Genomic DNA, 47,836 nt, shown 5'->3' with positions numbered 1-47,836 from the left:
AAGATACGCTGAAAAGAGTCATTCCCTAGGCTGCATTCGTATTCACCGCCTTGAAAATAAACCACTAGGAGTGGAATACTGGCAAATGCAATCCGCTTGCCTGTGAGTAACAAAAAAACGGCATCAGTTTAGGATTTTTCGCCTTGTGTTATAAAAGCATTAAGCATGCAGTTAAGTTGCACTCGCCAATCCTGCCAAACTTCAGGACATTGCATAGCCACAAGATGGTGCTTATCCAGCGTCTGTCGCAGTTTATCGCTATTAAGCGCGCTGTAACTCGGCCTTTGTGCCAGTACATTGCCTTTCTCAAGCGCTTTGGCGGCATAACTGAGGCTATCAATGGCAATGATGGGCACGGCTTTCTTTAATAACTTCAGAGCCAACGCTTGCTGCTGAATTTCAACTGCAAATTCATACCAACTGCATTGCCCCTGCCCTGAATAATGAAATAGCCCCGCCTCACCCGTTAGCATCAGTTGCCAGATAAGCAACGCGAGGGCATCGACCCACGTAGGTGAGCCGATTTGATCGTTTATCACTGAGAGCGACTGAGCATCGGGCGTGGCGGCCATCAACCTCAGCATAGTTTTCACAAAATTATGCCCATCGACACCGTAAAGCCATGCGGTACGAATAACAATCGCGCGCTCACCCAAGATACGCAGCACCGCTTGCTCTCCGGCAAGCTTACTCTTGCCATAAACGGATAATGGCGAAGGTGTCACCGTTTCACTTAAGGCATTGGCCTCAACGCCCGCAAGCAGGCCGCTAAAAACATAATCACTGGAAATATGTACTAACCGCGCGCCCGTGAGCGCACATTCGGTTGCCAATAATTCTGGGCCGTGGCTATTGACGCGATAAGCCTCATCCACCGCCGTCTCAGCCTTATCGACCGCATTATAGGCCGCGCAGTTAATCACCCAGTCGGGTTTCACCTGCGCAAACACCTCAGCCACGCGGTATTTATCGCTGATATCTAACGCAGCATGCGTAAGCGGATGGAGATTCAATGCTAATCCACCATTGAGATGCGTTCGGATTAATGCTTTCGCCAGCTGGCTGTGCGCGCCAGTTAAGAGCACTGTTGGTCGCGCGGGAGTGACATCCTGCATTGATTGACTCAAGCGCCTCAAATTGCTTCATCGCGAAAGTGCGGTATAAAATCAGCAACAGTTTTATGCCCACGCAGAGTCAAAAAGTCTAACAGCGCCATGGGCGAGCGATTAAGCAGCTTATCCTTTGGATAATCAACCGCATCGATAATGCTTAAGGCGCGATCAAATCCACCAAGGCTAAATGCCACATGGGAATCAGACCCCATGACTAAGGTTGCACCTAACGCTTTAGCCGCCTTAGCGATCGCGGTGCAGTTGGCTTCACTGCCCTTGCGAGACACTTCAAAGGAGGAATTATTAATTTCAAGTGCTACACCATATTCTGCTGCGGCAGTGACGACTGCTTCAATATCAATGGGATATGCGGGGTTTCCTGGGTGAGTAATAATATCGACCTTGCCACTTTTAATCGTATTAATCATCGCCTCGGTTTGGGTGGCCTTATCCGAGGGCGCAAACACGGGTTCATGGAATCCAGCCAAGACGATATCGAGCTGCGACAGATAATCGCCAAAGTAATCGATTTCACCGTCGCGATTTTTAATATTGGCTTCAATGCCGCGTAAAATGCCGATGCCATCGACCATGCGCGGCAATACCCGTAAATTCACAAAATGCCAAAAATGCGGCGCATCCGCCATGGCCGGGCCATGATCTGTCGTCGCAAACAGGCGGAGCCCCTTTTGTTTTGCCACCGCAAGATAATCATGGATAGTGCTATAGGCATGGGAGGATGCCACGGTATGGGTATGGGTATCGACTGGGTACTGCATGGGTCACCTCTGTCTTTTAACTCGCATTTAAAAAAGAATTTTTAAACATCAATCTGTTACCGCTCTGCTTGTACAAGAGTCGCCAAGTCAACGACCACAGGCAGTGATATACAACAATGCCTTAGTGGAATAAAGAGAGCAGTTCATCGGCACTACCTTGCCATGCGCCACTGCCCTTACCTTCAAGAATACTATCGGCTAAACCTTGTTTATGCTGCTGCATCTCTTGGATTTTTTCTTCGACCGTTCCCTCGGCGATAAGCTTGTAGACAAACACCGGATTTTCTTGGCCAATACGGTGTGCTCTGTCAGTGGCTTGCCTTTCGGCCGCAGGATTCCACCAAGGATCGTAATGAATAACCGTATCGGCAGCGGTCAAATTAAGCCCAGTTCCGCCCGCCTTTAAGCTAATTAAAAACACTGGCGTATCGCCTTCTTGGAATTGATCAATCTGTACCTGACGTAGCCGAGTTTGGCCCGTCAGTTTGCTGTAGTTGATATCTAAGGATTGGAGTAATTCTTCAATCAAAATCAGCATACTAGTAAATTGGCTGAAGATTAAAATTTTGCGTCCTTCCTGCACCATTTCCGGCAAGTTTTGGCTAAGCCAGTTAAGCTTGGCGTTATTTTTAACTTTTTGTGCCTGTTCGAGTTTTACTAATCGCGGATCGCAGCAGGCTTGGCGCAATTTGAGCAAGGCATCTAAAAACTCGATATGGCTGCCCGCCACGCCTTGGCTTGCAAACAATTCTCGAATTTTTTTCTCCATACTTAAGCGAATACTCTCGTACAGATTGCGTTGATCTTTCTCAAGCTCAAGAGTTTGATAAATTTCGGTTTTAGGCGGAAGTTCAGTCACTACCTCCGTCTTAGTTCGTCTGAGCACAAAGGGCGCAATGCGTTGACTCAACACTTTTGCCTGCTCGCTATCGCCGTAACGCTCAATCCGATAACGAAATGCCTTATTAAAATAAGCCGTTGTCCCAAGGAGTCCTGGCAAACAAAAATCCATTAAGGATTTGAGTTCACCTAAATGATTTTCAAGGGGCGTCCCCGTAAGGCAGAGTTTAAAAGGCGCCTGCAGCGCTTTAATCATCTGACTGACTTTAGCTTGAGCATTTTTAATCTGCTGTGCTTCATCAAGCACTATGTGCTCAAAAGGTTGTGCCTGGTAAAAATCGTTATCCCTCACCATTAACGGATAGGTAGTAACAACCACATCAAACTCACTTAACCGTGCCAAAAGCGGCCCGCGCTGTGCGCCATGGATCACCGCCAGTGTTAACGAAGGCGCAAATTTTGCCGCCTCCTTTGCCCAGTTTCCGACCAGACTGGTGGGGCAAATAATTAAACTGGGTAGATGAGGGGCTGCCGCGGATTTAAGCTGTTTTTGCTTCAACAGGAATGCCAAAGTTTGAATGGTTTTACCCAATCCCATATCGTCGGCTAAAATGCCACCTAGCTGATATTCCTTTAAAAAACATAGCCAATTTAAGCCCTGTTGCTGATAGGGACGCAGTTTTGCCTGTAATTGGGTTGGCGCAGTAACCGCAACAACACCAGTAAATTGTTCTAATTTGGCAGCAAGTTGGCGCACCCGCTCACCATTGAGCAGGCTAATCTCACTTTCAGCTAACTCATTGAGTAAATTCGCACGGTACTTAGGTAAGGCGATACTGTTGCCGCGGTGCTGCTCAAACAACTCTTGAATGATGCTCATTAGAGGCTTGATAACACTGGCCTTGATTTTTAGCCACTCGCCAGAGGGGCTGGGTAGCAATAGCTCAGCATCATCGGCTGGCTCACCGTGTTGTTTTAACCAAGTGGCCACCAGCGGCAACATGGGTAACCGCTGACCATTGATATCCGCATGCAAAGACAGCGAAAACCAGCCCTCTTTACTGTCATCCAGCTCAACGGTTAACGGCGTGTCGACTACCTTAAGGCTAAACTCGGGCGCCAATAACACCTCAACACCTTGGGCTTGTAATCTTGGGACATCTTCCTCGATAAAGTGCAGCCACTCCCGAATCGCCTCGGACAACGCACCTAAGCGCCAGTGGCAGACTAAACTGCTAAGATCAAATACAAAACGAGTAAATCCAAGCGTTTGCAGAACCTCAACCGCCGCTTGTTCTTCGTCCAACGCACGGTTAATTTGATAGGTCGTTCCGCCTTGGGTCACAAGGGTTAAGGCTTCTTTAGCTGCATTACCACTCAAAACGACATCACCGTAGATAAATGCCAAGGTCACATAGGGCTGATTGATATCAACAGCTTGAATATGTGGCGTTGTTGTCTTGAGTTGGGTCGTATTAGGTAGAGTAGCATTGGCATGAGTCGATGCCGCCGAAAGCATATTTAGGCTCAACCGAACCCGAAGTTTATCCCGTAGTTCGACAAAATTGATGGCACTTGGTAGCGGCACTGTGCGCGCTGAAAAATGTTTAATCAGTTTATGACTCACCACCTCAACCTGCGTGCGAGGCACGGGTGGCATTTGGCTGAGTAGGCGCAATTTTTCAATACTGATATCGGTGTCGATAAGACCAATTTGAAAGTAATCGAGTTCGATATAATACGCAGGCTCGGTTGGCACAAGCTCCCAATTATCTCGCTTGGGCAAAACAAGGCGCATTTGCTTGTGTTCACTATCAATATCTTGCCAAATAAACTGTGGCGTAATGGCATCGCCCGCGGTCAATGCGAGGCGACTTTCCTCCCAAAAACAACGTTCGGTCGCGAGCATTTTCTCAAGCGCAACCGCACCTAACTGCGCCTTAAGATAGAGCCGCGATGCACCATGGCGCCTCGTAGACATTATCAGATTGATGATCAGCACATCCTCGGCACCAATCCATGCAGGCATATAATATTGCACATCCGAGAGTGCAATTTTGGAACCCTTGTTATAACCGCCCTTCTTCCCAACCTTGCCGCGCCTAAGCTCGATAAACACCCCATTATCGTCCTTTGAGAGGATATACAGCACCCGATCATCGTAGAGGGACTCAACATCATTCAAACGAGGATCATCGGCATCATCGAGTAGATGTAACCATTGGGCGATGCGTTGATCCTCAACCGTTTTATCGGTGAGCAAGCTATACAGTACAGCAGCCATATGCTTGCAATGTCCCGTGGCGGGACAAGAGCAAAAACCGTTCATGATGAGCTTATGATTGACGCTGACTAAACGTATATCCTGACGATAGGGCGAGGTTTCACTGCCCGCTACCGAGCCTTCAATATGGCGAAAATCGGCATTGGCTTTTGCGCTTAACACCTTCCCCTGCATCACATAATCACGGGCACGCATCAAGGTCGGCGGCGTGAATAAGGACTCAATTGCCGTTTGAGTCAATTGAATGGGCTCTTGGGGGGGAAAGCGATTCATCAGCAAAACCTTGAAACTCAAAAATCCCTTTACGGACAATAAACCACGATTGTCAAAGGCATTTATCAACGTGTAAGGGGGAATTGTATTGAAACCGGGTGGGGAAAGCCAGAAGACGAATCACTTACGTGAGCGGGATATATCCCCGCAGACCATTCCTGCGGGGATGTGCCAACTAAAGTCACCTCAACTTAGGCTTGACGACGCTTATCAGCAATATAGCGATCAACCAATTTTTCTAAAATATCTAAGGGAACAGCGCCATTTTTAAGCAGCACATCGTGAAAATCGCGCAAATCAAATTTGTCCCCAAGAGCTTGTTTGGCTTTTTCCCGCAGTTCGAGGATCTTCATCATCCCCACCTTATAGGCTGTCGCTTGGCCGGGCATCACAATATAACGCTCAATTTCAGCGGTTACATCGCGATCTGACATTCCAGTATTTTTCTTCATATAGTCAATGGCTTGTTCCCGCGTCCAACGACTATGGTGAATACCTGTATCAACAACAAGGCGCACAGCTCTAAACAACTCCGCCTGCAAGCGACCAATATTATCGAAGGGATCTTGTTGGAAACCGAGTTCCCAAGCTAAACGCTCACTATAAAGTGCCCAGCCTTCAATATAAGCGGTAAAAGGTGCCATCTTACGAATAAGTGGTTGCCCTTCAAGTTCCATTGCAACTGCAACCTGAAAATGATGTCCGGGGATCCCCTCATGGTAGGCTAAGGTACGCATGCCGTATTTAGGTGTTGCTTTGATATCAAAGAGGTTGGCATAAAAACGTCCTGGGCGGCTGCCGTCAATCGCCGGTTGCTGATAATAAGCGCCAGGAGCCGTTTTCTCTTTAAATTCAGGAATACGCACCACTTCCATTCCGGCCTTTGGACGGATACGAAATGCGTTGTCGAGTCCGGCATTGATCTCGTCGAGGATTTTTTGATAATCCACTAGGATCTGCGCTCTGCCAGCATCGGTGTCTTCATAGTAAAATTTAGGATCGGCGGCCAAGGCCTCAATCGCCACCGAAAATCCTTGGCTTGTATCGTACCCTTGTGCAGACAAGATGGTCATGATTTCACCTTGGATACGGCTCACCTCGGCCAATCCTTTAGCATGGATCTCATCGGCGGTGTAATTTGTCGTAGTAAAGAACTTCAACAGCTGTTCATAGGCGACATTCCCATTAGGCAAAGCCCAATAACCATCATCCGTGCCTGCTTTAGTCTGTAACTCAGTAAAATAATCAATGAAGAGTCGATACGCTGGCTGCACGTAAGCTTCGATATTGGTTTTTGCCGTGGCAAGCAAACGCGCCTGTTCATCACTGCTAATCTGAGTTTCTGCTAATTTGGTTTTAAAGGAGCTGTAGAGAATATTGTCTTCAACTGGCGCACTGATAAAGTCATTCATTTCAGTAAGCACCCGCTCAATCACAAACTTAGGCGGAATAATGCCCTTAGCTTCTCGAAGTTTGAGCCCTTCTAAGGTTTGTCCAAACTTAGTCTTCACCGCAATTAAGCGCGAGAGGTAATTTTCAGCATCATCAACCGAATGGATTTGATGCTGCGCCTGCATAAAGCTTGGGTAACCATTTTGCACACCAAACAACTGATTCACCGGATAGTTATGATAGCGATAGGGTTCGGCCGCGAGGGCAAAATCCGCCAGATACAATGCAATATCCTTCGAAATACGCTGATTATCATCGAGATCAGCGTCTTGGTAACTCAGTAATGTGTCTCTTAACGCACGGACTTGAGTAAAGGTTTTGTCCATGGCTTCAGGGCTATCATCGTCGAGCAGGGCGTTATGCCCCGTAATCCCAACAGATTCTAAAAATCCTAAGGATGTTAACGTCTCAGGACTTTCAAAGGCCATTTTTACGACGCTTCTATCTAAAAATGCGCGAAAGAAAAATGGCTTTTTGGCAAACCATTCATGGGCGGCAACTGCCATCAACAATAGCAATATGGCTAAAATGCCAAGCCCAATGCGTTTTAATACCGTTTTCAATATTGATGCTCCACAGGTCATTATTGTCAAAGTTCGATGGGAAAACTTCCCAATACGGAAAACAATACCACCACCACAAATAAGCAACAATTTAATAACGTAACGAAAAGTGACAAATAAATAAGCCACCTTCTAAATGTTTAGCACCACTTTTTATAGTGCGAGTAAACTTACAGGAATAATTATTTCAATCTGGCTTCAGTGACACAATCAAACACTATCCATATGAATAAAAACAATAAAAAATTATCCCCATCAAATATTCGAACTAAAAACCCCTTATAGATATGCCCTAGTTAAAAATAAAGCTATACAAAAAGTGGGAGTATGCTATTCTGCGTCCTGGCCTGTGAGTCAGACCTATTTATAAGCAATATTATGTATTTGAAAACCTTCGCTGCACCCGGTATTTGTTTGCTGTCATGAAGCTTTCCACTCATAACTTATCATCAATGTAAATAATTCTATTTCTGGCTAATTTCACGCATTGTTGCGAATTATTTTTTTGAAAATTTTGGAGACATTCATGTCTAAAACTACTGGTGTAGTAAAATGGTTTAACGAAGACAAAGGTTTTGGTTTTATTTCCCCTGATAACGGTGGCGCTGACGCATTCGTTCACTTCCGCGCAATCGTATCTGATGGCTTTAAAACCCTTGCTGAAGGTCAAAAGGTTTCTTACGAAGTCGAACAAGGCCAAAAAGGTCCTCAAGCTGCGAACGTTGTTGTTCTGTAATTAACTTCCCGCAAGGGATTAATTAACAACAAGTTTACAGACAAAATGCCGACTCAGTGTCGGCATTTTTTATTGGTGCGTTTTATCCTATTGATTGATGTTCTTATTAAACCAACTAGCCCTGCAGTAGTTTTGCTTCTGCATTTTCTACTCTTCTCGGTTTGCCGACGATGAGGAGAATATCCCCCGCTCGAAATACCCAATCCGATGCAGGATGCTCAATTTCTTGACCATTACGACGTATCGCCCTCAACTCTACCCGCAGTGATTCCCAATCAATATCCGCCACTTGCTTACCAACGGCATTTGCACCACGGTGCAGCAGCACTGCATGCAAAGATTCTAAAGTGAAATCCGTCTCTGTACCCGAGAAAAAGCCATGTAAAAATTGATAATGATTACGCCGCTCCGACTCTAACCGCTTGAGGATCCGCGCTAATGGCACTCCGCATTGATGCAAAACCTGCGAAACTAACATCAAACTTCCTTCTAAGGTTTCTGGGATGACTTGATTGGCCCCCGCCTTTTGCAATAAGTCTAACTCGCTATCATCGCGGGTTCTGACCAAAATGTTAGCTTCAGGAGCCAGTTGCCGGCATAAGGGTAAGGCGTCTTCTAAACTGCGGGAGTCGCTAAAGGTGATCACTATCATTTTGGCATGCTTAATACCAATCTGTTTGAGAATGGCCCGCTTACACACATCACCAAAGTAAATAGGCTCCCCAGCTCGACGCGCCTCAGAAACCCTTGTGGGATCAAGATCGAGCACCAAATAAGGCACGGCTTCGGTCTTTAAAAAACGCGCAATGGTTTGCCCTACGCGCCCATACCCCAAAATCACCACTAAATCATGGTCGTCGCTTATCACAGGAACCACATCGTCTACATGCGCTGACTGGCGGATCCCCAATAACCACTTTGCAATATCCACACTGTGACGCACCAACCAAGGAGCGATACTCATAGACAATACCGCCACCATCACCAGCATCGTACTGGTCTCATTACTCAGTAACCCATAGCTAACGGCGAGCGCGAGTACCACAAAACTAAATTCCCCCACCTGCGCCAAGCTTAAGGCTGTGCTAATCGCAATCCTAAAGGGCTCGCCCACTAAACGTAATAATCCATAGATAATAAGTGCCTTACCAAACACAACCGCGAGCAGAACCAATAGAATTTGCCACCAAAACTGAATAACTAATCCAAAATCCAGCATCATGCCGATAGAAATAAAAAATAGCCCCATTAATAGATCGCGAAAGGGGCGAATATCCGCCTCGAGCTGACGACGATATTGGCTCTCACCAAGCAGCATCCCCGCCATAAATGCCCCTAAGGCCATCGATAAACCTAACCACTGGGTAAATGCGCCCGTGACCAAGGCGACCACTAATGTTGAAAGCACAAAGAGTTCATTTGAGCGCGACCTTGCCACCTCATCAAACAGCCTGGGTAAAGCCCACTTCCCCAAAGCCATTAAGAAAAAGAAGGCGAGAATCCCCTTGAGTAACGCCCAAGCGATAGAGGCTAACATTAAGGGTTCATCACTCTGTGAGAGTAATGGCAGTAGAATCAGCAGCGGCACTACCGCTAAATCCTGAAATAACAATACACTGACAGATAATTCGCCATGACGACGCCTCAGCCAGCCCTGCTCATTGAGCAGTTTAAGCACTATGGCGGTAGATGAAAGCGCAATTGCAGCGCCGATAACGAGTGATTCAATCCAATTCAACCCACAGGCTAACGCCACTAGCATAGTCAAGACAGTGGTGACGAGCACCTGGGCACTGCCTAAACCAAACACGGTTCTGCGCATCGCCCATAAGCGGGGTACCGAAAACTCAAGCCCTAGGGTAAACATCAACAGCACTACCCCAAGCTCGGCGACAGACTGCATTTGCTGCTGAGTAAACCAATGAAAGCCACTCGGCCCACTGAGTACTCCTGTTAACAAATACGCCAAAATAGCTGGCAAACCGATACGCCTAAGTAGCGCAATCGCAACGATCGCAATGACTAACATCAACAGAATTTGAATCAAGAAACCATGTTCCATAGACGCACTAGCTCCTGTCAAATTACTGGCATGTTAAAAATTATAACGATGAGCTTTAAGCTTAACTGAGTGACAAGTAAAGACAAATTTAATTGGCAATATAACGGCACACATATTGCTTAACTAAGGTAACAGTTTTTATCGCCATTTCATTTGCTGGGGTAATCATAATGGACTTTGGCTTAGCGACCACGTTATATCCCGATGAATATAACTATCAAACAGAGGCATATAGCCCGACATCCACGCCGTTGGATCTCGTGCAAGTTATCCAGCAACTGCATGCTAGTTTAGATCCGCGGACAGTCTTTGCCTGCTACGGCAAAGTGCTGGGACAACATCTGCCTATACAAGGGGTTCGACTACAATCTGAGCAATATAAATTAAGCTGGGGTAAACGTTATGGGATTAGCCTTAAACGGCAGATCATTTGCGGTGGGACACCAGTTACACTGCAGTATCAACTATTAACGCCGCTAACGCCCTCACAGAGCATCAGCTTGCAAGAAATAGAGCCGCTCTTGTTACAACCATTGCTGAATGCCATGCAGTACCAAGAAATGTCGATGCAGGCTATGTTTGACTCCCTAACGGGTCTTGGAAATCGTCACTATTACAGCCAAAGCCTGAAAAACGCGGTGGCTAGGGCTCACAGAAAACAGGGAACGGTGTCACTTATTGTGTTGGATTTGGATAATTTTAAGCAGCTTAACGATAAGTATGGTCACAAATGCGGTGACTATATTTTGAAGGAGTTTGGTGACATTATCCGTAGCTGTATCCGTAGTACAGATCAGGCTTTCCGCATCGGCGGCGATGAGTTTGTGGTCATAGTACAAGGTAATATTCATGCCGCGGGTTTACTGTGTGAGCGTATCGTCACTGCAACCAATGCCAATACCAGCTTCCATCAATTTGGCGTGAGCAGTAGCCTTGGGGCGGCTGAGGCGAGCGACACGATGGAAGCCGAACAACTCTATGAGCAGGCTGATAAAACTTTGTATCAAGCCAAAGCCTCGGGGCGTAATTGCTACAAGTTAAGCCCGGCCCAACTGTCTTAATCGAGCATGGATGCTGCTCACTGGCGATAAAGCATGGCAAATAGACTTTGCTATCCGATCGCATTCCCATCAAACTTAAGCCCGATATCATCCCCTTGGGCACAAAATGCCTTTTCGACCCAGAGACCAAAGGCCATCACCAGCTTATCGTTGTAGAACACGAATCCTACATCAGTACGTAACCAAGGCGGCACAGCGCATTCCTGCCATAACTTTTTCAGCTCGCGTCCCTTATCTCGAAAATGTGGCTGACAGCGAAATTGCCCCGGCAAGCCATAACGTAGACTCACCAATTCATCGGCGTTAGGTAAACGCAGCCGAGGGCCTGTTGTAACCAACGCAAATGGCGCAATCTTGTCTCCAACCATTGTTGATGCTTGAGTCAATAAGGTCAGAATCTCTTGATGTAGGTCGCGCGCTGTAATGTGGGGCACGGTAGATAGGGTTTCTCCACTATCCAGATAAAGCATCCCTGCAAAGCGGCGCAGTACACAGTCATTAATGCGGATATGGACCTTAGCATCCTCTTTAGCGTGGATTAATTGCTGCAACATTTGCTGCAACTGCACGTAGGATGGCAGTGAAAATCCTTGGGACTCAATAAAGCCCCGCAGCAGTATCCCTTGCCATTCAATCGGTTGCGCTGCCAATTCAGTCAGCTTGAGTACAGTTTGCTCAGTAACAGCCGCCTTGGTTAACAGCTTAGGTAAACGCTCACTTACCTCAGTTTCTACTATGGCTTGCTGCTCGGCACAAAGCTGGGCGCTGCGGCTTGCGGTGCTGGCGATACTTGGCCAGCGCGCTTTTAGGCGTGGGATAATCTCGAGGCGAAGAAAGTTACGATCGTACTTATCATCTTGATTACTCTCATCATCGATATGGACTAAATGTTGCGCTTTAGCAAAGGCTTCAATCATCTCGCGGCTAATATCAAGCAAAGGACGCACTTGTAAGCACGATCCTTTACCTGCTAATGAGAGCGGCTGAATATGCCCCATGGCCGCTAACCCCTTAGGGCCTTGACCGCGTTTTAGGGCTAACAGAATTGTCTCGAGTTGGTCATCTTCATGGTGAGCGGTTAGTAAGATATCCTGCGGATTAAGATGCGCTAAAATCGCCTGATAACGCGCTTTTCGCGCTGCAGCCTCAACGCTCACCCGAGGACCAAGCTCGAGCTGAACCCGTTCTACCGTCACAGGTAAACCATACAGGGCCGCGCGTTCTTGACAATGCTTGGCCCAAGCATCGGCATTGGGGCTCAAGCCATGGTGTACATAAATCAATTGATAGCGTAAATCAGGACGCTGTTTAGCATATTCACTTAAGCCGTAGGCGAGCACTTCGGAATCGACTCCGCCACTGTAAGCGAGGACTAACTTGCTCCCCGCTTGAAAGGGTAAGCTATCTAAAAATCGCGCTATATGAACACTCAAATCCTGCGCAGCCATCCTCTTCCCCACTCAAAAACAACAGAAACCTAAGCTTGGTTCGACTTAAGGCAGATATTACGATGGAAATACAATCCGCACTTTGTTCGGGCCGAGTAAACTTTCCAAGGCAAAGACCAACTCATCACTTGGGTTAACTCGCCAGGTTTCGGCCAATCTAAACTGCCCCTTGGCTTGAGCTTGGCTATAGTTAATCAGCACTGGCACAGCGCCATTACGCCATGGACTGATTGCCTGCTCAATGCCCTCGAGCATATTTGGGGTCAGCTGCGATGCCACTAAATCGATTTCCAATGCACTGGCAAAATGGCTACGCGCCTCACTGATATCGATGATATTGCGCGCCGTCATCCGGTTTCCACCGGCAAAATCATCAAAACTCACCTCACCTTCACAGATCAGGATCCGGTCCTTTTCCAGCAGGTGATTAAACTTCTCAAAGGCTTCAGTAAACAGCATCACCTCAAGCCGAGCGCTCTTATCATCTAAGGTCAGTAAGCCCATTTTTGAGCCGCGTTTAGTGAGCATCACCCTGGTCGCCACGACGAGGCCCGCAGCCTTGACGGTTTTGCCCCGTTCGGTAGGATGCACATCCTTCAAGCGCCCTGAGGTGTAATGCTTAAGCTCTTTAAGGTATTGATTTATTGGGTGCCCAGTTAAATACAACCCTAATGTTTCTCGCTCGCCCTCAAGCCAAATTTTGTCCGGCCATGGGGTACATTCCACAAACTGTTGCTTGCTATCCTCAGGATCACTATTGAGCAAACCAAACATATCATGCTGACCAATAGCCTCAGCCTTCGCATGTTGGTCTGCTGCGCTAATGGCCTCGGGTAAGGTTGCCATCATCGACGCGCGGTGCGGTCCGAGGGAATCTAACGCTCCCGCACAGATAAGCTTTTCAATAACCCGTTTATTGAGCTTTTTTAGGTCGATACGGGCACAGAAATCGAATAAATCAACAAAGGGACCATCTTTACGCGCCTCTAAAATTGACTCAACTGGCCCCTCACCCACGCCTTTGATCGCACCAATGCCGTAGACAATCCGCAGATCATCATCAACGGTAAACTTAAATAATCCCTTATTCACATCCGGCGGAATGATGGTGAGCCCCATCCGCTCGCATTCATCCACTAAGGTCACAATTTTATCGGTGTTATCCATATCGGCAGACATTACAGCCGCCATAAATTGCGATGGAAAATGGGTCTTCAACCACAGCGTTTGATAGGAAACTAACGCATAGGCCGCAGAGTGAGACTTGTTAAAACCGTAACCAGCGAACTTTTCCACAAGGTCGAAGATTTTCATCGACAGCTCGCCGTCGACACCGTTTTTAATCGCGCCCTCTTTAAAAATACTCCGCTGTTTGGCCATCTCCTCAGGCTTTTTCTTACCCATAGCACGGCGTAACATGTCAGCGCCGCCCAAGGTATAACCTGACAATACCTGTGCAATCTGCATCACCTGCTCTTGGTACAAAATAATGCCGTAGGTGGGCGAAAGCAGTTCTTTTAAGGATTCATGCTGGTATTGAGAATCGGGGTAAGACACCTCTTCACGGCCATGCTTACGCTCGATAAAGTTATCCACCATGCCCGATTGCAACGGCCCTGGGCGAAACAATGCTACGAGTGCAATCATATCTTCGAAGCAGTCGGGCTGTAGACGTTTAATCAAATCCTTCATACCGCGGGATTCGAGCTGGAATACCGCAGTGGTTTCATAACGTTGCAGCAATCTAAACGAGGCTGGGTCGTCTAGCGGAATCGCTTCAATGCGTATTGGTGGACGGCCATTTTTAACCTCCACCTTGTTGATCATCTCTAGCGCCCAATCGACGATGGTGAGCGTTCTAAGCCCAAGGAAGTCGAACTTAACTAGCCCCGCAGTTTCCACATCGTTTTTATCGAACTGAGTGACGGGGTTTTTACCTTCGGCATCGCAGTATAGCGGCGAAAAGTCGGTGATCTTAGTGGGCGCAATCACCACGCCCCCCGCGTGCTTACCCGCGTTACGGGTCACACCCTCAAGTTTGCGGCACATGTCGATAAGATCTTTGACATCTTCATCGGCATCGTAGGATTCCTGCAATGCAGGTTCCACTTCAAAAGCTTTGGCCAGTGTCATCCCAGGCTCAGGTGGGATTAGCTTTGAAATACGGTCGACAAAGCCATAGGGATGGCCCAGCACCCGGCCGACGTCTCGGATAACCGCCTTAGCCGCCATGGTACCGAAAGTAATAATCTGCGATACCGCTTCACGGCCGTACAACTCAGCCACGTGGTCAATGACCTCGTCGCGTCGATCCATACAGAAGTCAACGTCGAAGTCGGGCATCGACACCCGTTCTGGGTTCAAAAAACGTTCGAACAGCAGGTCAAATTCGAGGGGGTCTAAGTCGGTAATCTTAAGGGCATAGGCCACAAGCGAACCCGCGCCCGAACCACGGCCAGGACCAACGGGAATCCCGTTGTCCTTACCCCACTGAATAAACTCCATCACGATAAGGAAGTAACCAGGAAAGCCCATTTGGTTAATCACTTGAAGCTCGATGTCGAGGCGCTCATCGTACTCACCGCGACGCTCGGCGCGCACTAGTGGGTCGGGGAATAAGAACGCTAAGCGCTCTTCGAGCCCCTTCTTAGAGCGATCAACCAAATAATCCTCAATCGACATATCGCCGGTGGGGAAGTTAGGTAAGAAGTATTCGTTTAAACGAATAGTGACGTTACAACGCTTAGCAATTTCAACGGTATTGGCAAGGGCTGCGGGGATGTCAGCAAACAGTTCACACATTTCCTCTTCACTGCGAAGGTACTGCTGCTCACTGTACTTTTTAGGACGGCGTGGATCGGCAAGCGTAAAACCATCGTGAATCGCGACCCGTATTTCATGGGCTTCGAAGTCCTCTGGCTTTAAAAACACCACCTGATTTGTAGCCACCACAGGAATACCCTTTTCCTGCGCTAATCCCACCGCCATGTGCAGATAACGCTCTTCATCGGGGCGTCCGGTGCGTAACAACTCAAGGAAATAACGTCCCTCAAAATGCTGCTGATAGAACTCGCATAACGACTCAACCTGAGTATTGTTGCCCTTCAGCAGCGCCTTACCCACATCCCCTTCTTTGCCCCCAGACAGCAGCAAAATGCCTTGGTTATATGTGACCAACCACTCTTGGTCAATCACTACGCGACCTTGAACATGCCCGCGTAAATAGGCTTGACTGATGATTTGGGTGAGGTTTTGATAGCCCTCATTATTCATCGCAATAATGGTTAAGGCGCAAAACTCACCATCAAAACCAGGCACTTGCATCCAAAAGTCCGCGCCGATAATCGGCTTGATCCCTGCGCCATGGCAACCGCCGTAAAACTTCACTAGACCACAGAAGTTATTTTGATCTGTTAAAGCCACCGCCGCCATCCCATGCGCTTCAACTTGAGCAAGGATTGGCTTGACCTTAGCCACACCATCGGACATAGAAAAGTCACTGTGGACACGCAGATGCACAAAACGAGGATCGGACATAATTAGAATTATCTTTGAATAGCAGGTTAACAATCACTAAAAAAGCAGACTAGCAAAGTCACCGCCCTTGGGCTAGTGACTTTGCTCTCAAGCTGAAGTGAAAACACCCAATCGGTGTTAACGCTCCAGTAATGCCTTGACGGGTTTGAAACTTTTACGATATTGATCGAACACACCATGCTCGGCGATGGCGTCAAAATGCGCCTTCGTTGGATAGCCCTTATGCTTAGCAAATCCATACTGTGGATAAGCGGCATCGAGGGCATCCATCTCCCGATCGCGGGTCACTTTGGCAATAATCGAGGCTGCACTGATGCTGGCAATCAGGCCATCACCCTTGACTATGCTATGGCTCGCCAAAGACAGCCCTTGGTGAGTAAACGCCGGGCAGCGATTACCATCGACTAAAACTAACTCGGGCGCACGTGCAAGCCCTGCCACCGCGCGCTGCATGGCAAGCATAGTGGCATGCAGGATATTCAGCTCATCAATTTCCGCAGGACTAGCGCGCCCCACATGAAAGCTTAAGGCTTTTTCACAAATCTCATCGAATAATGCCTCGCGGCGCTTCTCGCTGAGCTTTTTAGAGTCATTTAAGCCCAAAATAGGTCGATTAGGATCGAGGATCACCGCAGCGGTGACGACATCGCCAACGAGGGGACCACGGCCAACTTCATCCACACCCGCCACTAAACCTGTTGAGAAGGTGGCGATATCGGTGTCGGTCAGCGTCTTAAATACCGCCATTAGTTCACATCCTTAACATCAACCAGAGCCAAAACCGCCTCGGCCGCCTTCTGGCTGGCATCGCAACGCAGCAGTTGATGCAAACGTTCAAACTCGGCTTTGATTGGTGCAAAGTCGCGGTTAAGTTCAACGCCAACCGCGGCAGCTATTTTCTCTGGCGTGCAATCATGCTGAATAAGCTCTGGTACCACATCTCGCCCCGCTAATAGATTTGGCAGCGAGAAACGATTCACCTGCATCATGCTCTTGGCAATACGATAGGTCAGTGGACTCACGCGGTACGCCACCACCATTGGGCGTTTAATCAGCATGGCCTCTAACGTCGCTGTACCCGAGGCGAGTAAAATACCATCGGCAGCGGCCATCACTTCGCGTGACTTGCCTTCCACCATGTGAATTTCTAAATCCGGCGCATAATCTTTTAACGCTTGTTCAAACTGCTCACGGCGCTGTTGATTCACTAAAGGCGTCACAAAGCGAATATCGGGAAATTGCTGCTTGATAAGTAGCGCCGCCTTCACAAAGGGCTCAGCCAATTGCTTTAGCTCACCGCCGCGCGAACCAGGTAAAATCGCGAGATATTCAGCCTCAGGATCTAACTCCAGCAATTGACGCGCACTTGCTTTATCACTCTCAAGCGGAATGTCGTCGGCTAAGGTATGACCGACAAAGGTACAAGGCACTTGATGCTTATCGTAGAAGGCTTTCTCGAAGGGCAATAATGACAGCACCATATTAGTCGCCTTGGCGATTTTAAAGATCCGCTTAGGCCGCCATGCCCACACCGAAGGACTCACATAGTGAACGGTTTTAATCCCCTGAGCCTTTAATTTAAGCTCCAGACCGATATTGAAATCCGGCGCATCAATACCGATAAAGCAATCAGGCTTAAGCTCGGTGATGGACTTAATTAACGAAGCTCGGACATGGAGCAGGCGTGGCAGGCGCGATAGCACTTCAACTATCCCCATCACGGCTAATTCTTCCATCGCGAACAGGGATTCGAAGCCTAAGGCTTCCATACGAGGTCCACCAATACCAACAAAACGGGCATTGGGATGTGCTTTTTGCAGCGCGGCCATCAAACCCGCACCTAAAATATCGCCGGAGAGTTCTCCGGCGACCATTGCAAACACTAATTGAGATTTTTTGCTCATAAACCAATCATATCTGACAAGTGAATGGCACCGCAGCGATAACCTCTGCCATGGCATTTTCTAACGCAGAATGTCACGAGCAGTGCCTATGAATGGCATAGTCTAGAGTCGAAACTCTTAACGCATCATGCCGCTAACGAATAATGCCGCGACCCGAAGATTTGACAAACTCAACGAGCAACTTAACTTGCGCGTCATTTTGTGCATCTTCGGCAAGTGCCTCAACCGCTTCTTCAACCGTCAGGCTGCTACGGTATAAGGTTTTATAAGCGCGGCGCACCGCTAATTGAGTTTCCTTAGAGAAGCCTCGGCGCTTCATACCTTCGCTGTTTAAGCCGCGAGGGATAGCTGGTTGTCCCGCAGCCATCACAAAGGGTGGTACATCCTGTAATAATAACGAACATCCCGCAGTAAAGGCGTGGGCACCGATATGCACAAACTGGTGAACGCCAGTCATGCCACCGAGAATCGCCCAGTCACCGACATGCACATGGCCTGCGATAGACGCATTATTGGCCATAATTACGTTATTGCCGACCACGCAGTCGTGGGCAATGTGCACGTAGTTCATAAACAGGTTGTTTGAACCAATACGGGTTTCGCTATTGTCTTGAACCGTTCCACGGTGAATAGTGACATGCTCACGGATAACATTGTTATCGCCAATGATAAGGCGTGTAGGCTCACCTGCGTATTTTTTATCTTGGCATTCTTCACCCACAGAGGCGAATTGAAAAATACGGTTGCCTTTACCTATCACCGTCGGCCCCTTCACCACCACGTGGGAGCTTAACCAACAATCGTCGCCAATCTCGACACCCGCGCCCACATAACTCCATGGGCCTATGGTGACATTTTTACCAATTTTTGCATCGGGATGCACAAACGCTAATGTATCTATCACTGATTAATCTCTCTGCGGGCACACATGATTTCAGCGGAACAAACCACTTCACCATCCACTTTGGCCTCACCATAGAAAACGCCAATCCCGCGGCGCTCTTTAATCATTTTGACTTCAAAATGGATTTGATCACCGGGTTCGACTACACGTCTAAAACGTGCATTATCGATACCCGCAAAATAATACAACACACCAGGTGGTGGCACATCGTCACTCATGGTCTTAAAAGCAAGCAGACCAGTGGCCTGCGCCATGGCTTCTAAAATCAGCACGCCGGGCATCACAGGCTGGATCGGGAAATGCCCCTGAAAGAAGGGCTCATTAATCGTCACGTTTTTAATCGCATGGAGACTCTCACCGGGGGTGAAATCCAGTACGCGATCGATTAATAGGAATGGATATCTATGGGGCAGATACTTAAGGATCTCCGAAATATCCATAGTGTTCATTTGATTAGACACGAACCTAGTTCCTCAAAATTGCCTTAGGGCAATTACTCTGGTGTATTTAAATTTTTTTCCAACGTCTTCACGCGCTGGAACAGTTCATCCAATTGACGGAAGCGAACTGTGTTTTTACGCCACGTTTTGTTATCCATAGCAACCGTGGCTGATGAATACAAACCAGGCTCACGCATATTACCAGTAATGTTGGTCGCGCCAGAAATATGCACACCATCGGCAATGGATAAATGGCCAGCAATGGCACAATTTCCACCAATAATACAGTACTTACCAATAGTGACACTGCCCGCAATCGTGGTACTGCCTGCAATAGCTGTATTTTCACCAATAATATCGTTATGGGCGACCTGCACTTGGTTGTCGATAATCACACCATTGTGGATTTCGGTATGGCCTAATGCACCGCGGTCAATCGTTGAATTAGCACCGATTTCGACGCGATCACCAATGCGCACACCACCCGTTTGGGGGATCTTAACCCACTGTCCGCGCTCATTAGCGTAACCAAATCCATCGGAGCCAATAACGGCACCGGAATGAATAATACAGTCTTGGCCTAAATGGACATTGTGATACAGGGTGACATTGGCCCATAAACGGCTATTTGAGCCTATGATGGAGTCTTGTCCAATCACAGTACCCGCACCAATTTGTACATTTTCACCGAGGATAACATTGGCACCAATCACCACATTAGCACCAATTGCCACACCTTCACCTAACTGGGCAGAAGGGTCAATTTGCGCTGAGGGATGAATACCCATCGCTGCCTTGGGCGTGGTATCTAACAACTGCGCCACACGAGCAAACCCCACATAGGGATCTTTTACAACTAACGCAGTGCCAGGATAGTCCTGCGCATCTTTAGCCGACAATAACACCGCGCTCGCTTGAGTTGACTCAAGCTGAGCACGGTATTTGCTGTTGGCTAAAAAAGAGATTTGTCCCGCTGTGGCATGTTCAAGCGTTGCAACACTGTTGATCACTAAGGTTTCATCGCCTTGGACAACGCCATCTAATATCAGGCTTAGCTCTTTTAAAGTCACACTTTTCATCAATTACTTGCCTTTGCTTAAGGCTTCAACCACTTTGCCACTGATGTCAGCATTTGGCTTAACATAAATGACTGCACCACGCTGTAAAACTAAATCGTATTTTTCTTTTTCAGCGATAGTGTTAATGGCTTTTTGAACCTTAACTAACAGTTTGTTTTGCTCTTCGCCTTGGCGACGACGTAAGTCCTCATCCAACGCCTTACCTTTCAACTGATATTCAGATTTTAGCGCTTCCATTTTACGAACCAGCTCAGTTTTTTGCGTGTCATTCATTAACGCGCCATCACGTTGCTGCTTCTCCATCAGAGAGCGCATTTCTTCTTGCATTTTCTGAACTTCAGACATGCGATCACCAAACTCTGACTTCAGAGACTGCATGATTTGCTCACGTTGAGGTAACTGCTCAAACACAGCGCCCATATCAACTACAGCAATATTTTCCGCCTGCGCAGCTAAAGGTGCACCTAATAAAGCTAACGTCACCAGGGCACGGTTTACCATCTTGTTCAAAATAGACTCCTTGTTACCTTTGTTATATTCAGCAAAACTTGCCGAGTGTATGCCTTTTAAAAAGTTTTGCCAATATTGAACGAGAAGATCTCTGTTTGATCGCCTTCGTACTCTTTAATCGGCCATGCCAAGCTGAATACCATAGGGCCCATTGGTGATAACCACTGTAAGCTTACCCCCCAAGATGCTCTTATACGCGCAGGGTCACTGTAGTCTTGTAACTTATCAAACTCTTCAGCGGGTAAGGTTTGATATTTCGCAAAGTCAAACTCGGTATCCCACACGTTACCGGCATCGAGGAAGAAGCTGGTACGTACAGAGTTGGTATAAGCCTCATCCAAGAATGGCGTCGGTACAATAAACTCTAAACTCGCAGTTGCGATAGCGTTACCACCGATTGAACGGCCAGAGCTTACCTGAATACTGTTTGGATCGCCCGGTAAACTACAACCATCGCCCGATGGATCCGGCGCACAGGGTTCACTTCCACGGAAAAGATAGAAGGAACGCGGACCTACGGAGTTAGACTTAAAGCCACGCAGTGAGGTGCTACCGCCTGAGTAATAGTTTTCCCAGAATGGAAGGATCTGGTCATTATCGTTAAATTGACCATAACCATTACCATAGCCTAAACGACCACGTGCCAAGACCACAAAACTTTGACTGCGGTTGAGAGGGAAATAGTAGTTGGTATCGAAGTCAGTCTTGAAGTACTGCAGATCTGATCCAGGTACAGTCATCTTACCGCTTAAACGCTGTGATGAACCGTCTGTTGGGAAGGTTCCTCGGTTTAAGGTACTGCGATACCAACCTAAACTCAGCTCAAAGTTATCAAAACTTAAGTCTGCATTTGGATCATCTTCACGGTAAATATTGTAGAAACGCAGCGCCTGTTCATAGGCAGAGATTTCTGAAATCGTGTTATGACGATAACCAATACCGCCGTTGATACGGTTGTATTCGTTAATCGGGAAACCAGAGTTTAGCGCTACCCCATAGGAGCTGTTTTTATAGCGTTCAAGGTTGGCTTCGTTCGCATCGAACTCGTTCCAGTAAACACTACCACCTAAGCTCACACCATCTTTAGTCCAATACGGATCGGTGTAAGATAAGTTGACGTTTTTAGAGTACTTGTTGGTACTTAAACTCACACCCGCTTGGTTACCCGTGCCGAGGAAGTTATTTTGCTGCACACCAAACTGTAGGCTTAGACCTGATTCAGTACCATAACCGACACCGGCGTTAAATGAGCCAGAAGGCTGCTCTTTCACCTTAACCGCTACATCGACTAAATCGTCAGTACCGGGCACTTGAATGGTTTCGGTATCGACGGTTTCGAAGAAGCCTAAACGGTTTAAACGGGCTTTAGATTGCTCAACCTGCGCTGAGTTTAACCAAGCACCTTCCATCTGACGCAGTTCGCGACGCATCACTTCATCTTTAGTGACAGTATTACCGGTAAAGTTGATGGAGCGAACATACACACGCTTACCAGGTTTGATATTGATGTTTAAGGTCACTTCCTTGGTCTTATCATCAATTTCAGGGTAGGTTTTCACTTCAGGGTAAGCGTAACCGAAACGGCCTAAGTATTTGCTGTACATCTCTTCGGTGAAGGTTACATCACCGCCGTTGTACATATCGCCCGCCTTGATAGGCAGAATCGATTTCATCAACTCTTCACGACCCATCAGATCGCCCGTGAGGTTAACGCCTTTTACCTTGTACTTCTCACCTTCATTGACGTTGATAGTGATGTACAAGCCTTTACGGTCTGGGGTCATCGCCACTTGAGTCGAGGTAACTTCAAAGCGAATATAACCCTTGTTGTGGTAATAGGTTTTAATCGTCTCAAGGTCGGCTTGAAGCTTTTGCTTCTGATAGCGACGCTCACCAAACAGATCCCACCAAGCCACATAATCTTTCAGTTCTAACATGCCGATAAGCTCAGCATCAGTGAACTCATGATTACCGACCACGTTAATTTGGCGGATTTCGGCCGCTAAACCTTCAGTAAATTTGAACTTAAGTTCGACACGGTTCCGGGGCAAGTTAATCACCTGCGCCTCGACTTTGGCGCCGTATTTACCCACGCCGTAGTAGAAGTCTTGTAACCCCTTCTCGATGCCAGTCAGCATTGTGCGGTCTAAAGATTCGCCGACTTTAACGCCTGAGCCGTCCAGACTTTCCTGTAACTGCTCATCTTTAATGTCTTTGTTGCCTTCAAACGTCACAGCACTGATGGTTGGTCTTTCGGTGACTTTGACAATCAACACGCCGCCATCATGACTGACTGAGATATTCTCAAAGTTAGTTGAGGCATACAGGCTTTTAATGGCTTGCTGAATTTTTAACTGATCTACAGTGTCGCCCACTTTCACTGGTAAGCTTAACAAGGCAGCACCCAGTGCGACTCGCTGCAAACCTTCAACTTGGATGTCGGTCACTTCAAAGGGTTGGAAAGTATCCGCCAACACAGTCCCTGAAAACGACGCACCGACGAATAACATCGAGGCAAAAAGTTTATTCAATCTCATAGAGCACTTCTAATTATTAGTCTGTCCTTGCTCAGAGTCGGGCAAAATCATTGAAGAGCGCAATGCTCATCAACATCAGCAGTAATGCTGCCCCAAATCTGAATCCTATTTCCTGTACCTTTTCAGATACAGGCTTACCAGTTATTACTTCAACGAAGTAATACAGCAGGTGTCCCCCATCGAGCACAGGCAATGGCAGCAAGTTAATGATGCCTAAATTGACACTGATAAGCGCGAGGAAACCGAGAAAGTAAACCAAGCCATAGTTTGCACTATTGCCCGCACCCTGTGCGATTGAGATAGGTCCACTTAAGTTTTTCACTGACACATCGCCAGTAAATAATTTGCCAATCATCTTAAAGCTCACGACAACAAGTTGCCATGTTTTATCGGCTGCGATAGCAAAAGATTCGATTGGCCCATATTCCAGCTGTAATCGCATATTCTCAGGCCATTGTGCCTGAGCCGGGCTCACCCCAAGCACGCCGACATCTTTACCATCGCTATTTTTAACACTTGCTGGTGTCACCGAGATGGCAAATTGCTCGCCATTACGGCGCACGGTTAACTCCACAGGCACATTGGCAGAATGCTGAATAATGTCAACAAAAGCTTGCCAATCGGTATATTGCTGGCCATTGATAGCCACTAAGGTATCACCGACCTTCAGATCACTCTTAGCCGCTGCACTGCCTTCACTGATGAGCGCAATTTGTGGCTCAATCGCAGGGCGATACACGCCCAAGCCCAGTGCCGTGATCGGTGACTCTTTCTCAGGGTCGAAACGCCATTGACGGGTGTCTAAAGTGTAAGTACGAGTATCGGTATCAAGTCCCTGTAAACCGTTAAGGGGCGCAAGGGATAGTGTTAAACTGTCATCACCAATATGGCCAACAAGCGCCAAATTGACTTCTTCCCAATTCCGTACCGGCTGGCCTGAAATCGCCGTCACTTGCATCGGCTCAGTGACTTGGATTTGTGCCGCCGCAGTGCCAGGTGTCGTTGAGGTAATGACTGGCTTTAGCGATGGCACACCAATTAAATACATAAAATACAGTGCGATAATCGCAAAAATAAAGTTCGCAATGGGGCCAGCCGCCACAATGGCTATACGTTGCCACACGCTTTTACGGTTAAAGGCCTGATCTTTTAAGTTATCGGGGACATCTTCAACACGCTCATCGAGCATTTTGACATAGCCACCCAGCGGGATCATGGCAATAACATATTCAGTACCATCTTGACCGACTTTGCGCCAAATCGCCTTACCAAAACCAATCGAAAAACGCTCAACTTTCACACCACAGCGGCGCGCAACATAGAAATGGCCGTATTCGTGGGCAGTAATTAACAGCCCAAGTGCTACGATAAAAGAACCTAAGTTCCACAAAAAATCTAACATTCCACTCCTTACGTCATCAGTAAATCCACTCAAGCCTCGTCAACAAGAGGCCTAAGCAAATTTCGCTAGTAATTCACGGGCATATATCCGTGTTTGTGCATCGAGAGCAATGATATCTTCGATGCTGGTCATCGCCCGTTTAGGCACCGACGATAAACAGGCTTCGTTCACCTTGGCGATATGGGTAAACCCAATCTTGCCTTGTAAAAACGCCTCCACGGCGATTTCATTGGCCGCATTGAGTACCGTAGTCGCTTCTTGCCCTTGGGCACAAGCGGCAATCGCTAAAGCCAAACAGGGGAAGCGATTAAAGTCTGGCTCACAAAAGCTTAACTGTCCGACTTTGAAAAAATCCAAAGGTTCAACACCGGAGCGAATTCTTTGCGGATAGGACATACAATGTGCAATCGGTGTACGCATATCCGGGTTGCCCATCTGCGCGATCACACTGCCATCGCGGTATTGCACCATAGAATGAATAACACTTTGCGGATGAATAACCACCTTTAGTTGATCTTTCTGGGTATTGAACAACCAGCGTGCTTCGATAAACTCCAAGCCCTTATTCATCATCGTGGCGGAGTCGACCGAAATTTTCGGCCCCATTGACCAATTTGGATGTTTGCAAGCCTGTGCTGGCGTCATTGCCGCAAGACTTGACAGCTCGGCGGTTAAAAATGGACCACCAGAACCGGTGAGCAAAATATGAGAAATACCTGACGCCGCTAAATCACAGCGCCCTAAATTAGCCTGCACTTCTTCGGGTAAGCATTGGAAAATCGCATTGTGTTCACTGTCAACCGGCAACAACGTGGCGCCAGAGCGTTTCGTTGCCTCAATAAACAGCTCGCCGGACATCACCAGCGCCTCTTTATTGGCGAGCAATACCCGCTTACCCGCCTTCACCGCAGCCAGTGTCGGGACTAAACCCGCCGCGCCGACAATCGCAGCCATCACAGTATCAACCACTGAGGAGGTGACTAAGGCAATAAGCTCATCCTCGCCACTAGTGACTTGGATATTAAGCGCCGCGGGTAATTGCGTCTTGAGTGCTAATGCAGCATTAGGATCGACCATATGGGCGACCTGCGGGCAATGGGCTAAACACAGGGCGAGCATCTTGTCGACACTCGCATTCGCCACTAAAGCATACACTCGATAGGCTGAAGGGTTGGCCGAAATCACACTTAAGGTACTGGCACCAATCGAGCCTGTCGCACCCAAAATCACCATATTTTGCATAGCGTTACATCCAAAATGCAATGTAGATTAGGGTAAACACCGGCAAGGCTGCTGTCAGGCTGTCGATGCGGTCGAGCACGCCGCCATGTCCAGGCAAAATCGTGCCCGAATCTTTAATGCACGCAGCGCGTTTAAACATACTCTCAGATAAATCGCCAAGGGCTGAAATCAGTGCCACAAAAATGGTCACCGCAACCACTAAGCCTAACTCCTGCTCAGGGGATATATACATAACACCCGCAACAACAATTAGTGTAGTGACTAAACCACCGAGCAAACCCTCTAAGGTTTTAGCTGGGCTAACTGCGGGCATAAGCTTAGTTTTACCGACAGCTTTGCCCACAAAATACGCCCCAGAATCCGCAGCCCAAACGATCAACATCACCAATAATACTAGCGATGCCCCATAGTAAGGCGATATTTGCGAACTAATCGATTTAAGGGCAATCAGTGCCACAAAACAAGGTACTAAAGTCAATTGTCCAAACATGGACTTTAGCATCGGACTCTTTTGCCACAATTTGGCGCTTTTAGGATAAGTGACCACCAGCAGCAGTGACACCATCCACCACAAAGTACCTATGGTAACCACGGCAAGATAAATGGGATGAATTTGCCCCCGAAGCCAAATGGTGTCGGCGGGAACAATTAAATTAAGCGCGATCAGTAAAATACCGACCGTACAAGTAAAACTCCATTGGGTGACATCACATTGACTATCGATGATCCTGCCCCACTCCTTAGCGGCGATCAGAAACACGGCGATCAAGGCCCAAGCAAAGTACTCAACGGGGAGTAAATAGATTGCTCCCAAAACTAATGGAATCAACCAAATTGCTGTTATTATACGTTGTTTTAGCAAAAAAAAATCCCTCATGACGTTTTACAATGCGCGCATCTCATCAATTTGACTTCCGGTCAAACCAAAACGGCGCTGGCGACTGGCAAACGTGGCAATCGCTTCATGAAAAGCCTGTTCATCAAAATCAGGCCAAAGGGTGTCCAAAAACACCAACTCAGCATAGGCAGCCTGCCAGAGTACAAAATTGCTGATCCGGTAATCCCCACCCGTACGGATCATTAAATCAACTTCACTCTGATTTTGCATGCACAAATGTTCACTCAAGGCTTCTTCAGTGAACTGACTGCTGGTCATTTCGCCAGTTTCAACCTTTTCAGCTAACTTTTGCGCAGCTTGCAGTATGTCCCAACGACCGCCGTAATTGGCCGCCACATTCAATATCAATCCCGTATTGCTCGCAGTTTTCGCTTCTGCGGCACGAATTTGCTTTTGTAAACGCGCAGAAAAGCGACTGATATCGCCGATGATATTCAATTTGACCTGGTTTTTATCGAGTAACTTAATTTCCCGCTGCAATACGGTAAAAAACAGTTCCATCAATAAGCTGACTTCTTTATCGGGTCTACGCCAATTTTCGCTAGAAAACGCAAATAGCGTCAGCGATTGTATCCCTAACTGGCTGGCCGCGCTCACCGCACGTCTCACCGCTTTAACCCCAGCCTTATGCCCCATCACTCGTGGCTTGCCCTGGATTTGGGCCCAACGTCCATTACCATCCATAATAATCGCAACATGCTTAGGTAATGACTGTTTAACGAGTTCGGGTAATATCTCCGGTAAGCTTGTCTGAGCACAAGCATCCGCCTCAGTCGGCCTAGATTGCGGATCAAATTCCACTGTGGATGACATCTAATACAACCCTTTAAAATAGACAAACGCCGTGTAGTATACCCCTACACGGCGTAGCAACTCTAGCTTATAGCGCTTGAGATTAGACTTCCATCAACTCAATTTCTTTGGCCGCTAAAATCTCATCGACCTTCTTAATGTGAGCATCGGTGAACTTTTGTACTTCCTCTTCGAAGCGGCGAACATCATCTTCAGTGCATTCTTTGGCTTTTTCGAGTTTCTTCACATCAGAAATCGCATCGCGACGTACGTTACGAATCGCCACTCGACCACCTTCGGCCTCAGCACGTACTACTTTGATAAAGTCTTTACGACGCTCTTCCGTCAGTGCGGGTAATGGGATACGTAAGGTTGCACCCGCTGACATAGGGTTTAACCCTAAATCAGAGCTCATGATCGCTTTCTCAACCGCTTGGATTGCACTACGGTCAAATACGGTTACTGACAAAGTACGTGCATCTTCAACACCCACGTTCGCCACTTGGTTCAGTGGTGTCATAGTGCCATAGTAAGATACTTGGATTGAGTCCAGTAGGCTTGGGTGTGCACGACCAGTACGTACTTTAGCCATTTGGTTTTTGGTCGCGTCAACGCATTTACCCATGCGCTCTTGAGCATCTTTTTTAATATCTGCAATCACGTTAAATGTCCTTCTTGGTCATTGAATAACTTATTTCGCTTTGATCATTGTGCCTTCTTCTTCACCCATGACCACTCGGCGCAGGGCGCCAGGTTTATTCATGTTGAATACTAGGATTGGCATGTCATGGTCACGTGCCATAGTAAAGGCTGCTAAGTCCATTACTTTTAATTCTTTATCCAGTACTTCAGTGTACGTTAAGTCATCGTACTTCACTGCTTCTGGATTTTTCATCGGGTCGTCAGAATAAACGCCGTCAACTTTAGTGCCTTTTAGCACGACTTCTGCTTCGATTTCAATGCCGCGTAAGCAAGCAGCAGAATCGGTAGTGCAGAATGGATTACCAGTACCCGCAGCAAAAATCACCACACGGCCTGATTTTAATAAGCTGATCGCCTCAGCCCAATTGTAGTCGTCACACACCCCTTTTAATGGGATAGCCGACATCAGACGAGCATTAACATAGGCACGGTGCAGGGCATCACGCATGGCCAAGCCGTTCATAACCGTTGCCAGCATACCCATGTGATCGCCCACCACACGATTCATGCCCGCTTTTGCTAAGCCTTCACCGCGAAATAGATTACCACCACCAATGACCACACCCACCTGAATGCCTAACTCTACCAGCTCTTTGACTTCTTGAGCCATGCGATCTAACACTTTAGGATCGATGCCGAAGCCTTCGTCGCCCATCAGTGCTTCGCCACTTAATTTTAGAAGAATGCGTCTAAATGCAGGTTTTGGATTGGTGCTCATAATTTTTATATCCTGGTCATAACAAGACCGCAGCCATTGCTGCGGTCTTGGGGGTATTTAGCGTTGGCGATTAAGCCTTTTTAGAAGCAGCGATTTGAGCAGCAACTTCAGCTGCGAAATCTTCTTCTTTCTTCTCAATACCTTCACCCACTTCTAAACGAATGAAGTTAGTGACTTTCGCGCCTTTCTCTTTCAAGAATTCGCCAACAGTTTTCTTTGGTTCCATGATGTAAGCTTGACCAGTCAGAGAAATCTCACCAGTAAACTTCTTCATACGACCAACAACCATTTTCTCTGCGATTTCAGCAGGTTTGCCTTCATTCATAGAGATTTCGATTTGCAGAGCTTGTTCACGAGCGACTACGTCAGCTGGAACGTCTTCTGGGTTAACGTATTCTGGCTTAGAAGCGGCAACGTGCATTGCGAGGTGCTTCAGAGTTTCGTCATCAGCATCACCAGTTACCACTACACCGATACGCTCACCGTGACGGTAAGAAGCTAATTTAGTGCCGTCGATGTACTCAACGCGACGAACGTTGATGTTTTCACCGATTTTAGCAACTAGCGCAACACGGGCTTCTTCGAATTGGGCTTTTAAGTCTTCTAAAGTCACTTTAGACGCTGCAGCAACGTCTAAAACAGCGTTAGCAAAACCTAAGAAGTTTGCATCTTTAGCAACGAAGTCAGTTTGGCAGTTTACTTCTAACAGTACTGCGAAACCTTCACCGTTTTTGATCAGGATAGTACCGTCAGCAGCGATGTTACCTGCTTTCTTAGCAGCTTTAGCAGCACCAGACTTACGCATGTTGTCAATTGCTAACTCCATGTCGCCGTTGGTTTCTTCTAACGCTTTTTTACAATCCATCATGCCTGCGCCAGTACGCTCGCGCAGTTCTTTAACTTGGGCAGCAGAAATTGCCATTGTTAAATCCTCTCTAAAAAATCGACTAATTTGCAGATATAAAACAGGGGCCGAATGGCCCCTGTTAACCAATCAAAATCTTGGTTAATAAGGGTGATGAAACTCATCCCGCCTTATTATTATTCGGCTTCTACGAAACCGTCTTGCTCAGCTTGAACAGCTAAATCTTGACCACGGCCAGCGTTAGCTGCTGCAGCAACAGAAGTAGTGTACAGGCGAATAGCACGCATCGCGTCGTCGTTACCAGGAACGATGTAGTTAACACCATCTGGCGCAGAGTTAGTATCAACAACTGCAACAACAGGGATACCCAGGTTGTTAGCTTCTTTAATAGCGATATGCTCGTGGTCAGCGCCGATAACGAATAATACGTCTGGCAGGCCGCCCATGTTCTTAATACCGCCTAAAGATTTTTCCAGCTTTTCAAGCTCACGAGTACGCATCAGCGCTTCTTTTTTGGTCAGCTTGTCGAAAGTACCATCTACTGATTGGCTTTCCAGTTCTTTCAGACGTTTGATTGACTGACGAACGGTTTTCCAGTTAGTCAGCATACCGCCTAACCAACGGTGATCAACATAGTACTGATCACAAGAAATAGCAGCTTCTTTGATCGCTTCGCCAGCAGCACGTTTAGTACCAACGAATAATACTTTACCTTTCTTTGAAGCAACGTTGCTGATGAAAGCCAGTGCTTCATTGAACATTGGCACAGTATGCTCAAGGTTGATGATGTGAACGCCGTTGCGAGCACCGAAAATGAATGGCTTCATTTTTGGGTTCCAGTAACGGGTTTGGTGACCGAAGTGGACACCGGCCTGGAGCATATCGCGCATTGAAACTGTAGTCATTTCTATTACCTTAAAATTTAGGGGGTTAGACCTCCACGTATCCCATGTCTTCGACCCCGCAGTTAACAGCTGAGGGCACCCCGAAGAATGTGTCGACACGTGTGTGATTTAGTATTTAGATAAATTGCCATGTATAATGGCCGCCATCTTTAGTTTTGCTATCGCCCAAAAGCAGATAAAGCTGAGCTTGGGTAATTCATCAAGACTTAAACATAACGGCGCGCTTTATACCATAAATAGCCCTAAAGCACAAATTTTTGCATTAGGTTGATCGCGCCAATAGACACCGAAGACACAAGAGAAAACGCAATGAGTATAGTCATTAAGACAGCAGAAGAAATCGAGAAAATGCGCGCGGCAGGTAAACTGGCTGCACAAGTATTAGAAATGATCGCCCCTTATGTTAAGGCGGGGGTCACCACTAATGAATTAAACGATATCTGCGCCAAATATACCGAAGAGCAAGGCGCGATTTCTGCCCCGCTCAACTACCATGGTTTTCCTAAGTCGATTTGTACTTCGTTAAACAACGTCATTTGCCACGGTATTCCGAGCGATCGCGTTCTCAAGGATGGCGATATTCTCAATATCGATATCACCGTCATTAAAGACGGTTACCACGGCGATACCTCTAAAATGTTCTTAATCGGTGAAGTCAGCCCTAAGGACAAACGTCTGTGCCGCATCGCTCAAGAAAGTCTCTATCTTGCAATCCGTAAAGTGCGTCCGGGATTAAAATTAGGTGAAATCGGCAATACTATTGAAAAATTCATCAAAGCCAGCAAAACAGGCCTTGAGAAATATTCCATCGTGCAAGATTATTGTGGCCACGGTATTGGCGCGGGTTTCCATGAAGAACCCCAAGTGATGCATTACCGTAATGGTGACAACACCATTTTACGCCCAGGTATGTGCTTTACCATTGAACCGATGATCAACGCGGGTCGACACACCACTGTGCTAGATCGCGATGATAATTGGACGGTGACCACTTCCGATGGTAAAAACTCAGCCCAGTGGGAACACACATTATTAGTGACCGAAACCGGTGTTGAAGTGCTGACGCTGCGCGATGAGGAAGATTTTCCGCGGATCATAAATCACTAATGACAATTGTTAAACTATCCACCAGGTCATATTGGAACTTGGTGGGTAGCAAATATTTTAACGCATCCAAACAAGGGACTCGATGAATACAGCGCTGCTAGCTAAACAATCATTAATCGAACAGAATCAAACGCTTTTAGCAAGGTTCAAGGCCAAAACCCCGATTGAAGAGCTAGTGACTCAGCGCTGTCAGTTTGTCGACTCCCTTATAAAACAGGCCTGGTTGCAACACGGCCTAGATCAATACCCCATCGCCCTGATTGCCGTTGGTGGCTATGGTCGCGGAGAGTTACATCCGCACTCTGATGTCGATTTGCTATTCCTCTTCGAGGGCGAGTTAGCTGCGGTAGCGGAAGCCGCGCTCAGCGAATTTATCGCCTTTTTGTGGGATGCTAGTCTTGAGATTGGTCATAGCGTCCGCACCCTTGATGATACATTACGCCTTGGGCGAGACGACATTACCATCGCCACTAATTTGCTTGAAGCGCGCTTACTTTCAGGGCCTGAAAGCCTGTTTGACCAGCTCTACGATGCCATTCGTCAAAGCGACTTTTGGACCTCAAGTCAGTTCTTTATCGCCAAGCGCGATGAACAAACGGCCCGCCATGCCAAGGCGAGTGCCTTCGATCTTGAGCCCAATATCAAAAGTTGCCCTGGTGGCCTTCGGGACATTCAAACCATCGCCTGGGTTGCCATGCGTCACTTTGGCGCCTCACGCCTAGAAGAACTGGTGCAATACGAATTTTTAGAACCCGCCGAATTAGAAGAGTTGCTCGAGTGTCAGCACTTTCTGTGGAAGTTGCGTTTTGCCCTGCACATGACTGTCGGGCGTGATGAAAACCGCCTGCTGTTCGATGTCCAGCGCCAAGTGGCTGAGTTGATGGGATACGAAGACGCGACCCAACTTGCTGTTGAGCAGATGATGAAACGTTACTATCGCACGGTGCGCCGCGTGATGGAACTCAACGAAATGCTGCTGCAACTGTTTAAGCGGGCAACTCTTGGTCAAACGAAAGCTTTAGAAATTCAAGCGATTGACAATAACTATCAGCGCCGTGGTGCCTTTATCGAGGCCCTAAGTGACGATTTATTCGACAGCGGTGAAGAAATTGTACGTTTGTTTGTCCATGTCGCGAAAAACTCTAATATTAAAGGCATTTATGCGCCTACCCTACGCTCACTGAGACGTGCTCGCCGAGCACAGCAGCAACCCTTGCAAGAAAATCCTCAGTGCCGCCAAGCCTTTATGGAGATCTTAAAACATCCACGCGGTATTGCAGCCTTATCGCTGATGCATAAACACGGGGTGCTGTCGGCCTATTTGCCCGCATGGCGCAATATCGAAGGCCAAATGCAGTTTGACCTGTTCCACGCCTATACGGTGGATGAACACACCCACAGATTGCTCCTCAATATCGAGCGCTTCTCGCAGCCAGAACAGAAAGAAGAGTTTCCTTTAGGCTCAGTGCTTATCAATCAGTTACCGAAAAAAGGTTTGTTAGTACTCGGCGCGATTTTCCACGATATCGCCAAGGGCCGCGGCGGCGATCACAGCAAGCTTGGCTCAAGCGATGCCCTCGCCTTCTGTAAACTTCATGGCTTGAACGACCACGATGGCCGCTTAGTCGCTTGGTTAGTTGAAAATCACTTAGTAATGTCGGTAACCGCCCAGCGCCGTGATATTTCCGACCCCGATGTGGTGGCCGACTTTGCCAGCAAGGTGCGCGATGCGGTGCATTTAAGTTATTTGTACTGTTTAACCGTGGCCGATATCTGCGCCACCAACGAAAAGACTTGGAATAACTGGAAAGGCTCACTGCTGCGCGACTTATATTTTTCAACCCAAAGGGTGCTCGCTCGCGGCAAAGAAAAACCCGTTGATATTCGGGCCCGAGTACGCGAATACCAAGCCAAGGCGAAAAAAGAACTACTGCGGCGCGGCATTAAAGAAAAAGATTTAGATACCCTTTGGCAACGCTTTAAGGCCGACTACTTTTTGCGCCACCAGCCCAATCAAGTCGCTTGGCATGCTGAAGCCATCCTCAAGCATAAGCAGTTGGATGAGCCCTTAGTGCTCGTTTCAAAACACACGACCCGCGGCGGCACAGAGCTGTTTGTTTATTGTCAGGACAGACCTAAGTTATTTGCTACCGTAATGGCGGTGCTTGATAATAAAAACATTAACGTCCACGATGCTAACATCATGACATCAAAGGACAATTATGCTCTAGACACCTTTGTTATCCTCGAGCAAGACGGCGAACCCGTCAGCCAACTCTCGCGCATACAAAGTATCCGTAAAGCCCTTGAAAAAGCGCTCGCCAGTGATAACCCCAAACTGCCACGCTTTAGAAAACTGTCGCGCAAGATGAAACCTTTTAATGTTCCTACTCAGGTGAGTTTCCTTGAGAGTAACCGTCATGGTACAAGTATGATGGAACTCATTGCCTTGGATACGCCGGGATTATTAGCTAAAGTGGGCGATATTTTTTATCGCTGCAACACGACGTTGCTCTCCGCCAAGATCACAACCATCGGCGAGCGAGCGGAAGACTTTTTTATTTTGCAAACCAATGATGGCTTGCAACTCAATGAAAACCAAGAGCATACGCTCAAGGAAGCCTTGATTAGCGCACTGAGCGCCATCAACACAGAGTCAACCAATTAACCACAACGGGAGAAGTAAATGGAGGCTTTACGCCAACGTATTGAGGCCGCTTTTGAAGCGCGTGCCGACATCACACCAAGCACTGTTGACGCTAGCGTGCGTAACGATGTGCAACATGTCATCAATATGCTCGACAAGGGTGAACTGCGCGTCGCTGAAAAAATCGACGGCCAATGGCATGTTCATCAATGGTTGAAAAAGGCGGTGTTACTGTCATTCCGTATTTTTGATAACGCAGTTATCGATGGCGCCGAAACCAAATATTTTGACAAAGTGCCGTTAAAGTTTGCCGAGTATGACGAGGCCCGCTTTAAAGCCGAAGCCATCCGCGTGGTGCCTTCAGCCACTGTTCGTAAAGGCTCTTTTATCGGTAAAAACACTGTGTTAATGCCCTCCTACGTCAACCTTGGCGCCTACGTTGACGAAGGCACTATGGTCGATACTTGGGCGACTGTGGGCTCATGCGCGCAAATTGGTAAAAACGTGCATTTATCGGGTGGTGTAGGCATTGGTGGGGTATTGGAGCCGCTGCAAGCTGGCCCGACTATTATCGAAGATAACTGCTTTATCGGCGCACGCTCTGAAATTGTCGAAGGCGTTGTGGTAGAAGAAGGCTCGGTGATATCCATGGGCGTTTATATCGGCCAAAGTACCCGTATTTATGACCGTGAAACGGGCGAAATCCACTATGGCCGCGTACCAGCTGGCTCTGTAGTCGTATCAGGTAACCTGCCCTCAGCATGTGGCAAATACAGCCTATACGCTGCGATTATCGTCAAGAAAGTGGATGCAAAAACCCGCGGCAAAGTGGGGATCAACGAACTGTTACGTATCGTCGATTAATCGTTTCGCTACATTGCGGGATAACAAAATGCCAAGCAGCCTGCTTGGCATTTTTTATCTACTGAGTTCCGTTAAATTAAACGCTCGACATCCTGGCGTAACTTATTCGCCATTGCTATTGCACGCCAGCCGATTACGCCTATTGCATGTTGCGCCTTATTCACAACCACCAAAAACTCAGAGTCAGACTCATTAAGTTGCTGCAGCGCATCTTCTGAAGTCGCTACATCACTAATTAAAGGAACAGAATGCTCCATGATTTGATGAGCTTTTTTACGCAAAAAAGCCCTATCCTGTTCTCGCTCGGCTGCACTGCCAATGAGGGGGCTGAGCCAGTAGTCCAATAATCTTTGGGTGATAACGCCAATGAGGTGATGTTCTTCATCCTGTACAACAGCCACCTTAGCATGGGCGTGAGCAAGTAGTCGTTTAATGTCGGCTAACTCATGGTCCAAAGTGACTGTCACTACCGGGTCTAGCGCGGCAGAACCGATATGATCGCTAATACTAATTTCACGGTTAATAAGTACCTCTAAACAGGTTTCAACTATATCAGGATCAAATAAGGTCCCTTTACCCGCCCGAAGCACTTCTGTCATCTTCGCCAATCCCAATGAAGGACGATAGGGTCGGTGTGATAGGATTGAATCAGCAACATCGGCAACGGCAATAATTTTAGCCTCATAAAGAATCGCTTTGTCCTTTAATCCCAAGGGATAACCCGATCCATCAAGCCGCTCATGATGCTGTAATATCATTTGTTTAATCGGCCAGGGAAATTCGACATCCTCAACAATTTCCGCTCCATGTTGTGGATGAGTTTGAATTAAGGCGTATTCTTCTTTGGATAATTTTGAAGGTTTAGTCAAAATCTGTGATGGTATTGCAAGCTTTCCTATGTCATGCACCAGTGCACCAATTTTTAGCCCCTCTAAACGCTGCGGCTCAAGCCCGAGCTTTTCACCTATAAGATAGCTTAATTGGGCCACCGACTTTTGATGCCCCGCGGTATAGGCATCCTTAAGCTCTAATGCCTCGGAAATGGCGCTGATAAGCTGAGTTAACGATTGGGATAATTGCTCCTTTTGCGCCTTAATAATTTTCGACTGCCGCGATACTGCCCGCAAACTGCGGGGAAGCTCAATCGAATGCCATAAAATACTCGCAAAAGTGAGCAATGAGCGGGCATCTTGACGACTGTAGGGGTCACTTCGCCCAACGACGCAAATAATTCCCATCAACCGATTTCGAAATAAAATGGGCACCGCTAAATAGCGTTCCTCAAGCAGTAATTTATCGAATACTCCCTGAGCATTCGCGGGCCTACCTAGGCTATTTTTAATGATGGGCTTAAAGTTTTGAGCGCATTCAAGCCAGACAAGACTTTCAGTTTCAGGAGCTTGAGTCTCTTCTTCGACAATTTCTGGCAGGTCAATCTTAGATTGAGGATATTGGGTTCTGGCCGCCAAGCTAAGCAATTTCGATTTTTCGTTATGTAAAAGAATAAACCCATACCGACTACTGCTGAGTGCGACAGATTTGGCTACCGCAACCCGGAAAACATCCTCAGGTGAAGACCTAATCACTTCTTCAATATGCTGCAACCAAACATCGCTCGCTTGGATTACACGGCGATAATCTACGTGCAATTCTTTAATTTTGGGATCTTTAAAATTTATCTCAGATAAGATCAAGTACCATCCATTTTCAGGAACTGCATGCAAAGCGAAATGCACATTTGCGCCATTATTGTCCTGTAACTGGAAGCCTATATAGCCACCGCTACGATGCTCAATATCTGCACATAAATCAGTATCAAAAGCACTGAATAACTGGCAAATAGGTTTATTAATGATTTGCGCTGCTGAGCGGTTACAGCGCTCATAAAAGGCTTGGCTCATTTTCTGAACACGAAACTCTTTATCGAGTTGTGCCCAAGACAAATGCAAACCATCGGGGAGATCCATCGTTCCGACAATTAGACCGCGATTTGTTGACATCCGACCTCCATCCTTGATTAAAAATAGGAATGTAGACTCAAAAACTCATTAGGACATAAACAAAGTAAAAATCCTATTAAACATAAGGATAGCAAAGCGAATATAAGCCGCAGACTAAAACTGAAACATAAGATCCCCATCACGGTACGCGCAGGAGTATGTTGGGGATACTCAAATCAAATTTTACACCCTAAAACACTATGGTTTTATTGCCGTAAACCACCACTTGCTCATTTAGCACTAATTGCAGCGCCTTGCTGAGAACACTTTTTTCAACATCTCGGCCCGCTTTGGCCATTTCGAGTGCGCTGTAACTATGATCAACGGGGATCACATCCTGTTTGATAATCGGCCCTTCATCGAGGCAGTTGTTCACAAAATGCGCCGTCGCACCGATAATTTTCACCCCACGTTCCCAGGCTTGGCGGTAAGGAGCTGCACCAATAAAGGCAGGTAAGAAAGAGTGATGGATATTGATGATACGGTTTGGATATTCAGCAACAAAATCCGGCGTCAGCACCCGCATATACTTGGCAAGCACCAGATAGTCTGGCGTGTATTGCGACACCGCGGCCAATAACGCCTGCTCATGTTGAATTCTGTCGAGTCCTTCGTGGCTGACGAGATGAAAAGGAATATCAAACTTTTCAACAAGTTCTCTAAGTACATCGTGGTTGCCCACTACGGCGGCAATCTCAACATTTAAACCGCCATAATACGCTTTCATCAAGAGGTCGCCGAGACAATGCGCTTCTTTAGTGACTAATATAACAATGCGTTTCTTACCCGCACTCACTAAGGTCATATGATTTGGAACGGGTAATACTTGACGCAGATCCTGCAATAATTGCTCGCTGTTAAAGTGCCCCTCAAGCTCAGTGCGCATAAAAAATCTTCCCTGCGCATTATCCACAAATTCACTGTTTTTGATGATGTTAAGCTGATGGTTAAAGCAAACACTGGTGATTTTGGCGATAAGCCCTTGGGCATCGGCGCAATCTGTCATCAGGATTTTACGTGCTAAGGCGGGTTGTGCGTTGGATACTACATGCTGTGACTGCAAAATCTGATCTCCTCTATGGTCCCTCACCTGAGTGTGCCATAGCCAATCCGCCGATACAGCATGAAAAGCTAACTTTTTGTGTTAAAAAGTGAATTTATTGTGAGTTAACTTTATTAAACACAATAAATCAGTGATTAATTTTAATAAGCTGCAATGCTAACGCCGTGTATCTAAATAACGCTGCAACACTTTACGCAGAGTTTCAGCCTTAGTGCCATAGACCACTTGCACACCTTTCCCCATCACAATCACTCCCTTTGCACCTAGCTGACTGAGTCGAACTTTATTAACTAACTCAGGGCTATGCACACTCAAACGTAATCGCGTTAAACAGGCATTGAGTTCAACGATGTTATCGCGACCACCTAATGCCGCAATAATTGCTCTTAAGCTCTCTTTGGAGCGATTGGCGTCATAGGATTCAAGCCGCCCTGGCGTTTTTAAATTAAATGCCAGAATACTTCCCCTAAACAAAATGTAATAAATCACCGCCGTAAGCGGCCCCAAGACTGCAAACCATCCCGTATTGCGGGACAGGGAAAATAGCAAAGTGAAGTCAACCAGTCCGTGGGAAAATACAATACTATGGTGAATATCAAGCATAATGCAGACAGAGTAAGCCAAGCCCGCCAGCATGACATGGATAAGAAACAAGATAGGCGCCACAAACATAAAGGCAAACTCAATTGGCTCAGTCACACCTGTTAACCAACTGGCTGCCGCTGCGGAAAGCATAATACCCGCCACACGATTTCGCTCCGAGGCATCAGCGCAGCGCCAAATGGCCAGCGCCGCTGCTGGTAATCCCCACATTTTAATCAGGTAGCCCCCCGCTAAATTCCCTGCTTGCGGATCACCCGCTAAATAACGCGCCACTTCACCGCGTACCACTTCGGCGTCCTGCAACTGATATTGGCCAACTTCTAAATAAAATGGTGCATTCCAAATATGATGTAGCCCTAAGGGAATGAGTAAACGCTCAAGCGCACCATAAACACCAAACGCAATTGCAGGCTTTTGGTAAACAGCCCAATCAGAGACTCGCTCAATCAATAAGGAGATTGATGGCCATACATGGGCGAGTACATAACCTAACCCCATAGCCAACGGAATGATCAATAAAGAGGCGCTACGCCGCCCTTCGAAAAAGGAAAAAATCGCTGGCAGGCGAATATATTGGCTCCAACGCACAGCAAAGCAAGTCACGCCGCCAATCAGCATGCCGCCAGCAATCCCAGTATCTAAGGTATCCATGCCAAGAACTGACTGAGTTGGCAATTGGTATAGGTCAGCTAAAGCAGCCAAGGTTGCTGTCAACACGCCATAGCCAAACACCGCGGTAAATGCAGCAATCCCTTGATCTCGACAAAAACCAATCGCCACTGCCACCGCAAACAAAATCGGCATAATCGCGAAGATCAGCTTACCCACAGCCAGCATTAATACATTAAGTACTTCAGGCATAAAGGGGATTGGGCTTACCGTCAACCCCAGCATAACCCCAGCCGCGGGTAAAATGGCAATAGGGATTAACAGCGCTTGGCTTAAGCGCTGAGCAAATTTAAACCACTGCTGAGTGACCAAATGGCCTAAGCGGCGCGCTCGGATTTGACGATTTGGTTCCAGCTTTGCAGCCATTTTATCGCTTCGACCTCAGGTTCCATGGTTTCACAGGCGTCAATATCGAGACGCTCCACAACGGCTTTTGCGCCTAATTCACTCAGCAATGCATCCACTGACTTGCCTGCACCACAAAAGGTATCGTAACTTGAATCTCCCAGCGCAATAACACTGTATTTCAGCTCTGGCAAATAGGGAGCTGTTGTTTGGAGATGATAAAACCAAGGCTGGATATCATCGGGTAAATCCCCCTGCCCGGTGGTTGAGGTGACAACCACTAACAGCTCATCCTGTGGTGGTGTAAATTGGCTAATTTCATTCGGTTGCCACAATCTGGCTTCATAACCAAGTTCTGTCAGCGCTTTTTCTAAGGTTTCGGCGGTAAATTGTGCGCTACCATACACAGTGCCAAAGATCAGATTAACTTTTTTCATGATATACTCCGTCCCACATGCGTAAACGCAACTCAGCTGAAGTTACTTTATTGTTATGCTTTAGGGCAAGCAACAAGGTAAAATTTTATAAATTAAATCAAGTTATTGAGCATGAGGAACTAAACTGATGCGACAGAGCAATAGGCAAAAACACCTCAAGCACCAACATAAAAGCACTCAAATTAGACGTAAACATTACTTTCATGCCGCCCAGCAAAACCTGCAAACGCCACTTAAGCCCACCACGGGATTTTCAAGCTTAGTCACCTTAATGCAACAACTAAAGCTAGCGAGTCGTTAAGCTGTTAACATCAGGGCCAACAGCAAGTAAACAGGCCACACGATCTTAGTCACGCAAATAAACACGTGGCGACCTAATACATTTCAGCTTAACCCGCAATCAATATGCTGGGTGTGGAAGATAATGCGCTATCATCCCAACCTAGGCGAGCAAAAACGGTTTCCCATTCTGGCTCAAGCTCTGTTTCAATGCTTAAGCGCTCATGGGTTATCGGGTGAGTGAAGGTTAATTTTTTCGCAATCAACCATAGTCGATTGATGTCAAAATGGGTTCTAAAAAATGCATTTTGCTTACCATCACCATGGGTGGTATCACCAATAATCGGATGACGTAAGTGCGCCATATGGCGTCTTAGTTGATGCTTGCGCCCCGTTTTAGGACTCAGTTTAACTAAAGCAAATCGACTCGTTGCATAACGTCCTGACGGATAGGGGATTTCAGCATTGAGTAGCGGTTCATATTGAGTCACCGCTTCTTGGGCTGCTTTATCTTGATTTGAGAACTTATCCGCCACTTCATCCAATTCAACCTTGAGCGCATAATCCAATACACCACTCTCGTGCATATTGCCACGCACCAACGCTAGGTACTGTTTTTCGATACTATGGTCGGCAAATTGTTCGCAAAGCGCGTTAGCCACTTCACTATTTTTGGCAAATAACAACACGCCAGAGGTCGGTCTATCTAAACGATGTACCGGAAACACATGACACCCCACCAGATCGCGTGTTAATTGCATCGCAAAAAAACGTTCACGGCGTGCCAAATAACTGCGATGTACCAGCAATCCCGCAGGTTTGTGGATAGCAACGAGATGATCGTCTTGATATAAAATGTGCAGTTCAGGCGCGGCTTCTACATCATCACTATCGGTATTCAATTGCTTACTCTCTGGCATATCTAACCAGATATCATCTTGGTTCATTTAACAATATATCCAATTCATTTAAGACACCGATTAAGGGTGCTAATGTCGCCTGCTCAGACCACACATGTTCAGCCATAGGCGCAATGGCAATTTGGCTAGGCAAGGGTTGTCCAGCATCGATCAATGCTTGCATTCGCGGGATAAAGATAAACTGCAGCCATTGTTCAAACGACATAAGATCGCAGGCAAACGGCGCAGTACTGGCCATCGCTTTATCACTTGGCGCATTGGCCGACCAAAGTCCAACACGTTGGAGCTCGTGAATAATTTGGGCTAATTTTATTTGAGTTTGGCTGTAAAGCATCAATGTAACGTCCTTTAGCTCGCGGTCAATAGAAGATAACACTCAGCGACAGGGGGCGATAAAAGTGTGGCAATCATACCATCGTGAACAACTTCCCCCTATAATGTCGCCAATTTATTGAGCCTTTTTGATTGATATAGCAGCCAAATGACTGAAATTACTACGCTTAGCCAATTTTTAACGACAGCCAAAACCCAATTCCAAGTCTATGAACTGGGTCGAAGGGTACAGCACATCGATATGTTGGCCTTCCATCAAATCGAATCTCTAGCCACACCTTATCCCTACCCTATTCAAGGCCATGCACAGTTTGCCATTGTTTTTTGGAATGAAAGCCAGCAGCATTTTATTTGGTTCCTCAAGCTTCCTTTAGATGAGCAAGGTCTACTCTCGCCTGCACCCCGTTCACAATTTATTGAAATGGTGCTCACGGCACTGGGACAAGATCCAACTCAGCCATTAACCGATGAACAGCAGGATCGCCTCGCCAATAATCCATTTAGTTTTAAACCTAGCCAAGAGAAACTAGCGTTATTCAACGCCTTAGTGCGTAAGCAATTAGGGTTAAAGGCATCAATCCAATATGAATTTGCCATGCAATACTTATCAGGCCAAATTGCTCCGAGTGAATGGCAACATATTGGCCTGCAAGGTTTGAGTGATGTTTGTGTCCGTCTCAATGAATTAGATCATGAGCAACATATCCTTGCCAGTTTTGACCATGCCGCCATTGAAGTGCAAATCGCTCTATGCCAGTGCCTCGAACATCTACAGTTGACTGAGGCTATTGCGGAGAAGATCTTTAGTAAGTTCATCAAGGCACCTAATGAGTACCAATCCTATTACATGCGAGCATTAGCATCACAGTCTGAATTAAGCCAACAAGCCTTAGCCCACTTACAGCATACAGACCAGCTTGATGCAAACGCCCTCATCAGTATTGCAGGTCGAAATTGGTCGATACTAAAGCAAGAGCTGAGTCGCAGTATTTACTTAGAAGCACTTGCACTTCAGCCGCAAGCCTTTTTTAATCAGGTCTTTGCTGATATTGTGGCTATTCCTAATTTACGCAATCACTTACTGCGTGAATTACGAAATCCCAATCGTAGTGTTCAACTATCACAAGCCATTGGTGGCTTGTTTAAGGCTGCAAGTAAATGATGTCAGATCTTCTGTTAATTATTGCGCTGATTGTCGTTGCCGCTTTCTTTTGGCAACTTCGTCAAATGGCAGAATTAAGCCGTATTTTTGCTGAAAAAGAATGCTGTAGACAAAAAGTACAACTATTGGCGATCGCAATGGAAACCGCTCGTCCTAGCCTTGGCGGCACTACCGGGATCTGTTGGAAGGCAAAGTATCTGTTCGAGTTCAGCACAGATGGTATAAATCAATATCGTGGCCATATATGGATGCTAGGTAAAAAAATTCAAAAGATTGAATGGCCTATATTCCCAGAACCCGAATGGCAAGAAGCACCGACGACGAAAGGTAAATTTGGTGGCTGTGGGAGCCAAAGTAGTTGTAGCTCGGGCAAGTGTCATTAAGTCACTGCCGTTGACCTTTGAGCTGAATTGATAACGCCAAGCCGTATTGATAACACTCAGCCATAGCGCGGCTCAACATCTGCATCATCTGTATGAATACCAAAAAGAAAGGGCGTGATCCTAAGATCACGCCCTTCTGTTCTTTGTTAAGCTATCCCGCTATTTTCGTGCTCCCTGCACCATCCATGCGTCAACTTGCATCCTGCATCATCCCTGTTCAATCCTTGATATCTCCCTGTACTCAAGTACATCCCTATTTCTTGGCGTTCCTTTTACCAAGCTTGCTCTTTCCTGAGCGGTTCCAGCATCATCCATGAAATAGGTTAAGTTGCCTCCTTTCTGCTGCACTCCTTGTGCCATCGCAATCCTGTGCAACTAGGCTATCTATCCGTGATAGTCTATCCTTCCGTGGTTCGTAACGCTTTCATCCTGAAAGTCTTTCCTTACCATTCCGTGAGTGTTAATCCATTAAACACTGTCCGGCCATCCTGACCGCTAACATCCTGTTGTCTCTCGCTCCCTCTGCAAATGAATCTTAGGATAGTCATGATGAAATTTGCGCTAGTTAAAATAAAAAGATAAACCGCAATAATAACGACATAATTAAAAGCAAAAGCTAACACACTGATTAAACTATATTTGATGGAATATGACGGTTTTTATCAGTCAAAAAACTTACAAATTACTTACATACTTGTGAGACATATCTCACAAAGAAACTGGCAATTTTAATCCTCTCAACTAATTTAGTTTGCTTGCCAAGAAAGACTCAGAACCAACCAAGCTGTAAATCGCCGCATAAAGGAGCAATAATCGACAATCTCTTTTATCCCACTACCGTTAAAATTATAAAAATGGACATTTTGACACAGAATTATGAACAGCCTCTAAGCGACGCCAAGTTCCATATACTTTGGTTAGTATCAACCTCTAGAACCAAGCAACTCAAAAGTATCATTGCGCATTGTTATCAATGTATAAGCGGGTTGATATTACAATCTTGATAAGCTGTGAACTGGGTGATTGGACGGATTTGCAATTCAATATTTATAAGATGCCTAGATACAAGCTGCAGCTTCAAAAGACAAAAAAGAAAAGGGCGTACTGTGTACGCCCCATTTATTCTCTGTAAGCCATCCTGCTTATTTGTGCTCCCTGCACCATCCATGCGTTTACGTGCATCCTACAGCATCCCTGTATCCCTAATCCTCCCTGTGTTATGGCTTAACCATAACACTCAATCCTTTGACCCGGAAATCCTATTCCGGCACCAGTCACATCCTATGACTCATTCCATAATGCATCCTGCTCAATGCCTTCCATAGACGAGTACAAGCTGTTCACCCTTATACTTATCCCTTAACTCGATACATCCTGCACCGAGTACATGCTTAATCCTTAAGCTTGTCCTTTATCATCCTGAAACCTGTCGTCCTAACAAGTATTATATCCTGTATCATCCTTGACAAAGCTATCCTGCTTTTCCTTAGCCTATCCTTGGTTTATGACAGTTTTCCTACCGCCAGAGGTTCAAATCCAAGAACCTAAATTAGTTGCTTCTTGCGTCCGTTTCGCCCGTATTGCAATCCGTGCTATCCATGTGTTTTGGCGACAAATAAATTCTACGTGAATTCTGTCTTTGTTGTTCCCCCATAAGAACAACAACCCGGGAAAATCTCATTCAACCAGCAAAGTGGAATTTATAACAAATTGAAATTAAATAACTTTTAAAACTACAGATTATAAAACAATCAAAAAGAAAACATATTGTCTTACAGGCTTTGTAAGCGATCTCTCACACGCTTGTCAGCTTCTTACCGGAATATCAGATTCAATACTTTACTTTTCCCAAAAGAATTTGGACAAACATCACCCAATCCCCCATCAAGCTGTACAAAGGATATTGAAAGGTCGCAGGTCGATTACGCTCAAAGACAAAATGACCAACCCAAGCAAATCCATATCCCACAAGCGGGATCAGCATCAACAACCACCATGCGGCAGTGATAAATGCAGCCCCTAATAAAAACAATACCAGAATACTTCCAATAAAATGTAGCCGCCGACAACGACTGTCTTGATGCTGGGAGAGATAGAAAGGATAAAACTCAGCGAAAGAGCGATAACGTTTATTCATCTTGTTGGCCTGTATAAAAAAGTAATTGCCCAGCCACACCACCAATAGTCAATTCACCCAAGAAAACAAAATCATGTTGTTTAAATAAATGCATATGAGCTTCCTGCGAGGTGAATACCCCAATACCTTCAAGATTTGGCTGCTCATCGCACCAACTCACTACCGCTTGAACAAGTTGATGGCCCAGCCCTTTACCTTGCTCGTTTGGCGCTAAGGCAATAAATTGCAAAATCCCACAACGCTGGCTGGGTAACAGTTCCAAAATAATCGATTCCTTTTTCATCATAGCTTGGGTCGATTGCCACCCCGTACCCAGCAACATTTTGAGCCGCCAGTGCCAATAGCGACCTTCTCCGAGTGGCACTTCTTGGGTGACAACGCAAGCAACCCCCACTAAATGAGCACCATCGAAGAGTCCGATTAAGGCCTGCTTTTGTTGCCATAGAGTATTGAGTTCTTCGCGAATTGCGGCGCGTAATTTTTGTTCGTAGGCAAATTTATCCGCGGTGGATAACGCATTAATGAAAAAGGGATCATCATGATACGCATTGTAGATAATTGAAGCGGCCAAGCGTAAATCTTCTGCGGTGAGATAAACGGCACGATACTCATCCAAGGTTTTATTGTCCATTGTTAGAATTCCTTGATTTAGATCACACTCTTATGAGTCTTTATCAATGTATCAAGGAAACAAAAAAGTGCAAATTTTAATCATCGATTGCATTTCCTAAAGAGATGCATAACCTAGATAAAAAGCTAACCAAGGGAGAGATCGAATGGATACTACGCCAATTGATTTAAGCCATCTATTTGAACAACTGGGATTAGAGAGCCAACCCAATGCTATTGCGCAATTTATTGCGACTCACAAGCTGGCAGCACAAATACACTTAACTGAAGCGCCTTTTTGGACACAAGCGCAAAAGAGTTTTCTCACCGAAGCGTTAGAGGCTGATGCACAATGGACCGAACTGATTGAGCAGCTTGATGCTCAGTTAAGAAAGCCCTAATTTTTTAGGGCTTTCAAGTATATTTTGGGGCAGTTGGGGTTAAATCTTTTGATACGCAGTGTCGCCCCAACCGACTAAAACATGGTTACTCAACACTACAGGCGTACATTCATCCTTAGTGGTTTTACCATCGCTATGGGAGTGCTGAGTGCGATAAAAGAGGACCAACACTTCTTTGTCTGCTTGTCCTGCGCTTTGTTGTAAATAGGACTCGCTAAAGTCTGCTGCTCCCATTAGCGTCATCACTTGGTCTTTGCTCATGCCAAGGCTGAGCTTAGTCAGATTAGTGCGGTTTTTATCCTGTGTTTTTTCCCAAGATTCGCTGCTATCCCACTTAGATTCACCATCGCCGACATTGACCACACAACCGCTAAGACCTAAGCTTGCTAACCCTAAAAACGTGACCGCGATGAGTTTGCGATTAATATTTGCGTTCATATTATGACTTCCTGTGTACTTGTTATAAAAATTGTTAAAAAGCAAAATCAATGCCAAACAGCAATACATTGATTTATAAGAACTAAAATAACCACATCACAGTAAGTTAGTGAAAAACACGATATACATTAAGGAATTTCACTTATTATGAGTCCCATTGACCAAGTGTTAGCAGCAGCCTGCGCACTCGAAGCCAGCGGTAAAACACCAAGCCTTGCCCTGATAAAAAGCCGTGTCGGTAACAAAATCCCTATGCCAATATTAATCCAAGGATTACAGCAATTTAAATCGGTACCTAAAGCCGAGCGGGAACGTTTAGCGGCCCAATCACAGCCCGTGGTTGAAGAAACACATACAGCCGAAGCTTCGCCACTCACAGTCGCCACATTGGCGC

General features: G+C 46.6%; 40 protein-coding genes and 1 pseudogene. 10 read left to right on the top strand and 31 right to left on the bottom strand.

Annotation, left to right across the window (positions count from 1 at the left end; translation table 11 throughout):
- Positions 1–128 precede the first annotated feature (128 nt).
- The 4 genes from rfbD to L976_RS04525 all read right to left on the bottom strand — a co-directional run bounded on the left by rfbD (position 129) and on the right by L976_RS04525 (position 7,303).
- Positions 129–1,115 carry a dTDP-4-dehydrorhamnose reductase gene (gene rfbD, locus L976_RS04540; protein ID WP_047534676.1) on the bottom strand — a complete coding sequence of 329 codons (987 nt, stop codon included), beginning with the start codon at positions 1,113–1,115 and terminating at the stop codon, positions 129–131.
- Between the two features lie 17 nt (positions 1,116–1,132).
- Entirely contained in the window at positions 1,133–1,891 is a 759-nt protein-coding gene (locus L976_RS04535) for a phosphatase (protein ID WP_047534674.1), read from the bottom strand.
- Between the two features lie 121 nt (positions 1,892–2,012).
- Positions 2,013–5,288, bottom strand: a complete 3,276-nt coding sequence (locus L976_RS04530) for a DEAD/DEAH box helicase (protein ID WP_047534671.1) — start codon at positions 5,286–5,288, stop codon at positions 2,013–2,015.
- A gap of 191 nt (positions 5,289–5,479) precedes the next feature.
- Positions 5,480–7,303 (bottom strand): DUF885 domain-containing protein, encoded by a 1,824-nt coding sequence (locus L976_RS04525; protein WP_047534669.1) that lies wholly within the window; start codon positions 7,301–7,303, stop codon positions 5,480–5,482.
- Positions 7,304–7,829: 526 nt separating this feature from the next.
- Between L976_RS04525 and cspE the strand changes: the two genes are divergently transcribed.
- Positions 7,830–8,039: a transcription antiterminator/RNA stability regulator CspE gene (gene cspE / locus L976_RS04520; protein WP_011071803.1), complete on the top strand. Its 210-nt coding sequence runs from the start codon at positions 7,830–7,832 to the stop codon at positions 8,037–8,039.
- 115 nt (positions 8,040–8,154) lie between these two features.
- Here the strand turns inward: cspE and L976_RS04515 are convergent, their stop codons facing one another.
- Complete coding sequence (locus L976_RS04515) at positions 8,155–10,101, bottom strand: monovalent cation:proton antiporter family protein (protein ID WP_047534667.1); 1,947 nt, start codon at positions 10,099–10,101, stop codon at positions 8,155–8,157.
- A 170-nt stretch (positions 10,102–10,271) separates the two neighbouring features.
- On the opposite strand from L976_RS04515, the gene dgcS reads away from it, so the two are divergent.
- Positions 10,272–11,162: a diguanylate cyclase DgcS gene (gene dgcS / locus L976_RS04510; RefSeq protein ID WP_047534665.1), complete on the top strand. Its 891-nt coding sequence runs from the start codon at positions 10,272–10,274 to the stop codon at positions 11,160–11,162.
- Positions 11,163–11,212: 50 nt separating this feature from the next.
- On the opposite strand, the gene tilS is transcribed toward dgcS, so the two are convergent.
- The 17 genes from tilS to rpsB all read right to left on the bottom strand — a co-directional run bounded on the left by tilS (position 11,213) and on the right by rpsB (position 31,045).
- Positions 11,213–12,610 carry a tRNA lysidine(34) synthetase TilS gene (gene tilS, locus L976_RS04505; RefSeq protein ID WP_047534663.1) on the bottom strand — a complete coding sequence of 466 codons (1,398 nt, stop codon included), beginning with the start codon at positions 12,608–12,610 and terminating at the stop codon, positions 11,213–11,215.
- A 57-nt stretch (positions 12,611–12,667) separates the two neighbouring features.
- A complete protein-coding gene (dnaE, locus tag L976_RS04500) occupies positions 12,668–16,147 on the bottom strand; it encodes a DNA polymerase III subunit alpha (RefSeq protein ID WP_047534662.1) in 3,480 nt (1,159 codons plus the stop codon).
- Positions 16,148–16,264: 117 nt separating this feature from the next.
- Positions 16,265–16,894 (bottom strand): ribonuclease HII, encoded by a 630-nt coding sequence (rnhB, locus tag L976_RS04495; protein ID WP_047534659.1) that lies wholly within the window; start codon positions 16,892–16,894, stop codon positions 16,265–16,267.
- Positions 16,894–18,051, bottom strand: a complete 1,158-nt coding sequence (gene lpxB, locus L976_RS04490) for a lipid-A-disaccharide synthase (RefSeq protein ID WP_037429558.1) — start codon at positions 18,049–18,051, stop codon at positions 16,894–16,896. The genes rnhB and lpxB overlap by 1 nt, the downstream gene beginning before the upstream one ends.
- A 133-nt stretch (positions 18,052–18,184) precedes the next feature.
- A complete protein-coding gene (lpxA, locus tag L976_RS04485) occupies positions 18,185–18,955 on the bottom strand; it encodes an acyl-ACP--UDP-N-acetylglucosamine O-acyltransferase (RefSeq protein WP_037416761.1) in 771 nt (256 codons plus the stop codon).
- Positions 18,952–19,416, bottom strand: coding sequence for a 3-hydroxyacyl-ACP dehydratase FabZ (fabZ, locus tag L976_RS04480; protein WP_037416758.1), 465 nt, complete (start codon positions 19,414–19,416; stop codon positions 18,952–18,954). Before fabZ ends, lpxA begins: the two co-directional genes overlap by 4 nt.
- Positions 19,417–19,448: 32 nt before the next feature.
- The gene (gene lpxD, locus L976_RS04475) at positions 19,449–20,474 is read right to left on the bottom strand and encodes a UDP-3-O-(3-hydroxymyristoyl)glucosamine N-acyltransferase (protein ID WP_047534654.1); all 1,026 of its coding nucleotides are present in this window, start codon (positions 20,472–20,474) and stop codon (positions 19,449–19,451) included.
- 3 nt (positions 20,475–20,477) lie between these two features.
- Positions 20,478–20,975: an OmpH family outer membrane protein gene (locus L976_RS04470; RefSeq protein WP_037416754.1), complete on the bottom strand. Its 498-nt coding sequence runs from the start codon at positions 20,973–20,975 to the stop codon at positions 20,478–20,480.
- Positions 20,976–21,040: 65 nt separating this feature from the next.
- Positions 21,041–23,521 (bottom strand): outer membrane protein assembly factor BamA, encoded by a 2,481-nt coding sequence (gene bamA / locus L976_RS04465; protein WP_037416752.1) that lies wholly within the window; start codon positions 23,519–23,521, stop codon positions 21,041–21,043.
- Positions 23,522–23,552: 31 nt separating this feature from the next.
- Positions 23,553–24,923: a sigma E protease regulator RseP gene (gene rseP / locus L976_RS04460; RefSeq protein WP_037416749.1), complete on the bottom strand. Its 1,371-nt coding sequence runs from the start codon at positions 24,921–24,923 to the stop codon at positions 23,553–23,555.
- A 51-nt stretch (positions 24,924–24,974) separates the two neighbouring features.
- The gene (ispC, locus tag L976_RS04455; RefSeq protein WP_047534651.1) at positions 24,975–26,165 is read right to left on the bottom strand and encodes a 1-deoxy-D-xylulose-5-phosphate reductoisomerase; all 1,191 of its coding nucleotides are present in this window, start codon (positions 26,163–26,165) and stop codon (positions 24,975–24,977) included.
- A gap of 4 nt (positions 26,166–26,169) precedes the next feature.
- A complete protein-coding gene (locus tag L976_RS04450) occupies positions 26,170–27,027 on the bottom strand; it encodes a phosphatidate cytidylyltransferase (RefSeq protein WP_037416744.1) in 858 nt (285 codons plus the stop codon).
- Between the two features lie 21 nt (positions 27,028–27,048).
- Positions 27,049–27,876 (bottom strand): polyprenyl diphosphate synthase, encoded by an 828-nt coding sequence (uppS, locus tag L976_RS04445; protein WP_037416741.1) that lies wholly within the window; start codon positions 27,874–27,876, stop codon positions 27,049–27,051.
- Positions 27,877–27,958: 82 nt separating this feature from the next.
- Positions 27,959–28,516, bottom strand: coding sequence for a ribosome recycling factor (gene frr / locus L976_RS04440; RefSeq protein ID WP_037416738.1), 558 nt, complete (start codon positions 28,514–28,516; stop codon positions 27,959–27,961).
- Between the two features lie 30 nt (positions 28,517–28,546).
- On the bottom strand, positions 28,547–29,275 hold the full coding sequence (pyrH, locus tag L976_RS04435) for a UMP kinase (RefSeq protein ID WP_037416734.1): 729 nt from the start codon (positions 29,273–29,275) through the stop codon (positions 28,547–28,549).
- 70 nt (positions 29,276–29,345) lie between these two features.
- A complete protein-coding gene (gene tsf / locus L976_RS04430) occupies positions 29,346–30,197 on the bottom strand; it encodes a translation elongation factor Ts (RefSeq protein WP_037429566.1) in 852 nt (283 codons plus the stop codon).
- A gap of 119 nt (positions 30,198–30,316) precedes the next feature.
- Positions 30,317–31,045 carry a 30S ribosomal protein S2 gene (rpsB, locus tag L976_RS04425; RefSeq protein ID WP_011071784.1) on the bottom strand — a complete coding sequence of 243 codons (729 nt, stop codon included), beginning with the start codon at positions 31,043–31,045 and terminating at the stop codon, positions 30,317–30,319.
- 309 nt (positions 31,046–31,354) lie between these two features.
- Here rpsB and map point away from each other — a divergent pair, with 309 nt between their 5' ends.
- The 3 genes from map to dapD all read left to right on the top strand — a co-directional run bounded on the left by map (position 31,355) and on the right by dapD (position 35,663).
- Positions 31,355–32,152 carry a type I methionyl aminopeptidase gene (gene map / locus L976_RS04420; RefSeq protein WP_037416730.1) on the top strand — a complete coding sequence of 266 codons (798 nt, stop codon included), beginning with the start codon at positions 31,355–31,357 and terminating at the stop codon, positions 32,150–32,152.
- 82 nt (positions 32,153–32,234) lie between these two features.
- On the top strand, positions 32,235–34,820 hold the full coding sequence (glnD, locus tag L976_RS04415) for a bifunctional uridylyltransferase/uridylyl-removing protein GlnD (protein ID WP_047534636.1): 2,586 nt from the start codon (positions 32,235–32,237) through the stop codon (positions 34,818–34,820).
- Between the two features lie 18 nt (positions 34,821–34,838).
- Entirely contained in the window at positions 34,839–35,663 is an 825-nt protein-coding gene (dapD, locus tag L976_RS04410; RefSeq protein ID WP_037416726.1) for a 2,3,4,5-tetrahydropyridine-2,6-dicarboxylate N-succinyltransferase, read from the top strand.
- Between the two features lie 71 nt (positions 35,664–35,734).
- Here the strand turns inward: dapD and L976_RS04405 are convergent, their stop codons facing one another.
- The 4 genes from L976_RS04405 to L976_RS04390 form a co-directional block, all read right to left on the bottom strand.
- Positions 35,735–37,663, bottom strand: coding sequence for an HD domain-containing phosphohydrolase (locus tag L976_RS04405; RefSeq protein WP_047534633.1), 1,929 nt, complete (start codon positions 37,661–37,663; stop codon positions 35,735–35,737).
- Between the two features lie 190 nt (positions 37,664–37,853).
- Positions 37,854–38,669, bottom strand: a complete 816-nt coding sequence (gene purU, locus L976_RS04400; RefSeq protein ID WP_047540138.1) for a formyltetrahydrofolate deformylase — start codon at positions 38,667–38,669, stop codon at positions 37,854–37,856.
- 213 nt (positions 38,670–38,882) lie between these two features.
- Complete coding sequence (locus L976_RS04395; protein ID WP_047534631.1) at positions 38,883–40,364, bottom strand: PTS transporter subunit EIIC; 1,482 nt, start codon at positions 40,362–40,364, stop codon at positions 38,883–38,885.
- Positions 40,316–40,780: a flavodoxin gene (locus L976_RS04390; protein ID WP_047534629.1), complete on the bottom strand. Its 465-nt coding sequence runs from the start codon at positions 40,778–40,780 to the stop codon at positions 40,316–40,318. The genes L976_RS04395 and L976_RS04390 overlap by 49 nt, the downstream gene beginning before the upstream one ends.
- A 127-nt stretch (positions 40,781–40,907) precedes the next feature.
- Here L976_RS04390 and L976_RS23115 point away from each other — a divergent pair, with 127 nt between their 5' ends.
- Complete coding sequence (locus tag L976_RS23115; protein WP_052183963.1) at positions 40,908–41,081, top strand: hypothetical protein; 174 nt, start codon at positions 40,908–40,910, stop codon at positions 41,079–41,081.
- Positions 41,082–41,169: 88 nt separating this feature from the next.
- Here the strand turns inward: L976_RS23115 and truC are convergent, their stop codons facing one another.
- Entirely contained in the window at positions 41,170–42,006 is an 837-nt protein-coding gene (gene truC / locus L976_RS04385; protein WP_047534626.1) for a tRNA pseudouridine(65) synthase TruC, read from the bottom strand.
- Positions 41,993–42,313 (bottom strand): YqcC family protein, encoded by a 321-nt coding sequence (locus L976_RS04380; protein WP_047534624.1) that lies wholly within the window; start codon positions 42,311–42,313, stop codon positions 41,993–41,995. Before L976_RS04380 ends, truC begins: the two co-directional genes overlap by 14 nt.
- 147 nt (positions 42,314–42,460) lie before the next feature.
- Here L976_RS04380 and L976_RS04375 point away from each other — a divergent pair, with 147 nt between their 5' ends.
- Together L976_RS04375 and L976_RS04370 are read left to right on the top strand one after the other, a co-directional pair.
- On the top strand, positions 42,461–43,474 hold the full coding sequence (locus L976_RS04375; protein WP_037416706.1) for a DUF3549 family protein: 1,014 nt from the start codon (positions 42,461–42,463) through the stop codon (positions 43,472–43,474).
- Positions 43,471–43,857, top strand: a complete 387-nt coding sequence (locus L976_RS04370; RefSeq protein WP_047534621.1) for a DUF3301 domain-containing protein — start codon at positions 43,471–43,473, stop codon at positions 43,855–43,857. The genes L976_RS04375 and L976_RS04370 overlap by 4 nt, the downstream gene beginning before the upstream one ends.
- 1,831 nt (positions 43,858–45,688) lie before the next feature.
- Here L976_RS04370 and L976_RS04360 read toward each other — a convergent pair.
- Together L976_RS04360 and L976_RS04355 are read right to left on the bottom strand one after the other, a co-directional pair.
- Positions 45,689–45,994 (bottom strand): DUF962 domain-containing protein, encoded by a 306-nt coding sequence (locus L976_RS04360; protein WP_037416696.1) that lies wholly within the window; start codon positions 45,992–45,994, stop codon positions 45,689–45,691.
- Entirely contained in the window at positions 45,987–46,625 is a 639-nt protein-coding gene (locus L976_RS04355; RefSeq protein WP_037416694.1) for a GNAT family N-acetyltransferase, read from the bottom strand. Before L976_RS04355 ends, L976_RS04360 begins: the two co-directional genes overlap by 8 nt.
- Positions 46,626–46,770: 145 nt before the next feature.
- On the opposite strand from L976_RS04355, the gene L976_RS04350 reads away from it, so the two are divergent.
- Positions 46,771–47,004, top strand: coding sequence for a DUF2789 domain-containing protein (locus tag L976_RS04350; RefSeq protein ID WP_037416690.1), 234 nt, complete (start codon positions 46,771–46,773; stop codon positions 47,002–47,004).
- A 39-nt stretch (positions 47,005–47,043) separates the two neighbouring features.
- On the opposite strand, the gene L976_RS04345 is transcribed toward L976_RS04350, so the two are convergent.
- Positions 47,044–47,442, bottom strand: coding sequence for a DUF3192 domain-containing protein (locus tag L976_RS04345; RefSeq protein ID WP_047534614.1), 399 nt, complete (start codon positions 47,440–47,442; stop codon positions 47,044–47,046).
- 147 nt (positions 47,443–47,589) lie between these two features.
- Between L976_RS04345 and L976_RS22230 the strand changes: the two are divergent.
- Positions 47,590–47,836 (top strand): annotated as a pseudogene (locus L976_RS22230) (hypothetical protein); the annotation flags it as partial.

Origin of the sequence: Shewanella sp. ZOR0012, from assembly GCF_000798835.1 — a bacterium.
Taxonomy (GTDB): Bacteria; Pseudomonadota; Gammaproteobacteria; order Enterobacterales; family Shewanellaceae; genus Shewanella; species Shewanella xiamenensis.
The sequence above is the reverse complement of the archived record's forward strand: the minus strand, read 5'-3'. Positions and strand labels throughout refer to the sequence as shown.

Bases quoted from the DNA above. Each gene is read 5' to 3' on its own strand.
- rfbD (WP_047534676.1), bottom strand. From the start codon at position 1,115: ATGCAGGATGTCACTCCCGCGCGACCAACAGTGCTCTTAACTGGCGCG.
- L976_RS04535 (WP_047534674.1), bottom strand. From the start codon at position 1,891: ATGCAGTACCCAGTCGATACCCATACCCATACCGTGGCATCCTCCCAT.
- L976_RS04530 (WP_047534671.1), bottom strand. From the start codon at position 5,288: ATGAATCGCTTTCCCCCCCAAGAGCCCATTCAATTGACTCAAACGGCA.
- cspE (WP_011071803.1), top strand. From the start codon at position 7,830: ATGTCTAAAACTACTGGTGTAGTAAAATGGTTTAACGAAGACAAAGGT.
- L976_RS04515 (WP_047534667.1), bottom strand. From the start codon at position 10,101: ATGGAACATGGTTTCTTGATTCAAATTCTGTTGATGTTAGTCATTGCG.
- dgcS (WP_047534665.1), top strand. From the start codon at position 10,272: ATGGACTTTGGCTTAGCGACCACGTTATATCCCGATGAATATAACTAT.
- tilS (WP_047534663.1), bottom strand. From the start codon at position 12,610: ATGGCTGCGCAGGATTTGAGTGTTCATATAGCGCGATTTTTAGATAGC.
- dnaE (WP_047534662.1), bottom strand. From the start codon at position 16,147: ATGTCCGATCCTCGTTTTGTGCATCTGCGTGTCCACAGTGACTTTTCT.
- rnhB (WP_047534659.1), bottom strand. From the start codon at position 16,894: ATGGCGGTATTTAAGACGCTGACCGACACCGATATCGCCACCTTCTCA.
- lpxB (WP_037429558.1), bottom strand. From the start codon at position 18,051: ATGAGCAAAAAATCTCAATTAGTGTTTGCAATGGTCGCCGGAGAACTC.
- lpxD (WP_047534654.1), bottom strand. From the start codon at position 20,474: ATGAAAAGTGTGACTTTAAAAGAGCTAAGCCTGATATTAGATGGCGTT.
- L976_RS04470 (WP_037416754.1), bottom strand. From the start codon at position 20,975: ATGGTAAACCGTGCCCTGGTGACGTTAGCTTTATTAGGTGCACCTTTA.
- bamA (WP_037416752.1), bottom strand. From the start codon at position 23,521: ATGAGATTGAATAAACTTTTTGCCTCGATGTTATTCGTCGGTGCGTCG.
- rseP (WP_037416749.1), bottom strand. From the start codon at position 24,923: ATGTTAGATTTTTTGTGGAACTTAGGTTCTTTTATCGTAGCACTTGGG.
- ispC (WP_047534651.1), bottom strand. From the start codon at position 26,165: ATGCAAAATATGGTGATTTTGGGTGCGACAGGCTCGATTGGTGCCAGT.
- uppS (WP_037416741.1), bottom strand. From the start codon at position 27,876: ATGTCATCCACAGTGGAATTTGATCCGCAATCTAGGCCGACTGAGGCG.
- pyrH (WP_037416734.1), bottom strand. From the start codon at position 29,275: ATGAGCACCAATCCAAAACCTGCATTTAGACGCATTCTTCTAAAATTA.
- tsf (WP_037429566.1), bottom strand. From the start codon at position 30,197: ATGGCAATTTCTGCTGCCCAAGTTAAAGAACTGCGCGAGCGTACTGGC.
- rpsB (WP_011071784.1), bottom strand. From the start codon at position 31,045: ATGACTACAGTTTCAATGCGCGATATGCTCCAGGCCGGTGTCCACTTC.
- map (WP_037416730.1), top strand. From the start codon at position 31,355: ATGAGTATAGTCATTAAGACAGCAGAAGAAATCGAGAAAATGCGCGCG.
- glnD (WP_047534636.1), top strand. From the start codon at position 32,235: ATGAATACAGCGCTGCTAGCTAAACAATCATTAATCGAACAGAATCAA.
- dapD (WP_037416726.1), top strand. From the start codon at position 34,839: ATGGAGGCTTTACGCCAACGTATTGAGGCCGCTTTTGAAGCGCGTGCC.
- L976_RS04405 (WP_047534633.1), bottom strand. From the start codon at position 37,663: ATGTCAACAAATCGCGGTCTAATTGTCGGAACGATGGATCTCCCCGAT.
- purU (WP_047540138.1), bottom strand. From the start codon at position 38,669: ATGACAGATTGCGCCGATGCCCAAGGGCTTATCGCCAAAATCACCAGT.
- L976_RS04395 (WP_047534631.1), bottom strand. From the start codon at position 40,364: ATGGCTGCAAAGCTGGAACCAAATCGTCAAATCCGAGCGCGCCGCTTA.
- L976_RS04390 (WP_047534629.1), bottom strand. From the start codon at position 40,780: ATGAAAAAAGTTAATCTGATCTTTGGCACTGTGTATGGTAGCGCACAA.
- L976_RS23115 (WP_052183963.1), top strand. From the start codon at position 40,908: ATGCGACAGAGCAATAGGCAAAAACACCTCAAGCACCAACATAAAAGC.
- truC (WP_047534626.1), bottom strand. From the start codon at position 42,006: ATGAACCAAGATGATATCTGGTTAGATATGCCAGAGAGTAAGCAATTG.
- L976_RS04380 (WP_047534624.1), bottom strand. From the start codon at position 42,313: ATGCTTTACAGCCAAACTCAAATAAAATTAGCCCAAATTATTCACGAG.
- L976_RS04375 (WP_037416706.1), top strand. From the start codon at position 42,461: ATGACTGAAATTACTACGCTTAGCCAATTTTTAACGACAGCCAAAACC.
- L976_RS04370 (WP_047534621.1), top strand. From the start codon at position 43,471: ATGATGTCAGATCTTCTGTTAATTATTGCGCTGATTGTCGTTGCCGCT.
- L976_RS04360 (WP_037416696.1), bottom strand. From the start codon at position 45,994: ATGAATAAACGTTATCGCTCTTTCGCTGAGTTTTATCCTTTCTATCTC.
- L976_RS04355 (WP_037416694.1), bottom strand. From the start codon at position 46,625: ATGGACAATAAAACCTTGGATGAGTATCGTGCCGTTTATCTCACCGCA.
- L976_RS04350 (WP_037416690.1), top strand. From the start codon at position 46,771: ATGGATACTACGCCAATTGATTTAAGCCATCTATTTGAACAACTGGGA.
- L976_RS04345 (WP_047534614.1), bottom strand. From the start codon at position 47,442: ATGAACGCAAATATTAATCGCAAACTCATCGCGGTCACGTTTTTAGGG.